We start from the raw sequence: 55,877 nt of genomic DNA on the forward strand, positions 1-55,877 counted from the left end.
CGCGAGGCCCCCCCCCCCGGCGGGGGGGGGACCCCGTGGCCTTGGAGCAGAGATCTGAGATCTGTCGACGCAGGTCAGGCGGTCGGCGGGAACTCGCCCTCGTGGTCGACGGAGTCGCTCGCGTCGTTCCAGGTGAAGGTCGACTCGGCGCGGCCCTGGGGTGCGGCGTTGGGTTCGTCACCCTCCAGATACCGGTAGGTGATGGAGATCGCGCCGTCGTCGATCCGCTCGATCTGCGGGACGAAGGCCTGCGGCTCGGCCGTGGCCGTGCCCTTGTAGATGCCGTGGTGGAACAGCATCACGCTGTTGGCCGAGGAGGCGGTGCCGCCGTGCGGGACGACGATCCACGACAGGTCGGCGCAGCGGTCGTAGCCGGAGGTGTCGGCATGGTCGAGCATCTCCGTGCTGTCGTCGGCGCTGAGGACGAGGGCGCCCCAGACGGAGACGGCCTCTTCGCCGGTGAGGTCGGAGCAGGACTGTGAAGGCTGGTTCTGGGGTGGGGCGACGTCTGCGGCGTGGGCCGCAGCACCGGTGCCGAGCAGTAGAGCGGAGGCCGCCGCGCCGGCGATGACGGAGTCTCGGAGCTGGGTGCGGTTCATGAGTCTCACCTCGTGAGGATCGATCGTGCTGAAGCGTCTGGGTTCCGGTGCTCAGAAAGGCCGCCGCCCGCCCAGAGGGCGGACGGCGGAGAGGGGATCAGAAGGTGTCCGGGAACTCGCCCGAGAGCTCGACGGAATCGGACTCCTCGTCCCAGGTGAAGGTGGACTCCGTTGTGCCCTCCGGGCCGACGGCATCGTCGCGCTGGCCGTACGGGTACTCGACATCCAGCGTGTGCTCGTCCACCCGCTCGATCTCCGGGGTCCACTCGTAGGCCTCGGCGGTGTCCGTGCCCAGGTACTGGCCGTCGTGGAAGAGCATCACCATGGAGTAGCCCGGGCTGCCGGCGGGCATGCCCTCGTCGGTGGCGTAGCTGACGGTGATGGCCGAGAGGCCGTCGCAGGGGTCGTAGTGCTCGGTGTCGGCCATGCCGCTGTCGGCGGTCCAGGTGTAGTGGCCGTCGTCGGCGTCCGGCAGGTCGTCGGCCTTCTTGTCGAAGGCCTCCTGGCCGGTCAGTCCGTCGCACTTCTCGGCGGCGGCAGCCTGGTCGGCCTCGTACGGGTCGGTGGTGGGGCCCGCAGATGCGGCCTGTGCCGCGACGCCCGAGCCCAGGAAGAGCAGGGAAGCCGCTCCGGTGGCGATGGTGGCGCTGCGGATCTGCTTGCTGTTCATCGTGCTCACCTCTTCGGTGTGTCCTGCATCGCGATTTGCGATGGCACCTACGTTGGTAGTCGTGATTCGCGATCGCAAGGGGTTGTGATCGGACTGTGATGTTCGGCCGCTGGGCGGACCGCCGAGCCTGTCGCCGGTAGGGTGTCCTCCCGTGGCTCTTACTATCGGAATCGTCGGTCTCCCCAACGTCGGCAAGTCGACCCTGTTCAATGCGCTGACCCGCAACACCGTGCTCGCGGCGAACTACCCGTTCGCCACGATCGAGCCGAATGTGGGCGTGGTCAGCCTTCCGGACGAGCGCCTGGATGCGCTCGCGGGCATCTTCGGGTCGCAGAAGATCCTCCCGGCCACGGTGTCGTTCGTGGATATCGCGGGCATCGTGAAGGGCGCCTCCGAGGGGGAGGGGCTGGGCAATCAGTTCCTGGCCAACATCCGCGAGGCGCACGCCATCGCCCAGGTGGTCCGCGCCTTCGACGACCCCGACGTCGTCCATGTGGACGGGAAGATCGATCCCGCCTCCGACATGGAGACCATCAACACCGAGCTGGTGCTCGCCGACCTGCAGACCCTCGAGAACGCGATCCCGCGCCTGGAGAAGCAGGTCAAGATCAAGAAGGCGGACCCCGCCAAGCTCGCTGCCTATCAGGCGGCCTACGAGGTGCTCTCCGAGGGGCACACGATCTACTCCCGCAAGGACTCGCTGGAGCTCGATCAGATCCGCGACCTCACGCTGCTGTCGGCCAAGCCGTTCATCTTCGTCTTCAACTGCGACGAGGGCGTGCTCGGCTCGGCCGAGCGCCAGGCTGAGCTGGCCGAGCTCGTGGCCCCGGCCGAGGCCGTGTTCCTGGACGCCAAGCTCGAGTCCGAGCTCGTGGAGCTCTCCGAGGAGGAGGCTGCCGAGATGCTCGAGATGTCCGGGCAGGACGAGGCCGGTCTGGACAAGCTGGCCCGTGTGGGCTTCGAGACCCTCGGGCTGCAGACCTACCTCACCGCCGGGCCCAAGGAGGCCCGCGCCTGGACCATCAACAAGGGCGACACCGCTCCGCAGGCTGCCGGTGTCATCCACACGGACTTCGAGCGCGGGTTCATCAAGGCCGAGATCGTGTCCTTCGACGACCTCGTGGCCGCCGGCTCCATGGCCGATGCCAAGGCCGCCGGCAAGGTGCGCATGGAGGGCAAGGACTACGTCATGCAGGACGGGGACGTGGTGGAGTTCCGTAGCGGACTACAGTCTGGCGGCAAGAAGTGAAGACGAGACTGGGAGCGCTGGCATGAGTGATCTGATTCCACTGCGTAACGCTTGTGTGCCACGAGAGGATGTGCTTCAGGGTGGTCTCGCCGATAACCACTTCGCAGCACAGCTCGACAAGGTTGTACGTGACGCCGAGCACTATCCGGTTTACGGCGACGCGGAGGCATTCTTTGCTCAGACCTACCCGACCTCCGGGTTGAAGACCCTTCTCACCAAGACCTTCGGTCGTATTGCTGGGGCGAGAGGCGTGGCAGGAGAGAACGGAGTCTTGCGGCCCACTACCTCCTTTGGTGGAGGCAAGACCCACGGCCTCACAGCGGTCTACCACCTGGCCGGTGGGGCGCGACCCGCCAACATCGCAGAGTTCATCGACCCAAGTCTGCTCCCGGACGGTGCCGTTCAGGTTGCCGCGCTCGTCGGCGATGCTCTCGACCCCACCGCCGGGGTTGACACCGATGGCCACCGCACCTACGCCCTGTGGGGCGAGATGGCGGCACAGATCGGTGACAACGCCTTCTCGGTGATGGCTGCCAATGACGCCGAGCGCACGGCGCCGGGAACAGGCACCATCAAGGCGGCGTTCGGCGGCAGGCCAACGATCGTCATCGTGGACGAGATCGCCAAGTACCTGCGAGCGGTGTCGTCCTCGGGGAGCGAGGACGTGCGTCGCATGGCCCGAGCGATCCCGGTGTTCCTGGGGAACCTGTTCGAGGTCGCGTCTGACCCGACCAATCGGGTCTCAGTCATCATCACCCTGGCGGCGACCACCAACGCGTTCGGCGCAGAGACCACCGAGATCAGCGACCTCACCAGCGACGAGAAAGAACGGGCCGACGCGGCGAACGCCGCCTCCGTCAAGGCAGTGGAAGAGACCGGGGACGTACTGACCCGCGCCGTGCAACCGTCCGCAGTGATCCGCCCTGCCGATGACAACGAGATCGGCGAAATCCTCAAGAAGCGCATCTTTGCCTCGGTCGATCAGACCGCGGAAACCGCTGCTGGTGACGCCTACCGAGACCTGTACGAGACACTCGGCAAGACCGAGCAGCTGGCGGGCGGCGCCGAACACCCTGCGACCTACGGCGAGTTGGTCACCAAGACGTACCCGTTCCACCCCGAGCTCGTTCGTGTCCTGGACAAGCGCCTGGGCAACATCACACAGTTCCAGCGAGCAAGAGGCGCGTTGAAGTTGCTGGCTGAGGTCGTGGCACACATCTACGCGACGAACGATGACACCGCGATCATCAACGTTGGCGACATCGATTACGGCAACGATGCGGTGCTGAACCACCTCACCGATGGTCTCGGACGGGCCGAATACGCCTCGGTGGCAGAGGGCGATTTCGCAGGCAAGCAGTCGCACGCCGCAGCAGTGGACGGCGAAGTCTTCCCTGGTAAACCCGCTTACACCAATCGCGTTGCCCGCACCGTGTTCACACATTCACTTGAGATGGTGGCGAGCGCTGGAGCGGGCCGAAACGACTGGATTGTCGGCACGCTCCGCCCGGGCGAGGAGGCCGCCATCTTCGAGAAGGCACTCACGGAGTCCGAGAAGGTCTTCTGGCATCTGTCGTTCGATGGCGGGCGATGGCGCTTCAACATCGAGCCGAATGTCAACGCCATCATCGAGACCGAGAAGCGCAACGTCGCCAATACCGCAGTAGCGGCGATGGTCTACACACTTATCCGCAATGTGTTCGCCAACGATGGTGGTGCCAAAGCCGTGCACTTCCCGTCGGGGCCCGCCGAGGTTCACGACGAAGCGGGCCTGAGAGTTGTGGTGCTTGACTATAACGTCGTGGCCGTCACGCAGAAGGGCGCAGAACAGCCGCCCGCAGCGATCGTCGAGATGCTTGACAAAGTGGGTTCCGTCGGCAGCCCGCGGACCTACCGCAACGCTGTGGTGTTCGCGGTCCCAGACGAGGAGCAGGTCGAGGTTCTGAAGGACCGTGCTCGCGCCCTTATCGCTTCCAACAACCTTGCCAGCGACGCCGCTCGACTCGCACAGTTCAGCGACGAGGTGCGCAAGAAGGTGGAGGATTACAACAAGAAGGCCGCCCTCGACGCTCGCATCGCCGTGACGCGTTGCTACAAGCACATCTACTTCCCCTCCGGCGACAAGGGCACGAGGTACTTGCGCCATCGTGAGCTTCCCACTCAGGCACAGGGCGACACAAAGAACGCGACCTCGGCGGTGTTGAGCTTGCTGGAAGACGAGGACAAGATTCGGAGCAGTCCGTTCACCGCCTCGTATCTCCGGTCGAAGACCTGGCACGCTGCAAGCTCCGCCACGACACGCTCGATCGCCGACTACTTCTGGACAGATCACACGATCCAGATCGTCCGCAACCCAAACCTGATTCGTGAAGCGATCGTCAACGGGGTGAAGAACGAGAGCTGGGTCTACTACGACGCGGGCACGGGGAAGACCTACACAGCGAGCACGATGACCGGGTTCTCGCCCGAGATGAAGCCTGACGCCGAGGTGATGACTGCTTCCGAAGCTCAGTCACGAGGCCTGCTCGTTCGCAAGCCGACCCAGACCGACTTGCGTGCCGTCATCACCAACGATGACCTCACCGGAGCCGAGATACGCTCCGGCCTCGAAGCACGGTGCGGCGGTGAGCCCACCAAGACCGACGTCTTGGAGCTGCTCGCCACCGCGGTACAAGCCAGCGACTACAAGTGGTTCGTTGTCCTCGACGCAGAGCCTGCTCCCGGCGTCCGGGCATTGTCGCCGTCCGCGATCAAGGACAAAGGTCTCGACGGCCTGCGCATTCTCAGCCGGGAAGCGGCGGATGCGCAGGAGATCGAGGTGTCGACCCGCACCCCGAACTCGAAGACCTTCAACGCGTCGGGCCCAGGCGGTGCGGCAATGCAGAGCCTCCTCGATCAGATTTCCGACTTCACCGTGCCGACGGTAAGCACGATGACCTTGAAGGTCACCGCCGACGGGGCCTCAGGCACCAGCGATATCGACCTCGCCGTGGCAGCGCTCGGCATGCTGCAAAAGCAGCACATCACCGTTCGTGGGACGATCCGCGCCGAGTTCAAGGGAGTCAACGGCGGAGTCCAGTTCCAGGGCACCGCCGACCGGCAAGACTTCCAGTCTGCGTACAACCATGTGAAGAAGGCCATCACCGGTGCGGTCAAGGTAGCGGGGGAGGTCACCCTCGTCTTCCGCTTCACCCCGGCTCTGGACATCACCGATGCCCAGTTCGGCCAGATTCACACGGTTATCAAGAACCTCGGCATGAAGAGCACCACGATGACAGCCGAGGTCACCAGGTGAGTGCCGTCAAGCGCATCCGCCCCGCATCCCACCTCGCGCTAGTTGAAGGGGTGCGAGGGTTCCGCCTCGTTGTCACGCCGGGCCGAGGCGAGACCTTCGGCGTGACGCTTGAAGAAACCTACGGCGAAAACGGCGGCACGATCACCGCGCCGGTGACCACCGCCACACCCATTCAGGCGGGTCGCGTGGTCGATGCGCTCTTCGTTGCGATCCGCAAGGCCGGGCATCAACCGAGCGTCCTTGCATTCAAGCGCAAAGCCCCCATCCGCCTTGGCGAGGCTGAGGGAGTCCGTCTGGCGCTCGTCCTGCTTGCGAGCCAACCCATTGCCAAGCATGAGCGGGTCCGGGCACTCGTCGCCGGAATCAACGCCATGAGCGTCGAGGAGACCTACTACTGGTACTCCAAGTGCATGGGACTCGATGGCAACCGCGCCCGCAAGGCACTCAGAACCCTCCTCGCCGACTAAGGACACGACATGACCACTTCAAGACCACGAGTTCTCATCGAGGACTGGCTACCCGTCGCAGAGCTCGGCATCGAGTCGCGGCGAGAGCGCGGAGCGGCCTCAGCCCTGCCACCGCTTTCGTTCCTTCACATCTGGTGGGCCCGTCGTCCACTCGTAGCCTCCGCCGCTGTCGCACTCGCGGGCGTCATGCCGGCCTGGACCGAAGAGCTGGCCGAATCGTTCCCAGAAGCGCCGGAAGTTCGCACTGAATCGGCCTACAGGGCATGGCTACTTCGCCTCGTCGGCATCCTGGGTGACCCCGTCAAGGGAAGACGCATGATCGATGCCGCCAACGCCGCTGGCGTGAAATTGCAGGGCAACGGTTACGGCTACCGCCAGGCGTTCCGAAACGCAGTGTCGCGCTCAGACATCGACCTGCTTCACACCGTTCTTCGTCGCACCTGGGGCGAGCTTCCGACCATTGCTGACCCGACCGCCGGTGGGGGATCAATCCCTTGGGCTGCGAGCCGACTTGGGCTACCTGTCGTCGCGAACGACCTCAACGGAGTCGCGGCCAGCGTGCTGAAGGCAGGCGTCGAGATACCTGCAACCCGCGGTCTCGACCTGCTCCCTGTTATCAGGAAGTGGGGCGACGTGCTCGTCAAGCGAGTGGAGAAGCGACTCAAGGAGTTCTTCCCGCTCAACGAAGGGGAAAGCGTCATCGCCTACATCTGGGCGAACGCCGTCCCTTGCCCGCGTACGGGCCGGCTCGTGCCACTGCTGACGGACAAGTGGCTCCGCAAGACCGCGAACAAGGAGGCCGCAGTCCGAATGGTCACGTCTATCGACGGGACGGAGCTACGGGAGCCACGCTTCGAGGTCACGCTCGGCCGGGCCGTAGACAAGCTTGATGCCAGCGCCGGCACCATGGCGCGGGGCAAAGCGATCTCCCCGTACGACAACTTGGTTATCGAGGGAAATTACATCAAAGAGGCGGCCCAGAACGGCCAGATGACGCAAGTTCTTTACGCTGTCGCTGTTCGCAAGCCGTCAGGCGAGCGTACGTTCAGGGCGCCGAACGAGCGCGATCGCGAAGCACTTGACGCAGCGGATCGTCACTTCGGTCAAGTCAAGGAGGCGTGGCTTGCGAGCGGTATCCTTCCCACCGAGGAGTTCCCCGATGGCAACGACCTCCGCCCGAAGAACTACGGTCTCGAACGCTGGATCGACTTCTACACGCCCAGGCAGGCTCTGGTCCATGGCACGTTCGGCGAGGAGTTCGCCCGTCTGATCCCCGAAGTGCGAAAAGAGCTCGGCCCGGGCGCAGAAGATGTTCTGTTCGAATTGGCGCTTATGCAAGGCAAGGCGCTCAACTGGAACTCGCGCCTCTCGTCTTGGGACGTGTCACGTCAGAAGATGAGGAGTGTGTTCGACCGACACGACTTCGCTTTCAAGTGGACGTTCGCAGAGTTCGAGGGTGCCAGGGCGCTGTACTCATGGTGCCTCGACCAGTTGGAGGACGCCTACGGCGGAATCGCTCGCCTTCTGGATGAGACCGGTGCCGCGGAGCCGGGCAAGACCGAGCGCCTTGAGCGACAAGTCACTGTCACCCAAGGCAGCGCGGCGAGTCTCACGCTCGGTGATGGCTCTGTAACTCACATTTGCATGGACCCGCCGTACTACGACAACGTGATGTACGCCGAACTCGCTGATTACTTCTACGTCTGGGAGAAGAGAACGCTCGGGCGGCTCGTGCCGGACTTCTTCCACGATGACCTGACCGATAAGGACAACGAGGCAGTCGCCAATACCGCCCGGTTTGCGATGATGGGTAAGCGGAAGAAGGCGCTCGCCGACCTGGACTACGAGACGAAGATGACATCCATCTTCTCCGAATCGCGGCGGGTTCTCGCTGAGGACGGTGTCCTGTCCGTCATGTTTACTCACAAGCGCGCCGAAGCATGGGACACCCTGGGTATGGGCCTTCTTCAGGCCGGTTTCACCATCGAAACATCTTGGCCGGTGAACACCGAAGCTGAGGTCTCGCTCCATCAGGCCAACATGAACTCTGCGGCTTCGACGATCATGTTGGTCTGTCGTAAGCGTGCCGACCGCGATGACGATCACAAGGTTTATCTCGATGACATCGAGCACGACATCCGGCAAGCGGCACGTGAGGCCGCCACGCGGTTCCAACACGATGGGATCGACGGCGTTGACCTTCTCCTCTCGACATACGGCCCGACGCTGTCGGTGATCTCGCAGAACTGGCCCGTTTATTCTTCCACTCCCGATGCCGATGGGCGGGATCAGTTGCTCCGCCCCGAGGATGCCCTGGCCTTGGCGCGCGAGGAGATCGTGGATCTTCGTCGTTCCCGCCTCGTCGGGCAGGCGGCAAAGGTGGATGGTCTCACCGACTTCGTTCTCTTGGCATGGGACACGTTTGGTGCGCGCGAGTTCCCCTTTGATACGGCACGCCTCCTGGCTCTCGCGGTAGGAGGGTTGGACGTCGATGAGCTGGAACGCGCGAAGATTGTCTCTAAGGTGTCTGGCAAGGTCAAACTCTTGACGCCCAAGGAACGCCTACGTCGGGGGGCCGACTCTGGGCTGCCTGGCGTGACGCCGGAAGCATCCTCGTTCGAGTACGTCATCGACGCGGTTGATACCGCTCTCTATATTGCCGAGGTGGACGGCCAACAGGCCGCAAAGCGGTTTCTCGACCGTCATGGATATACCAGCGACGCCGGGTTTATTTCCACCCTGCAAGGTCTGGCGAAGGCGATCCCGCGGACCAAGGTGAAGGGCGCCTGGGTTGTGCGTGAGGCCGGGCTCATCGACACTCTCTGCACCCTGTACTTCGAGGATGTCGTGTTGCCGGGGGCAGAGGAGATGGCAGCACCGACGGACCCCGACGAAAACACGCTGTTCGACGTGGAGTGACATGACCCCGGACGACAGCGACGCTCTATCACCTGTATCGCCGGCGCCACCTGGCGGACCGGCGAGTCCTGAGCTGTTTTCGGGCGACTCTATTTCGTCGCCGGATTCGTTCCAATCTGTTGATCTGGCAGCAACCTACTCGCCGGACGACCACCCGTTCGAGACGTTCTATCTACCGTTGCTGTCTCGGGCGGTGACCTACGACAGAGCCGTGGGCTACTGGTCAGCATCCGAGCTTCAGTACGCAGCGCAGGGCACCGCCCATTTCCTCGCGAACGGCGGCAAGATGCGCCTGATCGTCGGCGCGCAACTCGCACAACGAGACGTGGACGCCGTCATCGAGGGCAAGCCGCTCGACGACGTAGTGGCGGAGAGGCTGCTAGCAGACCCGGACCTTGCCGGGACACGGATCGTGCACAGCGAGCATCTGAGCGTGCTTGCGTGGATGGTCGCCACGGACAGGCTTGAGATTCGCGTCGGTGTCCCAAGGGGAGAAGACGGTGAGCTGCTGACGCACCTACAGTCGGGACGATACTTCCACACCAAGTACGGCATATTCGCGGATCGGTACGAGAATCGAGTCGCATTCAACGGATCGAACAACTCATCAGTGACGGCCTGGGCGAGGAACCATGAGACGTTCGACGCCTACCCATCCTGGAATGTGCCGATCTGGGACTACCTGGGTGTCCACAAGGTGCTCGACTTCGAGAAGCACTGGACCGACAACGCCGACGCAGGTTGGGCAGTCATCGACCTGCCGTCGGCAGTGCGGAAGCACCTCATCGAGCACGCCCCCGAGACCCCGCCGCTTCCACCCGGCGTTGTCTTGCCACCTAGGGAGACGCCGACCTCGTCCGAAGACGACACCGAGGAGTTCGATGTCGAGGCGGCATGGGACGAGCTTGTCGCACTGCGCGACGCACCAACCGAATCACCCTGGACGGGTGTCGGATCGGCATGGGCGCAGCCTCTCCCGCACCAAGCGGAGCTCATCAGCCGTGTCGTGAGCACCTACCCGCGCGGCTACCTGCTCGCCGACGAGGTTGGGCTCGGAAAGACCGTGGAAGCGGGCATGGTCCTCCGCGAACTCTTCACATCAGGCCAGGCGAAGAAGGCGCTGCTGCTCGTCCCCGCCTCCGTGATGAAGCAGTGGCAAGAGGAACTCCACGAGAAGATGAACCTCGATGTTGCCCGCTTCGACAAGGGTGCTTTCGTAGATCGTTACGATGCGCCAATCCCGGTCGATCCGAACGCCAATCCCTGGGCCGCGTTTCCCATCGTGCTCGCTTCGTCGCACCTTGCTCGCCGTCGCGACCGCCGGCGGCAAATACTCGACGCCGGTCCGTGGGACGTAGTCCTGGTTGACGAGGCTCATCACGCCCGGCGACGCGGCTCCAAGCCGACTGACACTCCGAACTCATTGCTGGCGCTACTTCAAGAGATGCGCGACAAGGAGATGTGGCGGGCGCTGTACCTCGCCACGGCAACACCGATGCAGATGAACCCACATGAAGCCTGGGATTTGATCTCCCTGCTCGCGCTCAAGGGTCGATGGGGCGTCAGCGCCGAAGACTTCATCCGGTACTTCAAGCTGCTGGCAATCGACCCGATGCACCGGCACTGGGACCTGTTGTGCGCGATGCTGGAGGACTACTTCGCTGACCCACAGGCCGAGCTGGACGCTGACCTCGAACAGGAGATCGACGACGCACTCGGCTGGACGGGCGCGTACGTGGTCACGGCTCTAGCCGGGAACCCGCCGAGCGCAGACCTGAAGGCCAAGTTCCCGAACGAGACCTCCGAGTGGATGGACAAGTGGCTCCGTCGCCACACTCCGATGCGGGATCGTGTCTTCCGCAACACCCGAAAGACCATGCGCGACTACCAGGCAGCCGGGATCATCCCTGACGACGTGGTGATCCCGTATCGCCACGTCAAGGACGAGTTCATTCCGCTACAACTGAACGAGCGACGCCTGTACGAGCGGATTGAGGAGTACATCCGCCGGCACTACAACGCTTACATGGCCGAGGCTGGCAATCAGGCACTCGGGTTCATCATGACCGTCTATCGCCGCCGACTGACCTCCTCGTTCGAAGCGATCAAACGGTCTCTTCGCCGTCGCCTGAGTGTGTTGGAGAACGGCAAAAACCTCGCCGAGCTGCTCACCGACGACGACAACGTAGATGTCGAAGGTTCGCTGTTCGAGCCAGAGGCCTTCGACACGAGAGCCGACCGCCTCCGTGACGAAATCGCAGAGCTCAAGTCGTTCCTCCAAGACCTCGATAGCATCACGGGCGAAGACAGCAAAGCGAGCAAACTTGTTGCCGACGTGACCGAGGCTCTGAACACGTACTCCTCTGCCGTCGTCTTCACCCAGTACGCCGACACGATGGACTACGTCCGCGAGCGGCTTCTCACGGCGGGGTACCGCCGCCTCGGCTGCTACTCGGGCCGAGGTGGGGAGGTCTACAACGTCGAGTCTGGAAGCTGGACCGAGGTTACGAAGTCGGAGATCAAGACCAGGTTCCGCAGTGGCGAGCTTGAAGTCCTCATCGGTACAGACTCCATGAGCGAAGGTCTGAACCTGCAAACGTCCGGGCGACTCATCAACTACGACATGCCCTGGAACCTCATGCGCGTCGAGCAGCGAATCGGGCGCGTTGACCGCATCGGTGCGTCGTACAAAGACATCCGCATCAGCAACTATTTCTACGCTGACACGGTTGAGGAGCAGGTCTACAAGGGCATCGCCGAGGACTACGGTGACTTCACCGATATCGTGGGCGACGCGGCCCCAGTGCTCGCCAATATTGAGAAGGCCATCGAGCGGTTGGCGTTGACCGGCCACGCAACGACCACCGAGATCGACTCCGAAGTCGGACAGATTCGACAGCAGGTCGAGGACATCCAGAATGAGCCTGTCCGCAACGACGACATGGGCGAACCAGGCGATGGCGGTCGGATCAAGCAGCCGCCAACGCTGGAGGGCGGGACATCCCTGCGAGACCTGGAACGCGTACTCACCGCGAACGGCCTAACCAGTGCTGCCTTCGAGCCCGACCCTTCCCGTCCTCGGGTGTATTGGCTCCAGCCCCCGGCGGAAGCACTCTCAGCTCTGTCCTTCCAAAAAGACGATGGCGTGCACGACATCGAGGAATACTTCGACCCGTCGCCGCTCGCACCACTGCCGGTGACGTTCGATCGTGCTACCTGGGATGAGAGCGATGACGCTGACCTGGTCTTCCTGACTTATGGGACACCTGAACTCGCGGCGCTGTTGCCCGCTGACACCGAGCACTTCAGAAGCGCCTGAGCGGCGCCGACAATTCTGAGCGCCGGCGGGGCTGTTTGATGTGATCGGGCCTATCTCTCGTTTTGGTCTATAGCGTCTCTGCTGAGGTGCTCCCGTGGTGCCGTTCTTGGCGCGTCTGTTGGCACGGAGGTCTGTCGGCACCAGAGCAGCGCAGAACGCCGCGGCGTGCGTTGAATGGGCGTCGTAGATGGTGTCAACGAGACGCGCAGAAGGGTGAGGGCAGTGAGTGGAGTTCCGGTTCAACGTGTGAGCGAGTCGCCGTTCACCCTCGCGACTGGGTGAGTTCCTCTGCGAACTCCGTCAGGAACTGGTCGCCAGCCGCCGTGCTGCGGGGGGGGGCGACGGTGCCCAGGGGACATTGCCCTCGAGGTGATGTTGCGCCGCGAGATGGGCGATGAGGGCCCGGGTGGAGTCGCTGGCGAGGCCTATCGTCTGGGCGCTCCGGCGCGCGACAGCGATGCTCCGAGATCCGTCCCCGCTCATCGGTAGACCTCTCTGCGGTGCCCGACCCGGAGGATCAGCACGACCAGCTCATCATCCACGACGTCATAGACGAGTCGGTGGTCACCGATTCGGATGCGCAACTCGCCCTCGCCGCCCTGAAGCTTGATGCAACCGGGTGGGCGAGGGTCATCAGCAAGGGCGTTGAGTGCCTCGAGAATACGTCGGGCGGTCTGACGATCGAGCTTCCGGAGGGCTTTCGCCGTCGAGGCGACGTAGGTGACGCGATACGCCACGGATCAGAGTCCGAGCTCGGCGACCAGATCCTCATGGGAGACGCGCTCGGTCTCTTCACGCGCGGCCGCCGCAGCACGGATGTCGGCCTGATCTTCCAACGCTTGGAGTGCGCGATCGTAGAACTCCGGGGACACGACGACCGCGCGACGACCAGCGCCGCGCGAGGTGATCTCGACGGGCTCGCGCTGTGCTGCGGCGATGAGTTCGGCCTGGCGGCTGCGGAAGTCGGAGAGCGTCACGGAAGTCATGTCCTGATGGTACATCTTGTACAAGATGGCGTGATGGTCACTTGCAGGGGCCGCTCTGCGCGGCGCCGTGATCGGGATGTCGAGGACCTGAGGATCCCGCCGGGGAACCAACCGTCGGGAGAGGCTTGCAGGCGATCGTCGCGGACAGCTCCGTCGAGCGGTCCGAGGCAAGGCGGCGCGCTTCCATGATCCCGTGCAGATCGGGGCCTGGGCCCAGGGTGGCGAGATCGAGCTCGCGAACGCGATCTTCGAGTACATCGAGGTGTTCTACAACCGTCGTCGACGGCACTGCTGCCTCGAGTACGCGACACCCCACGACTACGACCTCGCCCGCACCCCGCGGGCACTGACCACCACCGGAAGCTAGCGACCAAGAGTGGAAACCAAACCAAACCGTAGGGCAGGTCAAGATGTCACCGGATCGTGCAGCAGACCCAAATGACGTGGCAGCAGATCTGCAGGGCAAGAGAGTCGCGATCCTCGCCGCGGACGGGGTCGAGCGCGTCGAACTCGAGCAACCCCGCGAGGCTCTGGACAGGGCCGGCGCTCGGACCGAGGTTCTCGCGGTCGATGAGGGCGAGATCCAGGCCGGCGAGAACGACCTAAATCAGGCGGGGACGTTCGGCGTCGACGGGCTGGTGGCTGAGGCCTCGGTGGCCGACTACGACGCCTTGGTGCCTCCGGGCGGCACGGTGAACCCCGACAAGCTCCGGGTCGACGAGGACGCTGTCGCCTTCGTCCGGGACTTCGTCGAGAGCGGCAAGCCGGTGGCGGCGATCTGTCACGGACCGTGGACGTTGATCGAGGCCGACGTGGTCACCGGTCGCACTCTGACGTCCTTCCCGAGCATCCGCACGGATCTGCGCAATGCCGGCGCGAACGTCGTCGACCAGGAGGTCGTGGTCGACAAGAATCTCATCACCAGCCGCTCGCCGGAGGACCTGCCGGCGTTCTCCGAGGTGATCGTGTCCCAACTTGCGGGCACCACGACAAAGGAAGAGGAGACATCATGAGTGTGACCAAGGGATTGCTGGTCAGGTTTGACGCGTTGCCCGGCAAGGAGGACGACGTGAAGGAGTTCCTTGACAGCGGCCGTGCGCTTGTTGAGGAGGAGCCGGCGACCACCGCGTGGTTCGCGATCCGCCTCGGGCCCTCCTCCTTCGGGCTCTTCGACGTGTTCCCCGATGACGCCGGACGTGACGCTCACCTGTCCGGCCCTGTTGCGGTAGCTCTCGGCGAGCAGACCGGTGCGTTGTTCTCCGAACCGACGATCGAGAAGCTCGACGTGTTGGGCTCCAAACTTCCCGCCTGACCCCACAGACCGGGAGTACTGACCCCGACATGAGGGGTCGTTGCGCGCGGTAACTTCGGGCTGACACAGCCCGTTGACGTCGTGGCAGTGGCCCCTTACTTTTGAGGTCTATCTCACATCCTTAAAAGATCGAGGAACCGCGATGACAGGAATTGACGACGACGTTGCCCCGACGCGTTCACCCGAGGTAGCAGTGATCGGGGGCGGGATCGTCGGTCTGTCGACGGCGTACGCGCTGCGAGAGCAGGGCGTGCCGGTGCGCTTGTACGAGGCCGGTCTGCCCGGATCGGGTCAGTCCGCGGGCGAGTCGCGGATCTTCCGGCATGCCCACGACGACCCGCGACTCGTCGCTTTCGCGCGCGAAAGCCGCGGCATATGGGATGAGTGGGCCGAACACTTCGACGTCGAGCTGGTCTCATCAGACGGTGTCGTGGCGATCGGCGACAGCGCCCTGGCGCGGCTGCGGGTGCTCGACGAGGTCGGCGGCGTGGAAGCGCACGAGATCGATGCAGCCGAGCTCGCCCAGCGAATGCCGCTGCTCGCTGGGTACTCGGGGCCAGCGATGCTCGACGAGTCGGGCGGCGCGATCCGCACCCGCGCGGCGATCACGGCACTCGCGGGTGCCCTCGGAGATGCCGTCACCACCGCAGAGGTCATCTCCATCGATCCCCGCGCCGATGGAACGGTCGAGGTGCGCAGCGTCGCCGACCGGGCTGTCTACTCCAAGGTGGTCGTGTGCGCCGGCCGCGAAACCGCCCGCCTGGCCCGCAGCGTCGGCCTGTCGCTGCCGGTTCGCCTTGCCGCACACGTCCGGCTGACCTTCGACGTGAAAGACGCCGCCCCGGCACGAGTAGCGTGCCTGCAGGACAGCAGCGGCGTCTTCGGCGAAGTCGGCGTTTACGCGACGCCGCTACCGGGCAACAGCAGTTATTCGGTCGGACTCAGCGACACCGTGGGCGTCCGCGACGACGGAACGTTCATCGACCCTGCGGCGATTCGATCGCTGGACGAACGCGCGCGCGAATACGTGACACGGGCGCTGCCCGGTCTCCACCCAGAGCCGCGCGACTTTCTTCACTGCTGGGTGACCGACCTCCCATGGAGCGAGGACGGCGTGGCCGTGTGGGAGGCAGACTCTGTCATGTTTGTGGCCGGTCACAATCTGTTCAAGCAGGCACCTGCGCTGGGTCGTGCTCTTGCCCGGGCTGCCACCGGCGGCGGTCTCGCCGCCGACCTCACGCCCGCCGCTCGCCTCGGCGAAGCCCAGCGATAGTTCGCCTGACCCCAGAACGGACGCACTCAATGGGTAAACGTCTCCTCGTCGAGGACAACGGCAGCCCGCCCTGGGTCAACCCAAAAGTCGCGGCTGGACAGCAGTCACCGGCTCAACCACCTTGTCATGGGGTGTCTTCATCGTGAGGATCGGTACGCGGAGGTGCCGCAGCGGGATCCGCTCGCGGTGCGACCCGTCGCGGGATGATGAAACCGCGTCGCAGCGCGAGGTTCGGACCTAGCCGTCAGGTTGTATGCTGCGCTCATCGGGCGACACCGCGTGCACGGTGATGTGGGGGCGGGCGTTGTCGACGTACCACTTGTGGTTCCACAGCGCGGCTTCGTCCTCTGGCTGCGTGGCGGCCGAGGTGTCCCATGCGCGAACAATGATCTGGTGCTCACCTTGGTGAAGATCAACCTCGATCCTCCAATGCCGCCAAGCCCACGGTCCGAGGTCGTCCAACAACTCGGCCGGCTCCCAGGTCACTCCACGGTCCAGCGAGACGTCGACGCGAGAGACCGACCGCTCGCCGCTGGCGAAGGCGTAACCGCGGATCTCCAACGGGCCCGGGGCGGCCCTGGCACCGTCGTCCGGGGACACCACGTCTTGGAAGTAGCCGGCCCAGGGAGTGCTGCGGACGGCGATCTCCTCGAGCACTTGACGCTACGCGCGCCAATGTAGCCCGGGACGACCACGCGCACCGGGGCGCCGTGCACGGGGGCGAGGGGCTCGCCGTTCATCGCCCACGCCAGGATGACCTCTGCGCGGACGGCCTTCGCCAACGGGACGGAGCCTCCGAAACGCTGCGCGGGTCGGGCCTCGGTGGAGATGTCGGCCCCGACGAACCCGATGTGTTCGACCCCCGGGAGCGGATTGGCGAGCGCGAGCACGTCAGCGAAGACGATGCCGCTCCACGTCGCCGTGCCGGTTGCGCCGGGTCCCCACGGCGCCTCGCCAGGGAGGTCACGGACCGCCATGAGTCCCGCACGTCTGTTGCCGGCGCACTGCAGGGTAGCGGTCACCTCGCGCTCAGCGAACACCTCGCGCAAAATCGACAACGACAGCTCGAGCTCGCGTTCAACCGCACCGTGAATCCGCAGACGCCACGCGTCAGGATCCACCTCGGGCACCTCGCCGTGTCCGCGAACGTAGAACGCGTCCGTCGGAGTATGAATCGGCCCGGGTTTGATGCCGCTGCTGTTTGAGTCCGGAAGGATGGACAGCATGCCGAAGAAGATCGATCCCCAGCTGCGAACGAGGTGCGCGCGGCTCCTCAGGGACCATTCCCAGGAGTACCCCACCCTTACTGCCGCAGTTACCGCGGTCTCCCGGCGGGAGGGCGTTTCGCGGGAGTCCGTGCGGCACTGGCTGGCCCAGGCCGAGGTCGGTGATGGGACCCGTCCCGGCGTCACGACCGAGGAGTCTGTCGAGGTCAAACGGTTGAAGGCCGAGAATAAGCGGCTGCGGGAGGACAATGAGATCCTGCGCCGGGCCTCGATTTTCTTCGCGGGGAGCTCGAGCCCCGAAACCGCTGATCTGAGCGTTCATCGACGAGATGCGTGCCGAGGGCTACGCAGTCGAGTCGATCCTGCGCGTCCTGTCCCAGCAGGGCCTGAGCATCGCTGCACGCACCTACCGGTCCTGGAAGCAGCCGGCCCGCCTCGCCGGCACCTCCCGCGCGGCGGTGGACCGGGCGATGCGCCCCCTCGGCCTCGAGGGCATCCGGCGGGCGAAGAAGCGGCGCACCACGATCCCTGGCCCTGAGGGGAAACGGGCGGGTGACCTGCTCAATCGCGACTTCACGGCCCCGGCTGCGAACCTGGTCTGGGTCACCGATTTCACGTACGTCGGCACCTGGGCCGGGTTCGTGTACGTCGCGTTCGTCGTCGACGTGTTCGCTCAGCGGATCGTGGGCTGGCACGCGTCCTCGAGCATGCGCACCGATCTCGTCATGACGCCACTGCGGATCGCAGTACACGTCGATCCGGTGCACCGAGCACCTCGACCTCGAGGGCATCGCTGCCTCGATCGGGACCGTCGGCGATGCGTTCGATAACGCGCTCATGGAGACGATCAACGGGCTCTACAAGACCGAGTGCATCCGCACCACCGTCTTCCACCACGGCCCGTTCCGGACGCTCTCAGACGTCGAGTTCGCGACTGCCGGCTGGGTCGACTGGTACAACAACCGCCGCCTCCACGGCTCCCTGGGGATGCTGACCCCGGTAGAGTTCGAGACGCTGCACTACGAGGCCCTCACCCGAGAGCCCGCACCCACAAAGTAGCGGCAGAGAACCCGGACCGATTCAAAGACGTCTTCACAGACCTCGACTTCGTTCCCGGCCAGGAGCCTCACCGAGTCACGATCGAGCGCAGGGACGAGATGCGACGGGAGCTCGAAGAGCTCTGGGCCGTAGAAGGATCGGAGTCATACCCGAAGGAAGGGCCACAGCGTGAGCACATGCGCCGCATGCTGGGCCTGAGGGTGCCCCATCCGAAGCCGGAGCAGGAGCGCGGACCGCGCAGCTTCGCGAAGTAAGTCACCGGATACGAACGCATCGCGTGGTTGGCACCGCCTGCCGAGCCCACGCCGCCAACAAGGTTCGAGCGACCGGGGTGGACCGAAAAGGGGTGAACCTGTAGTTACGACCGGTATCAGCCTGGTTCGGCGTTGTGGTGGCTTGAGGGCCGGTTGAGCCACTGCGATAATCTGGCGAACCACCCGGGAGGCCTAGTTCTGCCTTCCATCAAGTCTTGCTCGTCCTTGAAGCAGTTGATCACCGGCATCGGAAAGTCGAAGAACTGAGAATCCCACCCCTCGGGCCTCTGCTCTTCCGCCCACCACTGGTATCGGACACCGACTGATCCGACATAGGCCGCCATCACGCACCCTCTGATCTCTGTGCGTTCACGATCGGTCCAGACGAAGTCCCCGCTCAGCGTCAGCCCTCTGCCTACGACTCGGTGGACTGAGTCTGTGGTCACGAGCGCCATGTGGGCGTCGGGCATGTCATCGTCTCCGTCCAAGAATGCTCGGAGGGAGTCGGGGACCGGCAGGCCGGAGCGGACCATGCGGCAGCCGAAGTGCTTGCCGTAGTACCGGGCGAGGTCGAGCGTGTCCTTTCGCCATGTGTCACCATAGATCGCCTCGAAGGAAACCCCTGGCTGGATACGTACCCGCCTCGAGTCGAGGTAGGTCGAGAACGTGGCGTACGCCCGGTCGAACGGCTGCGAGCGAGCGTTGTTGCAGGTGTCGCACATGGACTTCGGAAACTTCACGACTCCGTAGCGGTCGCGCTTGATCCCGCTTTTGCCGCGGATCTCACGCGTATCTCCGTCGCCGACCCAGACCAGATAATCATCCCCCATCAGCCGGGCGAGGTCGGTCTGCTTGTATTTGTGCTCACCGGTGGTGGCGGAACGTTCGCGACACCACCAGCACCGCCCGCCCGAGCTCACCTTCAGGTGATCGAGGGCTCCAGGCGAAAGCCACTCCTGTGATGATTCGGCCTCCATGGCCATGTGCTCCCCTCCCCGGCCGCCCACGTCCGCGTGCCTCGATCTGCACGCGGCTCGTCATGTCCCGCCCGCTCAATGTTCCCATGCAGGTCCGACATTCCAGTGGTCTCGGACCGTCTCATGAACATCTCCTTGATGAGACTTGACGAGGCCCCCGCATTCCTGCGCGTTCCTCAGTCTCAGAAAGCCGGTTCGGAAAGTGCCCGTCGCGGTAAGGGGTTGTCGAGACTGGGACTGCCGCCCGATCAGGTGACAGGGTGGCCACGTCGAGCTGACGTCGTGGAATAAGGCGCGCATGCGAGCATGGACGGTCGTGGCCGAGCTGGAGGGCCGCGTCGTGGGGTTCGCGGACCTTTGCGACGGGGGCCTGCTCGACATGCTGTTCGTCCACCCGGACGCTCGCGGTCGCGGGGTGGCGCGGGCTTTCGTATCGGCGGTGTTCGATCATGCCCGGCAGGCCAGGATGTCCCGGATCGACACGCACGCGAGCAGGCCTGCTCGCCCGGTCTTCGAAAGCCTCGGCTTCGTCGTCGACCAGGAGAATCCGGACAACCGAGTGCGGGATGTCCGCGTCCCGAACTGCGATATGCCCATCGATCTGAGCGAGGGCGACGAACAGCCGATCTCCGGCGGCCGGCATGTCGTCTCGAGCTATGCGTCAAGACCCGCGGAAGAGCCCCCGAGCCCGCGTCGGCGAGACCGTTCGACGTGACCTCCCGCAGCTTCGGTTTCGAGACTGCAGTGAGACATGTCTCGCACCTCATTGGCCGCCAGCCGACGCTCAGCCAGATCGCCAGGCTGGGGCAGTCCCGCTTCCGGGCGTCATGACGTCGAGGCCGAGGGGGTTCGCGGTGCCTCGTCCGTCGGGTGCGGCTCAGAATCAAGCAGGTCTCTCAGGAAGAATCCGTGCGGCCCACGGGGCGGCATCAGCTGCGCGACGAATCCGGCGGAAGATCCTGCGTGGACGCTGCGGGTCTCGAGGTGCGGGGCAGGTGCTCGCGCTGCTGGTCGTGGTGCTCCGGGTCCCGGAGCAGGGACTGCGCCTGCGGCCCCGGCTCGATCACCAGGACGTCCGAGCCGGTCTTGATGTCGTGCTCGCGCAGCGCGGCGAGCACGGCGAGGATCACGTCGTGCTGCGCGGCCCGTGTCTCCAGCTGCAGCGCCCCGGACCAGAACCGAAGCTCCATGCGCACGGTGGTGGTCCCCACCTCGCTGAGCAGCGCGTCCGGTGCTGGCTCATCCAGCACCGAGGGGAGGCCCGCCATCGCCTCGACGGCCACCTTCCGGGCCAGGGCGAGGTCTGCGGAGTCGTCGATGTCGACCGCCACCGTCGTGCGGATGCGCTCGAAGCCGGTCTGCACGGCCACGACCTCCGAGTGGAGCACGCCGTTGGGCACGATGACCAGGCGGCCGTCGAAGGTGCGAAGCGTCGTCGAGGTGGCGTCGATCCGTGTGATGGTCCCTGCGTGGTCGGCGACGGCGATCTGATCGCCGACGCGGAAGATGTCGCGGCTGACCAGGACGATGCCAGCGAACATGTTGCCCAGCACCGTCTGGAAGGCGATGCCGGCGGCGATGGAGATCACGCCGACGCCGCCGAGCACGTCGACCGGGCGGACGCTGGGGAAGGCGACGGTCAGTCCGGCGCCGATCCCGAGCAGCAGCACTGCCCAGCCGGCCAGGCGGCCGAAGACCGCAGCGGCGCTGGGGCTGCGATGGCGCCAGCGCAGCAGGGTCCGCACCGCGAGTCCTACGAGGCGCGACAGGACCCATGCCGCGATGATCACCGCGAGGCCGTAGAGGATGCCCTCCATGGTCACGGGCGGCAGCGCATTCATCGGCTCTCCTTCTCGTCGATCAGACGGCGCATCCGGTGGATGGGGCCTCGATATGGCGGGAGCGCGACGGTGTCGAGATCATCCAGGACCTCGCGGAGGCAGTCTGGGATGCGTGTCGAGTCACTGCCCCAGTGGGCCAGTTCGGTGAAGGCCAGCTCCAGCAGCTGCTCGACGGACTGAGGGCGGTAGATCAGGCGGGTCACCCCTTCGCCGTCGGCGGCATGGCCGCTGGGAACGGGGCGCTGCACCGCCCGGCGCAGGATGCTGTGCAGGGCCTCGATGGCCTGGGTCGCCGTCGTCGGGTCGTTGATCCCGGGCGACAGCGCCCGCTCGGCGATGTCCACCAGCTGCCTCAGCCCGAACGCCACGTCCTGGCGCAGGGAGCGGTCGCGGTTCAGGGTGATCAGGCCGCGCAGGTCGTCCATAAGGGCGTCGGGGACCGGGGCGTCCGCGGCATGCTGGATCTGGGCGACGGGCACGCCTGTCACCACGTGGTCGCCCACCTGCTTGTCGATGGTCACGACGACGTCGTGGCGCTCGGCCAGCGAGACGATGCGTCGGTAGTCGATGTCGGTGATGCGCTGATCCGAGGCCTTCGCGAAGACGTCGGTGGGAGTGCCCTCGGCCGAAGGGCTCCACCGCGGCGGGCGGCTCTGCCTCCCGGTCTCGTGCTGGTCGGCGGGGATCATCCGATCCAGGGTCGTGGTCGTCGCCGCGAGGGTGCGGGCCACCACCTCCTGCACCTGGATCGACATGGTGATGTGGTGGATGAAGGCCAGGAAGCAGCCGACGCTGGCGACCACCAGGAGGTAGGCGGCGCTCGTGGCGAGCTGCGGCACGAAAGCATCGTCCCCCTCGGCGGCGCCCCGGACCGAGCGCAGGACGGTGAGCGAGTAGATGAACGTTCCCGTGAACACGCCCAGCGTGACCTGCGTGATGCGGCTGTCCAGGAAGGAGCCGAGCACGCGCGGGGAGAACTGGCTGCTGGCCAGCTGCAGGACGACCATGGTGACGAAGAAGACCAGACCGGTCACCGAGATCATGGCCGAGGTGATGGTGCCCAGCACGCTGCGGGCGCTGTCCGGGCCGCCTTGGAAGAGCACGGCCGCCCATGGCCACACGGTCTCGTCGACCAGAGGCAGCCCTAGCCCGAAGGCCACGGCGGCCACGGCCATGGCGCAGGGAACGGCCCAGAACGGCTCCCAGAGGCGCTGCCACCACGACATGCGCGAGACCTGCGGAACCCAGCTGGGTTCCCGTGCGTCCTGGGGCGTCATGGCGCCTGCCTCTGGGTCTATGAGCTCGAGTCGTGCCGGAACATCATGGCATGACGTCGAGCGGGCCACTCGACTCGCTGTCAGGGTCCTCCACCGCCGGGAATAGTTGACACGTCCACCAGGTTGATGGGGGCATGAAGGCATTCGGATTCCTCAGCTTCGGTCACTACGGCTCCGGGCGCGGCCCCGGCGACCCAGACGCGCGTCAGGTCCTCCGTGACGCCGTCGAGATCGCCGAGGGCGCCGACGAGATGGGCGTCAACGGCGCGTACTTCCGCGTCCACCACTTCGCGCGCCAGGGCGCGGCCCCGGTGCCGCTGCTCAGCGCCATCGCCGCACGCACGCAGCGCATCGAGGTGGGCACCGGCGTCATCGACATGCGCTAGAGCATGTCGCGGTTGTGACACTCGTTCCGTAAGCTTGGTTGCATGGTCGAACTGGTAGCGCTGAGGAAGACGAACGAGGTGGCCGCGTACGTCCGCGCCTCCATGGACCGCAAGGGCGACCGCTGGACGGTCGATACGCAGCTGAGGAAGATCAGGGCGCTGGCCGAGGCCAAGGACTGGAACGTCGTCGAGGTCTACGAGGACAACGCCGTGTCGGCGACGAAGAAGCGCCGCGCTGGCACCCGCTGGGCCGAGATGCTGGACGACGCCCGCGCGGGCCGCTTCTCGATGGTGGTCGCCGTGGACATGGACCGGCTGCTGCGCAGCACGAAGGACCTCAACACCTTGATTGACCTGGGGCTGCGGGTCGTCACCGTGGACGGCGAGATCGACCTCTCGACGGCCGACGGTGAGTTCCGAGCGACGATGCTCGCGGCACTGGCCCGGTTCGAGGCCAGGCGTAAGGCGGAGCGTCAGATCAGGTCGAACGAGCGCCGACGCTTCGAGGGCATCCCGACGAGCGCCTGGAAGGCGTTCGGGTGGACGCGAGAGGGCGAGCTGATCCCGGAGGAGGCCGACGCCGTCCGGCGGGCCTTCGCCGCGTTCCTCGGCGAGCCGTCGCTGTCGATCCGGCGAATCCGCGAGGATCTGAACGGTGCCGGTCATCTCACCGCCCGCGGGTCGGAGTTCTCCGTCGATGCCGTGCGCTACCTGCTCGCGAACCCGCTCTACGCTGGCTACATCAAGCACTACGCGTCGGGCGAGCTGTACCCGGTGCAGGGCGAGGCGTTCCCGCCCATCGTCGGCGAGCAAACGTGGCGGGCCGCGGTGGCGAAGCTGGAGGACAACGTGCGGAGGTCGGCGAGGCAGGGTAACCAGCCGAAGTACCTTCTGTCGACGATCGGGCTGTGCGGGAAGTGCGGTGCGACGCTCGTCTCCGGGACGAACAGTCGCAAGCAGCCGACGTACCGCTGCGGCGAGCAGTTCCATCTCACCCGCCAGCGCGAGCCCGTCGATGCGATGGTGACCGAGGCGGTGCTCACCCGCTTGTCCTCGGTGGATGTGCACAACCTCGTGATGCCGCAGGAGGACGATGGGCCAGATCACGAGGAGTTGCTGACGGAGCGGAACGCCCTGGTCGAGCGGGTGAAGGAGCTGAGCCCGCTGCTGCGTGACATCCATCAGCCGGTCCTGGAGATCACGGCGGCGATCAACGACGTGAAGGCCCGCATCGATGAGATCGACGCGGAGCTGCTCGACCGTTCGGTGTCGGTGGCGGCGAAGTTGCTCGCGGACGTGGACGAGCCGGTCGGCACCGCGGAGCGCCGCGAGGTGGTCGAGGCGAAGTGGAAGACGTTGGACGTGGACCGCCGCCGGATGCTCGTGGACGAGCTGGTGACGGTGACCATCGAGCCCATCGCGCCCGGTCACGTGAAGTTCGACCCCGACCTCATTCGTATAGAGCCGCGTCGCGACTGACTCATGAGTCAACTCGTCAGTGGACTGGTGAGTCGACTCGTGGGAGAGTGGTTGCAGACAAGAAGATCCCACCGGGGCCGCGACTTAGAAGCGCGGGGTTCTGCTCCCGGATGAGTAGCCGGTCAAACAGCCCAACTACCGTGGCGGGGAACCGGAAGATACTCATATCTGAGGACTTCCGATGTCTGTCGTTATCGACGTTCCCCGCGCATCCGCGCTGGACTGCCCTGCTCTCGATCAGGACTCGTCTCCCGTTCCGCATGCTGATGGGCTCGATCCCGTCATCGCCGCCGCCCGCGCCGCCGGTCGCCGAGCCGGTGAGCGCCTGGCACTCACTCCGCTGACGCCGCGACAGCGCGCCGCCGTCGCCGCCGTGATGGGCGGTGGTCGCTGATGAGCGCGAACTCCGCCGCCTTCGATCACCTGACCAGCTTCCGCTGGCGACAGGGCGACCCGTCCCTCGCCGATGGCGAGGCCCAGCTCTACGACCTCGGCGTGCTCCGCTCCGTGCTGGAGGAGGCCGTCGAGATCGCCGTCGCCGATGCCCGCGCCGACGGGGTGACCTGGGCCAAGATCGGCGACGCCCTCGGCGTCACGCATCAGGCCGTCATCAAGCGTTACCGCAAGGGTGGTGCCCGATGAACGCCGCCGAACGCACCAGCGCCACCGCTCCCGCTGACCTGACCAGCCCGACCGATGGGCCTGGCCTGGCATCCGCCGGAGGCGGGCTGCCCGTCGTCGTGATGCCCGTCCTCATCCGTGCTCCGCACTCCAAGAGTTCTGGAAGCCTCATCCGTTCCTACGGGCGCGGCAAGGGCTTGTCGATTGCCGCGCCATGCAACAACATGCCTGGTCAGCTGCCGGTTTCGCCTTCGCTCCACCGCGTGACCCCGCAGGATCATTTGGGGGTCAATAGGGGGTCATTTAAGGCGCCGCACGCTCCTTCCGACGTCCTGGGCGGTGGTCGCCGTGGCTAAGCAGGAGAACAACCCGACGAGCATCGGGCTCACGCAGTACCTCGATCCGTCGTACTGGACCTGGGCCGCCGAGGACGCGAACGGGGCCGCGCTGCTCCAGCAGGGAGCCGGGGCGATCCTCGCCTACGTGGTGCAGCGGCTCGAGGCGATCGGCTGTGAGGTCGTCGAGGCCTACGGCATCGTGCACGACAAGGACGAGCGCGAGGTCTGGAGCGACACCGAGAAGACCCTCGTGGTCGAGCCGAAGCCGGATCACCTGCACGCGGTGATCAAGTTCGCCAGCCGCGCGAAGAGCGCGCCTCTGGATCGGCTCGCGTTTGGCATCGGCGTCGAACCGCAGTACGTCGAGAAGCCCGGTCGCGGGCGGTACGCCTTCGACAACATGCTCTCGTACCTGACGCACGTGAAGTACGCGGACAAGCACCAGTACGCGCCTTCGGAGGTCGCCACGGTGCGCGGGCCGGACTACCTCGGCATCGACGCCCAGCGCCGGGAGACGTGGCTCAAGGGTCGCGCCCACGTGAAGAAGAAGGTCGTCGCCGAGAACTTCGAGGACATGCGCGAGCGCGTGCTCCAGGGCGAGATCACGCGCGATCAGATCATGCTTACCGATGAACTGTTCGACATCTACTCGCGGCATCAGCGGGAGATCGACGATGCCCTGTCCGCCTACGGTCAACGCCGCGCGTACCGGGCGGCGGCGAAGCTCCGCGCCGGTGAGTTCTCGACGCACGTGGTATTCGTGCACGGGGATGCCGGTATCGGCAAGACCCGGTTCGCCACGGACTTCATCACCGAGGCGATCAACGCGGCGAACGCCCACGGCGAGCGGTGGCAGGTCTACCGGGCCGCCACGGGGAACCCCCTCGATGACTGGCGCGGGGAGGAAGTGCTGCTGCTCGACGATCTGCGCGCCTCGGCGATGGACGCGAACGACTGGCTGCTGCTGCTCGATCCGTACAACGCCTCCCCGGCGAAGGCGCGCTATAAGAACAAGGGCGAGGTGGCCCCGCGTCTCATCGTCATCACTGCGACGATCGAGCCCGTCGAGTTCTTCTACTACGCCCGTCAGAAGGGCAACGTGGACGAGGCGCTGGACCAGTTCATCCGCCGCCTGGCCTCGGTCGTGAAGGTCTACCGTGCCGACGAGATCAACCGCTACCTCGTGCAGCACATCGGAAGGATCGAGCCCTACGAGTGGCATCAGTGCAGCGTTCCGGCCGCCGCGCACACGCCCGGCATGTACGGGAACGCGTACCACCGGAACGCCGGGTCGCGGGAACTGACCTACGGTCCGGAGACCTCGGCCGACCACGACGCGGACGGCGCGGTCGCGGAGCTGCTGAGCGGGCTCGCCGTGCGGAGTCCGGACGTGCCGCTGGCACTGATCGGAGGTGCCGCATGAGCACCGAACTGGACGCGCTCTTCCAGGGGGTCGAGGGGGCCGGAGGCCCCTCGCAAGCAGGCATGGAGGACACGAGCGTCAGCGATGTGTTCGACATGCCTACTGCTTGCCACTCTGGCGTACAGGTGGAGCAGCAGACCGACTCCCAGGTGAACACGGGTCGGGCTGATGCGGAGGCTGTGCGGCAGAGTCACGGCGGCGCGAAGCGTCGTCGTGGGGGCCGCGCGAAGCTCGATACCGACTTCGGAGAGGCCACGCTCGCGGCGCTTCGCACTCGTGCGAAGCGGCTCGGGCTGGCTCCGAGCACGTGGGTGCGGGCCGTCGTGCGCGATGCCCTCCACGCCTCTCGGAGCGAGGAGTTGGACGCCGCCGTGGCCGCGCACCTGCTCGGCGTCGAGGCGCGCGCGCAGGTGTCGGCGGACGCGCGCGAGCTGGCCGCGCAGATCCGCCCGCTGGCGATCAACGTCAACGACCTGGACCACCGAGCACGTGCCGGTGAGGCGGTGGCGCTGTCGTCGGAGGTGCCCGAGCTGATCGAGCTGCTGCGCGAGGTCCGCGCCCTGCTCGGTGATCGGACGGCGTCATGAGCACGACGCACTACAGCCCGAGCGCCAGCGCCGCCGACACGGAGCGCTATATCCGGGGCAAGGAGGACGAGCGGGGCGTCGCGATCACGTGCGATGTGCCGGGAGGCCCCGGCGCGTTCTCGGCGCGCGCTCGGGCGCTCACGCAGAACACGACGCGCGAGGTCGAGGCGCTGCACTACCGCCAGTCGTTCAGCGACGAGGAGTTCGACCCGAAGAACCCCGAACACGTGCAGCGGGTGAACGACCTGGGCTACCAGCTCGCCAAGAAGATGCACCCGGATTCCGACTGCCTCGTCGTCAGTCATGTGGATGGGCGGGGAAAGAAGCCGCACAACCATATTTTGGTTCTCAATCACAACAACCGCACGGGAAAGGCGCTCTCGGACTATCGCACGTTCCACGACCGCAAGGCCGGGAATCAGAAGGGCGTGCAGTCGGCGAACGACGAGCTGATGCGCGAGCACGGGCTCTCGGTCGTGAAGCGGCTGGAGCACGCGCCGAAGGACTGGGAGCTGCGCCGCGAAGACTTCGCCGAGGGGTCGCTCGACCGCGAGATGGGCGACCGGATGAGTGCGGCGCTGGCCGATCCCCGCGCGGTGGACAAGGCCGGTCTGGTCTCGGTGATCGAGGAGCAGAACCAGCAGCTCGGTGATGACGGGGATCGGGTGCCACGGATGCGGCTGCACAGCCCCGTCAGCAAGAAGGGCAAACGCGCCGGGCAGGAGACCTGGACGCTCTACATCGAGGACCGCCGCGGCGAGTCCGGGCGTGCCGAGCGCCGCAAGCGCACGAGCGCACTCTCGGCGGACTTCACCCCGGAGGGCGCGCAGGCGTTCTTCGACTACCACCAGCAGCAGAAGGAGCAGGAACATGAGCGCAGCACTCGACAGGCTGAAGCAGCAGAACGGGCCCGTGCAGTCGCCGCAACCGCTCGGCAGTCCGGAGACGATGGAGCTGTTGACCTCGATCCTCGCCGCCGTCGAGGCGCAGAATACGAGGATCGCCACGCTGACCGAGCAGCAGAAGAAGCTCGCGGGGTTCGTGAAGGTGGACAGCGAGGAGCAGGAGAAGCAGCTCTCCGCGATCTCGCATCAGCTGACCTCAACGTCGCCGCCGCCGGAGTCGAACGAGAACAGCGAACTGCTCGCCGGAATCGCGTCCACTCTCGCGGGTATGAGCGTGAACCTCAACGGGGAGAGTCTGAAGGGCTCAGCCTCTAAGTCCGAGGCTGCCGCCAAGCATCTCGATGAGAGCCGGGCTAAGTTCGAGCGGGCCGCGAACGGTGCGCAGAAGGCCTGGCGGGAGTCGATCACCCAAGCCAGCGCCGAGGCGACGAGTGCGATCAGCACGGCCCGGGATCAGGCTGTGCAGTCGATCGAGAGGGCCGCTGCCGACGCCGGGGCCGTGGCAACAGCCAAGATTGACGCCGCGAACGAGCGGGCCGAAAAGATCATCGCCACAACGGCGAAGCTGGAGGCCCGTCAGCTTTGGTCTGTCGCCGCGTCGATGTGCCTCGCGCTGCTGCCGGTCGCAGTGATCGTCGCGGGTGTTTGGATGGCCGTCGCCGGGCTTATCACGGGCGCTCAGTGGGCCCTCGACGTGGACGGGAGCGTGTGGCTCGGGATCGGTCGCTGGCTCGTGGTCTCCATGGGCCTCGCCGGGGCCGGCTACGGACTCTTCGCGTCCGTCCGCTGGGTCGCCGGTCTCGTGGAGACCTGGAAGGGCCGCGGGATGCCGAGGTGGCCCCGTTGGCGGTGATGGCTGGATCCGATCGAGCTACCGGTTCCGATCAGCAGTCGAAGGATTTTCGCAGCAGCCAGTCCTGCGGCCTCGGTGCCGCCGCCGTAGCCTGACGAGCATCCCGGCCGTGACGGCCATCGCGACGGCGATCCCGGCACCGATGATCCAGGGATTGCCGAGGAGCCCTCCGACGCCTGCGAGTGCTCCGCCCGCCGCGATGAGCGGCAGGCCGCAGCAGAGCAGCAACGGAAGCGCGCAGCATGCCAGTAGGAGCAGCCCGGTCCCTGCGGCGACGATGGGACCGGCGCGCCGTTCGTCGCGGTCGTGATCGGCGCTCATCGTCTGCACCTCTTCCGGATGAGATCTCCCCGATTGCATGCGTTGCCGTTCATGCGCAGCACGAGAGCAGTGACGGGTCGGTGGTGAAGGACTTCGCGGCGATCCGGATGCCTTCGGTCATGGTCAGGTAGGGGGCCCAGTCGTCGGCGACTTCGGCGATGGTCTTGCCGAGCACGTGGACGCCTGCGGCGGCGAGTTCCCCGGCGTCCTTGGCGACGGCGGTGAGGCCGAGGATCTCGCTCGTATCGGCGTTCACGACGATCTTGATGAACCCGCGGGTGTCGCGGTTGATCACCGCCCGGGGCACATACTCCAGGGGCAGCACGCGGCAGTCGCAGCGGATCCCCGCGGCGACGACCTCCTTCTCGGTCATCCCGACCGCGCCGATCGCCGGTCCGGTGAACGTCACCCGCGGCAGATGGGAGTAGTCGACGGACCGGTCGGCGTCGGCGAACGCGTTCTCGGCAACGAGGGTGCCGTGGTGGGCCGCGACGTAGACGAACTCCGGGTGCCCGGTCACGTCGCCCGCGGCCCAGATCCGCGGGTTCGACGACTGCAGATGGTCGGAGACGACCACCTCGCCGGAGTCCCCGGTCTTCACCCCGACCGCATCGAGGTTCAAGCCGTCGGTGACGGGACGGCGTCCGAGGGCGACGAGCACCTGGTCGGCGCGGAACTCCTGCGAGCCGCCGGACACGTCCGCGGTAACCACGACCTGCCCGGTCGCCGCGTCCCGGGACACCCGGGTCGGCACCGCGCGGCGGACCACCCGGATGCCCTCGTCGGCGAACACCTCCTGCAGTGTCCGGGACACCTCCGGCTCCTCCTTCGACGCGAGCCGGGACCGCACCAGCACGGTGACCTGGGAGCCGAGGCGGGCGAACAGCTGCGCCTGCTCCAGGGCAACGTAGCCGCCGCCGAGCACCAGCATCGACTCGGGGACCTCGGTCAGGTCCATCGCCGTGGTCGAGGTCAGGTACCCGGCCTCGTCCAGGCCGTCGATCGGCGGAGCCCACGGCCGCGCACCGGTGGCGACCAGGTAGTGCTCGGCCTCGATCGTCTCGACCGCTCCGTCTGCGGCGGTGACCTCCAACACCGGCGCGTCCGGGGTGCCCGCGAACCCGGCGTCTCCCCGCCGGACGTGCCACCCGTATGAATCGGCGACGTCGGCGTACTTCTCGCCCCGCATCGTCTCGACCAACGCCTGCTTCCCGGCGATCAGCGCGGGCATGTCCACTGGGCCTGCCGTCGTCGCGATCCCCGGGAACCGGTCGGCGGCGTCGGCGGCGACGTGCCGTGCATCGGCGGCGGCGATGAGGGCCTTCGACGGCACGCAGCCCGTGTTCACGCAGGTGCCGCCGAGCGTGCCACGCTCGATCATCACCACCGACTTCCCGAGCATGGTCGCGCGTATCGCGGCGGCGAACGCTCCGCCGCCCGATCCGATGATGGCGAGATCGTACTTCGTAGGCATCGCTGCTCCCGTCAAGGCTTGGACTTCTGTTCCGTTTCAGCCATACTGGACCTTCCAGTGCAGGGGAAGGTCAAGCGTGGCCCCTGCCGAATGATCGGAGGCCGCAATGCGCATCGGAGAACTCGCCGAACGCGCGGGCACCACCTCGAAGACGCTCCGGTTCTACGAAGAGCAGGGACTGCTGCCCCCGGCCGACCGGACGCCATCCGGGTACCGCGACTACGCGCCCGACGCCGTCGCCCGGATCGACTTCGTTCACCGTGGCCAGGCCGCAGGCCTCACCCTCGCCCAGATCCGCCAAATCCTCGACATCCGCGACAGCGGCCACGCGCCCTGCGAGCACGTGCGAGACCTCCTCGACGCGCGCCTGGCCGAGATCGAGCAGCAGATCGCCCAGCTCACCGCCCTGCACGGCACCATCGCCGACCTCCGGCACGACGCCGCGCACCCGGACCCCGTCACATGCAGCCCAGACCAGGTCTGCCGGTACCTGTAGAGGGACGCGGACCGAGAAAACGAGAGCCATAACACGAACATGCGCTAGGACAGCCCGCCAACACCCGCCGGGGTACGCGCAGCCCCGCTCCCGAAGTTTCCGGCTCCGCGGGTAGGTTGGATGCATGACCAATCACATGCCGACCGACGAGGTCACCCCCGGCACCCGCCTGAGTCCCGGCGCCGTGGCGCCACCGAAGGCGATCAAGGATCCTCTCCCCGATTGGAATCCGCGGGGTCCGCGGGTTCGTCGCGATCCCGTTTCCGCCTACGACGAGATGCGATCGCGATGTCCCGTCGCGCGCGGGGCGAGTGGTGCCTGGACGCTGTTTTCGCATGCTGATGTCACTGCTGCCGCCCTGGATCATCAAGTTTTCTCCAACGCGGTGTCCCGCCACCTCCAGGTGCCCAACGGCTTGGACGAGGCCACGCACACGGAGTTCCGAGCTCTCGTGGATCGCTACTTCACTCGGAAACGGATGACAGCCTTGGAGCCTGCGGTGCAGCGAGTCGCGGCCGAACTCGTCTCGCAATTCGACGTTCCCGGGCCCATCGACGCAGTCGAGGTCGGCGCTCGCTTTGCGGTGCGCGCGCAAAGCGCCTGGCTCGGGTGGCCCCTCGACCTCGAGGGCGAGCTCCTGCAGTGGATGGCGGACAACCATGCAGCCACTCGCTCACGAGATGGGGCGCGCACCGCGGAAGTCGCCCAGCGCTTCGATGCCATCATCCGGTCCCTCATCGACGCTCGCCGCGAGGCTGGTGACGCCGCACCCGACGATGTCACCACCGAGCTTCTCCGCGACCGTGTCAACGGCCGCGAGCTGACCGACGAAGAGATCGTCTCGATCCTGCGCAACTGGACGGGTGGCGACCTGGGGTCGATCGCCCTCTGCACGGGCGTGATTCTGACCTACCTCGCCGACCACTCGCACGTGCAAGCCCGGCTGCGCTCCGGAGTGTCCGATCGGGAGTTCAACGCGATCCTCGATGAGATCCTGCGAATTGATGATCCCTTCGTGGCGAACCGACGCATCACCACCGAGCCCGTCACGGTCGGCGGCCGTGAGCTCGCCGCCGGCGAACGAGTCTTCCTCAACTGGGCATCCGCCAATCGGGATCCGCAGATGTTCGGTGACCCGGACGCATTCGATCCCCTTGGTAATGCGCCCTACAACCTCGTGTACGGTATCGGGAAACACGTCTGTCCTGGTCGCCCGCTCGCGACCCTCGAACTGCGGGCACTGACCCGGGCCGTCCTCGAGACGACGGTCACGATCGAACCCAATCCGGACAGGCGCCGACAGCGCGCGCTGCCGCCCGTCGGTGGCTTTGCCGCCGCTCCGCTGCGCCTGCGGTGACGACACAACCGGCCGTGGCCATCATGGCCAGGATGAGGACGTGGGGTTGGAAGCTGACCGACATTGGGAGGAGGATCGTCGAATGACTGTCCCGCCTGAGTCCGGGCACAGCGGTGAACCGCACGCACCAAGCCACCACGCCAAACTCAACGCACTGCGCGCCGGAGTGCTCGGCGCCAACGATGGCATCGTCTCCGTTGCCGCCTTGTTGCTGGGAGTGATCGCCAGCGGCGCCGGTGACACTGCGGTCTTCGTCGCCGGGTTGGCCTCGACCGTTGCCGGTGCGGTCTCGATGGCGTTGGGTGAGTACGTTTCCGTCTCCGCCCAGCGGGACACCGAGAAGGTCTTGATCAACAAGGAGCGCGCCGAGCTCGCCGATGATCCGCAGGCCGAACACGCCGAGCTGTCCGGCATCCTCCAGGGGTATGGCATCACCAGGGACACCGCTGATAAGGCTGCTACCGAGATCGGTGCCAGCGACCCCCTGGCCGCTCACCTGCAACTTGAGCTCGGCCTCGATGCGGAGGACTTGACGAACCCGATCACGGCGGCGCTGTCGTCGGCGGTGGCATTCGTGCTCGGAGCCCTGCTGCCCATGATCTCGGTCTTCTTCGCCCCCTCGGGGACTGACGCCGTTGTGGTCACAGTCGTGACTCTCATCGTTCTGGCCCTGACCGGTCACATCTCCGCGAGACTGTCGGGCACTTCACCGCTCAGGTCGAGCCTGCGCCTGGTCATCGGCGGCGCTCTCGGACTGGCGCTGACATACGTTGTCGGATCCCTATTCGGGCTTGCTGTTTGACACTCCCCAGGTCGCTTCCTTCGCCGTGCATCCAGTCTCTGGTCCTGGAAATTGCCGTGCATCACCAGGGCCTGGCCGCCGCAACGGAGATTCTCCGTGGTTCTTGATCCACGGCAAGGGAAGTTCGCTCGGTTCTGCGTAACTTAAGAGATGTCCAAGGAACCAGAACCGAAACGAAAGGAGACGAGCAGCCCAATGACTGCCTCGGCCCCCACCCTGAAGACCACCACCCTCCGCTCGGACGAGTTCTCCTGCCCGTCGTGCATCCAGAAGATCGAGACCAAGCTGACCGGGCTCGACGGCGTCGAGTCGGCCGAGGTGAAATTCTCCTCCGGCCGGATCATCGCCCAGCACGACCCGCAGAAGGTCTCGGTGCGTGACCTGGTGGAGGCTGTTGCGGAAGTCGGCTACACCGCCAAACCATCCGCCATCTGACATACATCATCTGACCGGCCTACTGCTTCAGAGCCAGTGACCCGCTGACGCTTCCGGTGTCGGCGGGTCGCGCTCTGTATCCGCAGTTGTCTGGAGCTGAGTCGGATAAAGCCATGAAGACTCGATCCGTGTCAAGGCGCGAGGAGTCGCCCGACCGTAGCTTGGAAGTGATCCCGAAAGGACCGCTTTCAACGGAAGGAAGAACCATGAAGACCTGGAAGACCTGGGGTGTGGTCGCCGCCTCGGGCGTGCTGATCGCCCTCGCCCTCGTCACCGGTTGGGACATCCTCATGATCGCGGCAGCCGTCGTCGCCGGCTGGCCGATCGCCGTCTCCGCGTGGCACGCGCTGCGCATCAAGATGATCTCCATCGACCTGCTGGTCGTGGTGGCAGCCGTCGGCGCCCTGTTCATCCAGAACTACTGGGAGTCGGCCGCCGTCACGTTCCTCTTCGCCCTCGGCAAGGCGCTGGAGAAGGCCACCCTCAACCGGACCCGCAAGGCACTGTCCGACCTGGTCGAGGCCGCTCCGGACACCGCCACCGTGCTGCGCGACGGCGAGCCGGAAACCGTCGAGATCTGGGAGCTCGTCCCCGGCGAAGTGGTGCTGGTGAAGAACGGTGAGCAGGTGCCCGTCGACGGTCGGGTCATCACCGGCAACGGGGGAGTCGACGAGGCCACCATCACCGGCGAATCCGTGCCTGCTGAGAAGTCCGAGGGCTCCGAGGTCTACGCCGGCACCTGGCTGCGCTCCGGCGTGCTGCGCGTCGAAGCCGTGGGGATCGGCTCCGACTCGACGCTGGCGAAGATCATCCACCGGGTGGAGGACGCCCAGGACGACAAGGCCAAGACCCAGACCTTCATGGAGCGGTTCTCCAAGTACTACACCCCCGGCGTCATGCTCGCCGCACTCGCTGTCGGCCTGCTGTCCTGGAACGTCGAACTCGCCCTGACCCTGCTGGTCATCGGCTGCCCCGGCGCGTTGGTCATCTCCATCCCGGTGTCGATCGTGGCCGGGATCGGCCGCTCGGCCAAGGACGGCGTCCTCATCAAGGGCGGCGAATACCTGGAGACCTCCGCCAAGGTCGACGCGATCGTCGTCGACAAGACCGGAACGCTGACCAACGGGCGCCCCGAGCTGACCGACGTCGACGTCCTCGACGACTCCTACACGGCCGAGGAGGTCCTCATCTTGGCGGCCCGCGCGGAGACCGCCTCGGAGCACCCGCTCGCCGAGGCGATCATCCAGGGAGCCGAGGGGCGGGGCCTGCGAGTCGACCATGTTGAGCACGCCGAGCCGGTCGCCGGCAAGGGCATCCGCGCTCAGGTGGACGGCCGCACGGTAGCCGTCGGCTCTGCGGACCTGCTCGGCTCCGCTGGAGACGCAGCCTCCGACTCCGCCGCGGACTCCGTGTCCGAGCTTGTCGCCGGCCTCAACCGGATCCTGGAGCTCAACGAACAGGGCAAGACCGCGATGTTCGTGGGAGTTGACGGCAGAGCGATCGGAATCGTGGCCGTGGCGGACACCATCCGCGCCGACGCGCCCGAGGCCATCAAGGCCCTCCACGGTCGAGGCGTCAAGGTCATCATGGCCACCGGAGACGCCGAACGCGTTGCCCGCAACGTCGCAGCCGAACTCGGCGTCGACGAGGTCCGCGCCGAGCTGATGCCCGAGGACAAGCTCATCATCGTCAAGGAGCTGCAGGCACAGGGTCACACCGTGGCGATGGTCGGCGACGGGGTCAACGACACCCCCGCCCTGGCGCAGGCGGACATCGGCGTGGCGATGGGAGCGGCCGGCTCACCGGCCGCGATCGAGACCGCTGACATCGCGCTCATGGCCGACCGGCTGCCGCGCCTGCCCCACGCGCTCGGCCTGGCACGGCGGACGGTGCGCACCATGCGAGTCAACATCGCCATCGCCCTGCTCACGGTCGCGCTCCTGCTGGCCGGCGTTCTCTTCGGAGGCGTGACGATGTCGCTGGGCATGCTGGTCCACGAGGCGTCGGTGCTGCTGGTCATCGCCATCGCGATGCTCCTGCTGCGCCCGACCCTCAAGGGCGAGCAGGGACGGGACGCCAAGCGTCAGCAGATCAACGATAACGCGAAGGAGCAGAAGGCCGTGGCCTGAACCAGCCGCCTCGGCTGCTCGGACTACCCAGAGCACGGCCGAGGCGACCGCCCGTGACCACCCTCTGAACATGCCCCGCCGGAGCTCTCCAGGTCTCACCCGGCGGGGCAGTCCCGTGCCGTCGTTCCTCTCGATAAGTAGCGGTGGTGTCCGGTGAGGGTTCCCCTTACGGGCATGCGATCTGGGCTGACGCCTGTGACCGAGTGTTCAGTGCGCGCTGTATAGTTCAGTCCATGCTGACTATTGCTTCGCGTCTCGACGTGATGAACCGCCTGGGTCGTGCACTGGCCGACCCCACTCGATCCCGGATCATCTTGACCCTGCTCGACCATCCCGCTTACCCGGCGGAACTGGCCCGAGATCTGGACCTGACACGCCCGAACGTGTCCAACCACCTGGCATGCCTGCGCGATTGCGGGATCGTCGTCTCCGAGCCCGAGGGTCGTCGGACACGATATGAGATCGCCGATTCGCACCTGGCGCAGGCGCTGACGGCACTGGTCGATGCCACCCTGGCAGTGGACGAAGACGCCCCGTGCATCGATCCCGCCTGCTCGCTTCCCGGATGCGACGCAGCTGGGGAGGGCGCATGATCCTCACCTCGGTCTTGCAGGCGATGGGCCTGTTCGCAGCGACCAACATCGACGACATCATTGTGCTCTCCCTCTTCTTCGCGCGAGGGGCAGGCCAGCGCGGCACTACCGCCCGCATTCTGGCCGGCCAGTACCTCGGATTCGCCGGCATCCTCGGTGCCGCGGTCCTGGTGACCATCGGTGCCGGAGCATTCCTGCCCTCGGCAGCCATCCCGTACTTCGGTCTCATCCCTCTGGGCCTCGGCCTCTGGGCCGCATGGCAGGCCTGGCGCGGAGACGATGACGACGATGACGACGAGGCCAAGGTTGCCGGCAAGAAGGTCGGCGTGTGGACAGTCGCAGGCGTCACCCTTGCCAACGGCGGCGACAACATCGGCGTCTACACCCCTGTCTTCCTCAGCGTGGAACCTCTCGCAGTAGTCGCCTACTGCATCGTCTTCCTCGCGCTCGTCGCGGTCCTGGTGGCCCTGGCAAAGTTCGTCGCCACCCGCCCCCCGATCGCCGAAGTGCTCGAACGCTGGGAGCACATCCTCTTCCCCATCGTTCTCATCGGCCTCGGCATCGTGATCCTCGTCAGCGGCGGAGCCTTCGGACTCTGACGTAGCGGCAGCGATCCAAACGGCCCCGACCGGGCGCACCCCTCTCGGTTCAGACCGCGACACCTACCTGCAGCCAGTCCTGCGTGATCGTGGCAACAAGACCGCCACGGAGCGCTGCAAAAACCCCGCCACCAAGCGAACGAAGCCACACTCACGATCCCCGCCCACATGGGTCCGGGGCTGAACCTCAACCTGCTGGGCAGCTTCGCCGAGCACGTGGCCTCGGAGCTCGGGTGGGAGCCGAACACGAAGGGGCCGGTCACCGGGTACCCGATCGACTGATCGGTCCCCGGCCGCACCCGTCGTTGACGCCGCCGATGCTCGGGGCCCTGGCCAGGGCGAATGACGTGCCGGATGAGAGCCTCCTCGAGCTCTATCGCCTGGCTGTCTCGGAGGGGCAGAGCCCACGAGGGTGTCGGTGGGCTGCTTCATCGCCCAGCAGCGCGAGCAGGTGGCCGTGCTGTTCCCGGACGGGCTGAGCATCCTCAGCCGTGAGATCGACCCCTTCGCGCAGGACCTCCAGGCGACGCGGACAGCTGATGCGCAGACCCGCGCCGCGCAGCCGGATGCGCGCATGACGTCATCGCTGCCCCGGGAGGAGCAGCTCGCGGCGCTGCAGCAGATGCGCGAGATGACCGGCATGCCCGATGACGCCTACGCCGCACTGGTTCGAGAGGTCGAGGCAGGGGGAGCGCACGGCGCAGATCGTCATGAGGGCACTCGAGCAGAGGCGCAGTGCGCTCGACCCGAAGACGATTGAGTACAACGTGTACAAGTTGTACTCATGACGCCATGACCAGTGTGACCCTGTCGCAGTTCCGGAACCGCCAGAGCGATGACATCGCCGCAGCTCAGCGAGATCCCGTGGAGATCACCTCCAGGGGCGCTGGCCGTCGTGTGGCCTGATTCGATCGGCTATGTGCCCGCCGCGACCACGGTCATCACCTCGGCCACCTGGCGTTCATCTGCCGCCAGCCGGGCGGACACCGGGCGCGGCTAGGGTCGATGCGTGTCTGCGACTGCGCAGACTCCCTCGCCAGCAGCGGCCGGCTCCCGGCCGGTCAGAACCTTGGAGCGCCCATGAGCACTCAGACCGCCGATGAGCTCGCGCCGGAGACGATCGATCAGGACGAGGCCGCGCAGCTGCGCAGCCCGCTGGAGCGCTTCGGGCTGAGCGGGAAGGCCCTCGAGTACGGCAACTGGATCGCCGTGGCCGTCGGGATCTACATCCTGATCACCGCGGTCAACGTCATCGGCGACGGCTTCAAATCGGCCACCGGCGGTCAGGCCGAGGAGCTGTTCGCCTTCGCGGAGAACCCGCTCATCGCACTGATGATCGGCGTGCTGGCCACGGGGCTGATCCAGTCGTCGTCGACGACCACCTCGATCGTCGTGGGCCTGGCAGCGGGCGGTCTGCCCATGGAGATCTGCATCCCTATGCTGATGGGCGCGAACATCGGCACCACGCTGACCTCCACGCTGGTCTCGCTCGGGATGGTGCGCGACAAGGAGTCCTTCCGCCGCGGCTTCGCGGCAGCCAGCGTGCACGACATGTTCAACCTGTTCGCGGTGGTCATCTTCCTGCCCCTGGAGATGCTCACCGGCATCCTCGAGAAGTCCTCCGGGTGGCTCTCCGAGCAGATGGCGGGCAGCGACGGCGGAATCGTCGCCGTGATCTTCGGCGGAATCGGGGCGGGGGTCACGGCGGTGACCGAGCCGCTTGCCGATCTCATCGGCATGCTGGCCGAATGGATCCCGCAGCCGTGGGGCGGCATCCTGCTGATCTTCATCGGCATCGGACTGATCCTGTCGGTGATCAACTTCATCGGCTCGCTGCTGAAGGTCGTCATGGTGGGCCGGGCCAAGCAGGTCCTGCACAGCGCCATCGGCCGCGGCCCGATCACCGGCATCTTCTCCGGCATGCTCATCACCATCATGGTGCAGTCCTCGTCGACCACCACGGCGCTGGTGGTGCCCCTGGCCGGCTCCGGCACCTTCTCCGTGAAGCAGATCTACCCGTTCACCCTGGGCGCCAACATCGGCACGACCGTCACGGCGCTGATCGCGGCCTTCGCCTTCTCCGGCGTCGAGGCGCAGTTCGCCCTGCAGGCCGCGCTCGTGCACCTGCTGTTCAACCTGCTGGCCACCGCGCTGATCTTCGGCGTTCCCTTCCTGCGGGTGATCCCGCTCGAGGGAGCGGCGCTGCTCGGCGAGCTGGGGGCCCGGAACAAGCTCTTCGTCGTCGCGTGGGTACTGGGCGTGTTCGTCGTGGTGCCCGCCGTGCTCATCTTCCTGACGGTCGTGCTCTGACCGTCCGCCCGACCGCTCCCAGGAGATAACGATGACCGACATGCCCCAGAACACCAGCACCCCGGACGCCGAGACCGCCACGCCCGTCGAGGCCAGGCTGGAGCAGATCCTCCTGGAGGCCGAGGCCTCGCTGCGCAGCCTGCGCGAGGAGCTCGAGGAGCAGCGCCGATTCGCTCAGCAGCATCAGCAGATCGACCGTCTCCCGGAGCACCTGGCTCAGACCAGCCATAAGTGGGCCGGCGTCAAGATCTTCCTGGACGACCTGGTCTCGGACTTCCGCCGCCTGCGCGACACGGGTGAGCAGCCGCAGACCGGTCCCGCCGATGACGCCGCGCAGGACAGGAGCCGATGATGCGACGCCGACTGTCCGCCGCGCTGCTCGTCAGCGGCCTCACCGTGACCCTGGCGGCCTGCGGATCCTCGGACGACGCTGAGACCCTCACCATCGGCGGCTCGGCCACGGTGTACCCGATCACCGAGCTGGTGGCCCAGGAGACCGGCACCAGCATCGACATGGAGGCCGAGGGCACCCTCGACGGCTTCGAGCGCTTCTGCAGCGGCGAGACCGTCATCAACAACGCCTCCGAGGCGATCACACAGGAGTTCCTCCAGCAGTGCGAGGACAACGGGGTCGAGTTCATCGAGGTCCCCATCGGCCTGGATGCGCTGTCTGTCGTGCGCAATCTGGACAACGACGCTGTGGAGGATCTGAGCCTCGAGGAGTTGCAGCAGATCTGGGAGCCGGACTCGTCGATCGAGCGCTGGTCCGACTTGCGTGCGGACCTGCCGGATGAGCGGATCGAGCTGTTCGGCCGCGACGACGGCTCCGGGACCTTCGAGTACTTCACCCACAGCGTCACCGGCGAGGCCGGTGAGATCCGCGAGGACTACGAGTCCACCGATGATCTCGACGAGCTCACCGAGTGGATCGCTGAGGAGCCGAACGGCCTGGGCTTCATGGGCGCGGGCAACTACCTCTCCGCCGATGACGAGGCCAGGTCGCAGCTGTCCACGGTGGCCGTCGACGGCGTGGAGCCCAGCCTGGAGAACGCCCAGTCCGGTGAGTATCAGCCGCTGACCCGGCCGCTGTTCCTGTACGTGAACAAGCAGAAGCTGGATGAGAGCCAGACGCTGCAGGATTTCACCGAGTCCTATATCGACTCGGCCTACGAGATCATGCCGCGGGTGTTCTTCTACCGGCTGCCGGAGGCGTCCTACGACCAGGTCCGGGAGCGTCTGGACTCCGGAGAGACGGGCTCCCTCTACGGGGGCGATCCGTTCCTCTCGACGTCGGTGGTGGAGCTGCTCGAGCAGCGGTGATCGCCCTGCGCGGCCCTGATGGCAGGTCGCGCGGGGCCTCCGCCGGCTCCGGCGTCAGCTCAGGGCGGCTCCCGTGAGCTGCGCGACCGTCTCCCACAGTCGCCGGGCCAGCTGCGGATCGGAGGCCTCGGGGGAGCGGCCCAGCAGGGTCGGTGTGCCGCGCAGCGCCTTGAAGCCCGATGGGCCCACGTAGCTGCACGGCGGCAGCTCCGAGGTGGCGGCCACCAGCACGTTCTGGGCTCCGTCGGCCGCGGATTGCGCCATGGGCGAGGTCGCCGCGGTGATGAGGGCGTTGGCGCGCTCGCCGAACTGATTCTGGATGTTTGTCAGCGCCCAGCCGGGGTGGGCCAGCATCACGGGGATCCCGCGCGGGGCGAGCCGACGGTTGAGCTCCAGGCCCCACAGCATGTCCGCGAGCTTGGACCGTCCGTAGGCCCGGAAGGGGCGCCAGCCGCGGGTCTTCGTCATGCGCCCGGATTGGTCGGGCAGGTCCAGAGGAGCCAGACGATCCTTCATGGGCTCAGTATGGCGGTGATCCAGTGCCCACCGGGCCTGTGGCGACTCTGCTCGCCACAGCATCGCGATCCGGCGGAGAATCTCGTCATAACGGGCCTGATGATCGGCGCCGGCGGGAAGGAATCAGCTCAGCTTGCGCGCCCTGCGCCACTCCAGCGCAGCGATGACCACAACCAGCAGCAGCCACAGCACAGGCCACGGCCGCAGCTGCCCGTCGATCAGGCTGAGCACGCCGGTGAGCAGCGCGAGCCCGGCCACGCCGGTCATCAGCCAGGCCCGGCGTCGAGCCGCCACTGCCCGATTCGGCGCGAACCGCTGCGCGTAGGCCTCCGCCGCCCCGAACTCCTCGGCAGGCGAGGTGCCGGCCTCCTGGGCATGGGATCGCGCCTCGGCCAGGATCTCCTTCACCCGCGAATCCGTGAGGTCCCCGCGGCTGCGCAGTGCAGCGCCCAGGGCGTCGTACCAGGAGGCGTCGTCGTGAGGGGCTGCGGTCCTGGCGGGCCGCGCGGGCCAGGCCAGTGCGGTGGCCCAGGCGAGCAGCGCATAGGCGACGACCGCGCCCAGGAAGCCCAGCATGGCCGTGCCCGGAAGCGTCACGGGATTGCCGAGCGCGAAGACGCCCACGCTCAGCGCTATGCCGGGAAGCGCTGCGGCCACCGCGGCCAGGACTCCGGCGGTGTGCGATCGAGCCGCCGTCACCGCGGTGTGGACGGCTGCGATCGTCCGCGACGTCAGAGCCAGAGCAAGCGGCGCCAACAGGAAAGACAGCTTCAGCGGGTCGGCCCAGGACCAGGTGATCAGCTCGTAGAGCAGGAACAGGCCGGCGTAGAAGCTCGCGATGATCAGCGTCTCGACCGCGAAGTCGCGCGGGCTGGTCGTCGGCGGCGCCTTCAGGGCCACGCCCTGCTCGCGCCAGGCGGCCTCCTGCCCCCGCGCCCAGGTCAGCGGGTCGCCGAAGAGCTCCTGCGCAGGCTCCTGTGCCGCGGCCACCTGCTCGGCGACCTCGTCGAGGGCCTCGACGATGCGACGCTCCAGCACCTCCTCCATCAGCAGCCGACCACCTGCGGTCAGCGCCCAGTCCTGATCCTCCTCGGCTCCGCGGGCGGTGCCCACTCTGTCGACGGCGGCCCGGAAATCGCTCTGCGCGGTCATCGTGCGTCCTCCTGAGAGTGAGCTGCGGGAGAAGAGGGCTCGAGAGCTGCGACCAGGCGATGCCAGTCGCCGCGCTCCCGGGACAGGCGCTCTCGTCCGACGTCGGTGAGGCGGTAGGTGCGCCGCCCGGGGCCGCTGTCGCCCTGGGACCACGACGCCGCTATGGCGCCCTGCTGCTCGAGGCTGCTCAGCAGCGGATAGAGCGAGCCGCCCTTGGGGCGGCCGAGCCCGCGTTCGGCGAGCCGTTCGGCGATCGCATATCCATGCAGCGGCTCCTCGGCCAGCACCGCCAACAGGGCGGTGCCCATGGCGGCGCGCACCCAGGGGGTCGGCCACAGCGGATCGGCGTCTGTCATGTATCTAAGTATGAGATGTACTTAGTGGGCTGTCGAGCCCTCGCGGAGTCGAGTCAGGAGCTGCCCAGATCAGGGTCTCGGGCCGACGAGCGCTCAGCTCCTGCAGGCGCTGGAGGGGCATGGTGCGGGCGCTCATCGTGAGGACAGGAACTGTCCTCACGATGAGCACGGCAGATGTTCTCCTGCTCCGGGTGCTCGAGGTCGTTCCCGTCGAACTGCCCTGGGGCAGAAGCCGACTCAGGTCCGGCGGTTCAGCGGGCGCGGCCCGAACACGGTGAGCACCGTCAGGACGGCAGGGGCAAGAAGTCCGAGCAGCAGGAAGGAGGCCGGTGAGTCCAGACGGTCGAGCATCCACTGGAAGTTCATGCCGAAGAAGCCGGTGGCCAGGGTCAGCGGCAGGAAGATCGTGGCCACCACGGTGAGGCGCTCCGAGACCACGGTCGCCTGCTCGTCCAGGACGTCCCCGGCCATCGCGTAAAGCCTCGTGGCGGTGGACTGGTTCGCCCCGAAGGTGGCTGCGGCCTGGCTCAGGCGGCTGCGATGCTGCTGCTCGAGCAGATCCGAGAGCTCGTCGTGGGCGATGAGCATGGTGCGGTGCGCGGCTTGCGTCTGGCCGAGGCGGAACAGCTCCGTGCGCAGCCGGCCCAGCTCCCGTCGTCGCGGCGCAGAAGCGAACCCCAGCGTCTCGTCCCCGAGCCGCTGGCTGTCGTCGTCGATCCTCTCCAGGGCGTCCTCGGCCTGCTGGGCGACCGCGGTCACCGCGGCCACCAGCCCGGCGCGGCCGTGCACCGGCGAGGCCTCCACGGCGGGGCGCACGACGGCAAGGTCCTCCGGGTGGCCCACCAGCAGCGAGACGTCATCGTTCGAGACGATCTGGACGGGCCGATGCTCGCGCTGGTCCTGGAGCACCATCAGCAGATGACGTGCAAGGACGACTCCACCTGCGGTGGTGGGATCGAACTGCATTGTCCCCCGATCTCGCTGCCAGCCCGGTCCCAAGGACCGGGCTGGCGGGTCAGTCGGCGCGAGTCGCCTGAGTCCGCCTCACCGCCAGCCGGAGTAGTCCCGCCAGCCCCAGGGCGGCGATGCCAGCACCCCACAGGGCGGCACCGGCCGCGGGCTCCGCCACGACCATGCCGCCGGTAGGTCGGCCCTGTGCGTCCATGCCGTCCCAGAGCGCAAACGGCGCGGTGTCGATCATGTGCCAGAGGACGAAGCCCCACACGGCCGCGACGATCAGCGCCGCAAGGGCCCACCGGCGCGAGCGGCCGATCCAGGCACTGAGCGCGCACAGGATCACGGCCGCACCGAGCGCGGCGAACAGCGGCCAGTCCGCCTTCAGCCCGCTCTCGGTGCCACCCAGGGCGGTCTGGACCATGGAGATGCCGTCCTTGTCCCGTGAATCGAGGACGGGCGTGGTGAGGCTCAGGACCCACAGCGCGGCGCTGAGCAGCGCTAGCACTCGCGAGGCCAGGACCACGGTCGTCAGCCTCGAAGAGCCCGCTCAAGCGGGATGCTGCCGTCCTGCCAAGGGGTCAGCACCCACACGAGCGCGTAGGCGCCCACGCCCAGCACAGGCAGCAGGAAGGAGGCGAGCAGCAGCGCGCGGACCACCCACACGTTGATCCCGAGCCGCGCGGCGATCGCGCCGCCGATGCCTCCGGCGAGCCGCTGCGGTCCGCGTCGGAAGCCGAGGCCGCGCACTGAATCGAAGATCGTGTTCATAGAGCCAACGTTACTCGGCGCGTGGCGACGCACGGCATGCGTCAGCCGCCCGAGCTCGCCAGGGGCTGATCCGGTCTGGCGAGCCTCAGCCCTGGGGCCGTCCAAGGAGGTGCGCCTGCTCGCCGTCGTGATCGAAGATCGTGAGGATCTCCGCCGGCCCGCGGTGGGCTTCGAGCGCGTGCAGGGTCATGGTGGAGAACTCCGCGGCCTGTCCCGGGGAGACGCCCTTCGGGTGGCAGCTCCCCACGAACCCGCAGGGGATGACACCGATCCCGGGGATCTGGAGCGCAGGCAACGCCAAGCCAGCCCATGACCATGGTGGTCTCGCCCGCCGCAGCCGGAGTCATGGCAGGCGCGGGGGTCCACGGTGAGCTGGCCATGACCCATCTGGCCCGTGCGGTGGACGGCGGCAGCGCCCGGCAGTGAGCTGCGGGGCGGCTGCATTCCACCGGAGCTGTCAGGCCGCGCCGAATTATGCTGAGGCTCCCAGCGCCGACCGGCGGCGCATCCAGCACAGGGGACACCCATGGCACTGCAGGAGATCGAGTTCGCGTCGGCAAATGGCCGCGACACCATCCAGGCATGGCTGCACACGCCGATCGCCGAGCCCAAGGCGATCGTGCAGATCGTCCACGGCCTCGGCGAGCACTCGCGGCGCTACCTCCACCTCATCAGCGCGCTGCTGGACGAGGGGTTCGCAGTGGCGGCGGGCGATCACAGCGGGCATGGTCGCACGGCCATGCGGTCCGGGATCTGGGCAGATGTCGGCGACGACGCCGCCCGTGTGGTCGTCGACGACGAGCTGGCGCTGCTGGCCAGGGTGCGCCAGGAGCTGCCCGGGGTCCCGGTGGTCGTGTTCGGGCACAGCTGGGGCTCGATGATCGCCCGCGTCCTGGCCGCGCAGCCGGATGTCGAGCTGGCCGGATTGGCCTTGGGCGGCATCGCGGCGCAGATGCGCGGCATCGAGTCGACGATCGACCGGGACATGCTCGCCGGCCTGTCCGCCGGAGAGGGCCGTGCCGAGCCGGCGCCGGATCTTCTGGTGGGACAGCTCTTCGACGGCTTCCTGGCCCGCTTCGGCCAGGACGCGGGCCCCACGGCCTGGGTGGCCCTGGACGCCGACGTGGTGGCCGACCACGGCCGCGACCCCTTCAACAACTTCGGGGCGCCCTTGAGCGCACGGTTCCTCAAGGGGTTCGTGGACCTCTACGACCAGGCGAACGACGACTCCTTCTACGCCGCTCTGCCCGTGGACCTGCCGGTGCTGATCCTGGCGGGGGAGCAGGATCCTGTCGCCAACTTCGGCGAAGGCGCGTTCCACGTGGCTAATCGACTGCGGGGCAGCGGCCATGACGACGTCCGCACCCGCGTCTTCCCCGAAGTCCGCCACGAGGTGCACAACGAGCCGCTGACTCGCGCCGAGGCCGAGGAGGAGATCCTCGGCTTCATCGCCCGAGTCACCGCGCGGAGCTGAAGGGCCGGGGGCTTCATGGCCGAGCCCGCTCCGGAAGAGGCTCCGGGGCGGGCTCGGTGCAGGAGCTGCGATGGTGTGCCGACTCCAGGGGACGGCTCAGTCGCCGAACGACTCCAGCAGCGCGAGCGCGGAATCCTTGCCGAGCTGGTTCGCGGCCAGAGGGCTGTCGCCGGTCAGCAGATTGCCGTCGCGGGTGGTCGCTCCGGACATGTCGTCGTTGACGATCTCGAGACCGGCGGCGGTGAGCTGCTCGCCCAGGTTCCACGGCATCTGCCCGGGGAGGTAGCCGATCTCGATGTTCGCCCCCAGGTCCAGGGAATCCGGGAAGGCGGTGATGCGGCGACCGGCGAAGGGGTTCTTCTCGCGGTCGATGCCCGCGGCCAGCAGGGCGGCGGGGCCGTGGCACAGGGTGATGATGAGCCGGTCCTGCTCCAGGAAGAAGTCCAGTGCCGACCGCAGCTCGCGGCTGTCGGGCAGGCCCGTCATGGCGCCGTGGCCGCCGGGGATGAAGATCGCGGCGTAGTCGTCGAGCCCGTCGGCGATGACGTCGGCGAGCGCGCGCGGGGTCTTGAAGGACTCCTGGGCGGCCTCCCAGGTGCTGGCCACAGCCTGGTCCTGCGACGGGTAGGCCCACCACTCGAACTTGCCGGGCCCGCCCGTGAGCGTGGCGACGTCGATGCCGTAGCCGGCCTGGGCCATGTGGTGCAGCGGCAGCAGGGTCTCGACGGGGTGATTGCCGGTGGAGAAGAACGTCCCGTTGCGCATGTGCATGTAGCGCTCGTGGGCGGCGATCACCAGCACCTTCCAGCGGCCGCCGCGGTACTGCTCCTCGGTGGCCAGGCCGTCGAAGTCCGTGGTTGGAGCGGTGTACTGGGAAAGTGAGTACGGAGACGGGAAGAAGGCCCCGTCCTCCGCTGGGTCCTGCGTGGGCGTGCGGTCCTGCGTGGTCTCGGTCATCGGATTCCCTTCACGAGTTTCGTCGGTGCAATCTATCTCGGCGCACGCTACAGGCCTGCTCTGACGTCGCAGCGAGATCTCAAGCGCACCCGTGACCATTCCCATAAGTGGGAGGCGGATGAGCCCTCTCCCTTCGTCGAGACCATCCGCCAGCGTCCGGTCGTCGACGTGATGACAGGAGAGATCCATGACTGAACGGCCGGCCGAGATCGAGCAGATGCTGCAGGCGGGCAGGCTCGAGCGGGTGAGCGCCAACCCCGACCACGCGCGCAAGGCGCTGGCAGCCGTGCTGGCTCACCACGGTCTGCGTGCTCGACCGGTGGGCGGGGCGCACGTGAACACCGGCGCGGCCGCCGCTGTGGATGTGCGAGCGGATCGCCGTGCTGTCCACTCCCGACGGACGCGGCGTCCTGGAGCTGTTCGAGGACATCCACCCGCCTGCCAGCCCCATGCCGCCGACCCAGCCGAACGACCTGGGCATGCACCGGGTCGCCTTCCAGGTCGACGATCTCGACGCCGCCCTGGAGAAGGCGGCCGCCCACGGCTGCCACCCGCTGCGCGGAGTGGCGGACTACCAGGGCGTCTACCGCCTGACGTACCTGCGCGGGCCCAGCGGCATCGTGGTGATGCTCGCCCAGGACATGCGCGGCGACTGAGGGTCTCCCGCCCGTCGCACGGGGTCCGTAGGCTGAGCCGGACCACGCGGTCCGCTACCACGGCACCTGCCGCTGATTCCGCGCCGGACCGACGACGCGCAGGAGGAAAACACCATGCTGAACTGGCTTTTCAAGGCACGACGGATGCGCGGCGACGCCCGCGCGGCCCAGCGCGGCCCCGAGGCCCTCGGCAAGCGGATGGGCCGCCGCGGCGCCCACCGGCTGCTGAGCCGGCTGCTGCGCTGAGCCCCGCGCCATGCGGGCCGCCTGATCACAGGCTGGTCTCCACCAGGGTCCTGCTGTCCTTGTGCCGGCGCAGACGGCTTCCCACCACCATGCGATTGCTCGACGAGCGGCTCACGATCCCCACGGGGCGCGGTTCCTCGCCGTGCCGGGGGCGCTGAGCGCGCCGTAGACACCGGCGGCCAGCGAGGTCCCGACGAAGCCCGCGATCTGGAAGCTCGTGGAGACGACCGTGACGCCGTGCTCACGGTCTCCACCGTGCTCTCGGGCCTGCACGGGATCGACGGAGCCGCGCTGCCGGTGCCGAGCATCGTCAGCGCCTCAGGGGCGCACCCCATCGAGCGGACTCCGTTCGACGACGGCGAGCTCGAGCGCCTGCACGCCTCCGCCGACGCCCTCCACCGGGCAGCCGCAGGACTGCGCGGCTGAGACCCGGCTCACCTCCCGGGCACGGGCGATCCGGAGCGTGGATACGGTGAAGGACAGCACTCTTCCTTCCCCCGTCAGCGAGGTTCCCCCGTGACTTCATCCGCGCCCGCCCAGGCGAGGCCGGCCGCCCGTCATCAGACCGCCTTCATCGCCGTGCTCGCGGTCGGCGCGGTGATCGGCGGTTTCCTGTTCGGCTTCGACATGTCGACCATGAACTCGGCGATCAACGGCATCGCGCCGTCGCTGGAGCTCAGTTCGTTCCAGACGGGGCTGATCACCTCGATCGCGATGATCGGGGCGGCTGCGGGTGCCTGGTTCTCGGGCGATGTCTCCGAGCGGATCGGGCGCACCCGGGTCATGACCCTGGCCGGCACCCTGATGCTCGTGGGCTCGGTTCTCACGCAGCTCGCCGACGGCTTCTGGCTGATCCTCGTCTTCCGCATCTGCACAGGCTTGGGCATCGGCGCCGCCAGCGCAGTGGTCCCGGCCTATGTCAGCGAGGTCTCCCCGCCGCGCATCCGCGGCACCATGGGCACGTTCTGGCAGATGTCGATCGTGCTCGGGCAGTTCCTGGGCCTGGTCTCCGGGTACCTGCTCGCCCGGGCCGCCGGCTCCGAATCGGCCCAGCTGTGGGGCATGGAGGCCTGGCGCTGGATGTTCGCCGTCGTCGCCGTCCTGGCGCTGGCCTATGCGCTGATCTCGCTGCGCCTGCCGCAGTCCCCGCCCGATGCCGTGCGCCTGGGCGATCACGACTCGGCCCGTGCCTTCATGGAGCAAGCCGGCGGCGACGACATCGAGGGCCGCTTCGAGCGCATCCGCGAGAAGCTCGCGGACCGATCCGAGAGCGCGTCGCTGAAGGACCTGCGCGGCAGCCGGCTGGGGCTCCAGGGCATCGTGTGGGCCGGGATCCTGCTGGCCGCCTTCCAGCAGCTCGTCGGCATCAACGTCGTGAAGATGTACTCCAACACCATCTGGCAGTCGGTGGGCGTGCCCGTCGACGCCTCTTTCCAAGTCAGCATGCTCACCGCCGGGCTGAGCATCGCGGCCACGGTCGTGGCGATCCTGATCATGGACCGCATCCCGCGCCGGAGCATGCTGATCGTCGGCGGCGCGTTCATGATCGCCTCCATGGCCGCGATGGCCATCGCCTTCGCCCAGGGCGGCGGCGCCGAGGACGCTCTGCCTCGCGGGGCTGCGCTCACCGCCCTGATCGGCATGAACGGCTTCGCGATCTCCTTCGGCATCACCTGGGGACCGGTCATGTGGCTCATGCTCGGCGAGCTGTTCGACTCGGACCTCCGCACCGTCGCCGTGGCCGTGTGCACGGCCGTGAACTGGCTGATGAACTGGCTGATCACGCTGACCTTCCCCGTCCTGGCGGGTATCGGCCTGGATCTGGCCTACGGTCTGTACACGGCCTTCGCGCTGCTGGGCGTGTGCTTCGTGTGGAAGTCCCTGCCCGAGACCAAGGGCAGGGCGATGGCCTGAGGCTGCTGGCGCAGGGCGCCGAGGAGGACGGGGGAGGTGCGGTGAGCTGGAGAGCTGAGGTGCGCGATCGGCTGCGCGAGGACGGGTGGACCATCCTGCAGCGGGCCGCCGCCGCGCTGCTCGCCTTCCTGCTCGCCCGCTGGTTCGGGGGCCACTCGGAGCCGTTCTTCGCCCCGATCGCTGCGGTCGTGTCCCTGAACACGGACCTGGGCGAGCGCGGCCTCAACGCCCTGAAGCTGCTGCTGGGCGTCCTGCTCGGGATCGTGGTGGGGGAGCTGACCCTCCTGGTCGTCTCGGATCTGGCGCTCGCGCTGGGCATTGCTGTCCTCGTGTCGCTGAGCATCTCCACACTGGCCGGCGGCTCGCGTCTGCTCGTGGCCCAGGCAGCGGCCTCCGCCGTGCTGACCGTGTCGATCTCCGACGGCAGCGCCGGCCCTGAGCGGCTGATCGACGCCCTGATCGGGGCGGGAGTCGCGCTCGTGTTCACGCAGCTGCTGTTCACCCCGGATCCGCTCAAGCTGCTGCGAGTCGCGGAGTCGGAAGCCCTGTCGTCCGTCGGTTCCGGGCTGCACCGGGCCGCCGAGGCTCTGGAGGATGACGACGAGGCTGCGGCCGTCGACGCGCTCGCGGGCCTGCGCGAGACGCGCGACGACCTGGCCGATGTGGCCTCAGCGCGCGAGCGCAGCCAGCGCGTGGCCCGGCACTCGCTGACCCGCCGCTCCGGGAGGCGCCCCCTGGTGGCCATGACCGAGAACGCCGGTCATCTGGACCTGCTGGGCGATGACGCCATCATGGCCGTGCGCCTGGCGATCGCCGCGGACCCGTCGTTCCGGATGGCCCACGGTGCCTCCCTGAAGCGCTTCGCGGGACTGATCGAGCGCCTGGCCGAGGATCCCGCGAGCCGCAGCGCCCGCCAGGGCGTCGTCGACGACTTCCCGGCGGCGCTGTCCGAGCTGGGCTCCGCCCGGGACTGCGATCCCACAGTGCGGATGATCCGCCTTCTGGCCCTGGACTCGATGCTCTACGCGGGCGTGGAGCCCTCGGCGGCGCAGGCCGTGGTAGAGGGCGCCTCCCACGAGCCGTCGGTGGAGCGCGACCAGGATCCGAGCACGACCCTGCTGCGGCGCGTGCGCCGATCCATGCGCCGGGGGAGGATGGAGCCATGACCACGTCATCAGCTCCCACTGCCCATAGCCGCCGCGTCCTGATCACCGGAGCCACCGGTGGGATCGGGCTGCTGCTGGCCGAGCGGCTCAACGAGCAGGGCCCCGGCTACGAGATCATCCAGCACGGTCGCACGCCCAGGAACGAGGAGCAGGAGCGCGTGCTGCGCCCAGCGCAGATCACCGACCTGGACGAGATGCTGGCACTGATGGACGGCGTGGACACCGTGGTGCACCTGGCGGGGGCATCGGCCCCGCAGGCCGAGTGGGACGACGTCCTGGACGCCAACATCGTGGGCACCCGCAGCGTGCTGGAAGCGGCCCGGCAGACCGGGGTGCGCCGTGTGGTCTATGCGTCCTCCAATCACGCCTTCGGCATGTGGGACCGGAACGAGCAGTGGCCCGTCCTGCCCACCACGCTGCCGCGACCGGACTCGCTCTACGGGGTCTCCAAGGTCTTCGGCGAGGCGCTGGGCAGCTACTACCACGACGAGTTCGGCCTCGAGTTCATCGCCCTGCGCATCGGCTGGTACGCCCAGGATCCTCTGGAGGCCGACGACGAGCTGCTGCACGCCATGTGGCTCTCCCCCGACGACTGCGTCCAGGTCTTCCGCTGCGCGATCGAGGCCGAGCGCGGCTTCGGGGCGTACTACGCGATCTCGGAGAACCCGAACCGGCGCTGGGACATCACGAGCACCATGGTCGAGCTGGGCTACCGGCCGCAGGACTCCTGGACCCGCTTCACCGGCAAGTCCGAGGACGTGGTCGAAGGCGGAGCACCCGTCCGCGACACCTGGCCGTCGGGGTCCTGAGCGATGGGCGGATCTCAGCCCGGCCGGCTCAAGGCCATCCTGCTGCTCGTCATCTCCCTGCTGTTTGTGGCGGCCGGTGTCTTCGTCCTGCTCTTCGGTCCCGTGATGCTCGGCCTGGTCGTGATCGCCTTCTTCGGCGGCTGTGCGCTGATCGGGCTGACGCAGCTGCTGGGCGCTGATCACCCCGCCACCCCGATCCTCATGGGGGTGGGATCCATCGGCATGGGCCTGGGGTGCCTGGCGATGCTGGCCGGCGGGCTGAGCGCTGGGCCGGCCGACGCGGGGGACTGGGTGATGGTCGCGATCATGCTGATCGGTGCCCTGTTCTTCGGCCTCGGCGGTGTGCTGCTGGTTCTCCTGCCGCTGCTTCGCCGCCGACGTTCGGTTCGACCGCAGGTGCCCTCTCCGGTGCTGCCCGTGGCCCAGGTCGAGGCGATGCTGGACGGGCGCCTGTCGCAGCTCGGCGGTTTGGGCGGAAGCATCGGCGGCGGGGTCGGGGCCGGGATCCCCGGTGCCGTCGGCGGCCGCTCCGGAGGTGCGTTCGGTGCGCAGGTCGGCACCCGCCACCTCACGCACCTGGACGGGGCGCGGGCCCAGCTGCCGGTGGCGCTGGATCAGCAGCTGGTCCAGCACGTGCTGCGGGAGGTCTTCGGGGGTCGAGCCGAATGGGGATGGGCACCGGATCGGCCGGTCATCCTGATGACCGGCATGGTCGGCTCCGGCACCGGCGGCCTGAACCCCTGCGTCCTGCAGATCGTGTGGTCGCAGCACGGGCTCGAGGCCACGGCCCATGCCCGGGAGGGGCTGATCGGGCAGCGCACGTGCGCGCGGACCCTGGCGAAGCTGGAATCCGCGCTGTGCCAGGAGTCCCGATGACCGAGCTGGCTCCTGCGGCAGCCCGCCGCATCGCCCTGGCCGCCCAGGGCTTCCTGGACCCGCGCCCGGCTCCGGGCGCTGTCACGGCGCGGCACCTGAACCGGGTGATCGATCGCGTGGGCGTGGTCCAGGTGGATTCGGTCAACGTGCTCACCCGCTCCCACTACCTGCCGTTCTTCTCCCGGCTCGGGCCCTATGACCGCGCCCGACTGGACCGCCTGCGCGACCGCTCGCCCCGACACCTCGTGGAGTACTGGGCACACGAGGCCAGCCTGATCCCGCTGCAGACCTGGCCGCTGCTGGCCTTCCGCCGCGACCGCGCCCGTGACGAGGCCTGGGGCGGCATCCGCCGGATCGCCCAGGAGCAGCCCGAGCTCGTGGAGCGGGTGCTCGCCGTGGTGGCATCCCACGGGCCCCTGACCGCCCGGCAGTGCGACGCGCTCGTGGAGCATCAGGTCCCCGGCCGCGGCAACGGCTGGGGCTGGAACTGGTCGGCGGTCAAGACCGCGATGGAGTTCCTGTTCTGGTCCGGGCAGATCATCAGCAGCGGGCGCAACCAGCAGTTCGAGCGCACCTACGTCCTGCCCGAGCGGATTCTTCCTCCCGAGCTGCTCGAGCGCTCGCGGCAGATGGATGCTCATGAGGCCCATGTGGAGCTGATCCGCATCGCCGCCCGCGCCCACGGGGTGGCGAGCCTGCGCACCCTGCGCGATCACTTCCGGCTGCGCGCCGACGAGTCCCGCGCCGCCGTTGTCGATCTGGTGGCGGCCGGTGAGCTGGAGGAGGTGACGGTCCGCGGCCTGGGCCCGGCCTACCTACACACCGAGGCCCGACGGCCCCGCAGAGCCCATGTGGAAGCCCTGGTCAGTCCCTTCGACTCCCTGGTGTGGCAGCGCGAGCGCACCGAATCGCTGTTCGGCATGCGCTTCCGGCTGGAGATCTACACGCCGGCGGCTCAGCGCCGCCACGGCTACTACGTCCTGCCGTTCGTCTACGGCGACACCCTGGTCGCACGAGCGGACCTCAAGGCCGATCGAGCCGCAGGCGCCCTGCGCGTGCAGCGCCTGACCTGGGAGCCTGAGGCGCCGGGGGCGGCACGGGAGGCGCTGGCTGCGCAGCTGCGCTCGATGGCCGAGTGGCTCGAGCTCTCGGAGGTCGTGGTCTCCGCATAGCTCCAGCCCGCAGGGACCGGGCGGTCGCGGCTCACTCGGGATCGGGGCGCGGCCACGGCTGGGCGCGGATGGCCTCGACCGATTCGTTGAAGCGGCGCATCAGGCGAGTCAGCTGCTCGACGTCCTCTTCCGCCCACTCGGCCGTCACGGCGGCCACGGAGTCGGTGCGGCCGCGGAAGTCCTCGCGGAGCCGGTTCGCGCCCTCGGGGGAGGGTTGGTGCTTGCGGGCCGAGCCTCCGTCGGGGTCCTCGACCCGCTCGATCAGCCCGGCCTTCATGGCGGCCGCGACCTGGCGGTGGACCGTGGAGACGTCCAGGTCGAAGGCCTCGGCGAGCTCTCCCACGGACAGCGGCCCCGAGGCCTCCAGCCGCGCCAGCAGAACGGCGGCGCTGCGCTCCAGGGTCGCCGAGCGCAGACGGGGGGCCGAGCCCTGCAGCGCGTGCCGGGACATCAGCATGTGCTCGTACATCAGCGCCCGCAGCGTCCGGCTGTCGCTCTGCTCGTCCATGCGGCGGCCCCCTTTAGTGGTGCGATCTCGTCACCTCGAATTGTATCGTGCAAACTCAGTGCTAGATTTGCATCATACAAACCTCGATCCCAGGAGATGATCCTTGTCAGCCGCCACCGGTGAGATCCCGCGCATCGACCACCCGAGCGCTCAGCCCCTGGTCACCCCGGCCTTCGTGCTGGCCTGGATGGTCAACTTCTCGCAGTACCTCGTCTTCTACCTGCTGGTCACCACCATGGCGCTGTACGCCGTGCGCGAGTTCGCCGCCGACGATGCCGCCAGCGGCTTCGCCTCGAGCTCCTTCGTGGTGGGGGCGACCGTCGCGCGACTGGTCACCGGCTTCATCGTCGATCGGCTGGGGCGCCGTCGCGTGATGCTCGCGGCCCTTGCGGTGACGATCCTGGCCTGCGCTCTCTACCTCCCCACCGCCTCTTTGCCCCTGCTGATCGCGGTGCGCATCCTGCACGGCTTCGCCTACGCCTTCGCCTCCACAGCGGTGATGGCCATCGTGCAGTCGGTGATCCCCGCAGCCCGACGTGCCGAGGGCACCGGCTTCTTCGCTCTGGGCACCACGCTGGCCACGGCCGTGGGGCCGGCGCTCGGGCTCTTCCTGGTCGGCTCCTTCGGCTACGGGACCCTGTTCGCGGCTGCGCTGGGAGCGAGCACGGCGGGGCTGATGCTGGCGCTGTTCCTGCGCCGTCCTGCCGAGGGCACCCCGGCGCGCACGGACGAGGAGGCCGAGGAGCACGACGAGGCCGTCGCCGCGCGGAAGGCCGAGTTCTCGCTCGCGGAGATCCTGCATCCGGCCGTCGTGCCGATCGGGCTGTTCATGGTGCTGATCGGACTGAGCTATGCCGGGGTGATCACCTACCTGAACGCCTACGCCGTGCAGCGCGATGTCGCCACCGGCGCCGGACTGTTCTTCGTGGCCTATGCCCTGGCCATGCTCGTGATGCGCTTCGTGCTGGGCCGCGTCCAGGATCAGCGCGGGGACAACATCGTCGTGTGGTTCGGCATCGTGTGCTTTGTCCTGGCGCTCGTCGTGCTGTCCGCGGCCCAGCAGGACTGGCAGGTGGTCGTGGCCGGTGCGCTCACCGGTCTGGGCTACGGCACGCTGATGCCGGCCGCCCAGGCCATCGCCGTGAGCGCCGTGCCTGCCGACAAGCTCGGCACCGGGATCTCCACGCTGCTGCTGCTGG

The 55,877-nt window shown here is 67.4% G+C and carries 54 protein-coding genes and 6 pseudogenes (1 of these 60 running past the window's edge); 41 read left to right on the top strand and 19 right to left on the bottom strand.

Translation table 11 applies throughout. The features are described 5' to 3' along the window. Positions 1–74: 74 nt before the first annotated feature. Positions 75–599 (bottom strand): LppP/LprE family lipoprotein, encoded by a 525-nt coding sequence (locus M3E84_RS03620; RefSeq protein WP_259894629.1) that lies wholly within the window; start codon positions 597–599, stop codon positions 75–77. Between the two features lie 97 nt (positions 600–696). Further along, complete coding sequence (locus M3E84_RS03625; RefSeq protein WP_259894630.1) at positions 697–1,269, bottom strand: LppP/LprE family lipoprotein; 573 nt, start codon at positions 1,267–1,269, stop codon at positions 697–699. A 151-nt stretch (positions 1,270–1,420) separates the two neighbouring features. Between M3E84_RS03625 and ychF the strand changes: the two genes are divergently transcribed. The 5 genes from ychF to M3E84_RS03650 are packed head-to-tail and all read left to right on the top strand — an operon-like array spanning position 1,421 to position 12,518. Continuing rightward, positions 1,421–2,518, top strand: coding sequence for a redox-regulated ATPase YchF (gene ychF, locus M3E84_RS03630; protein WP_259894631.1), 1,098 nt, complete (start codon positions 1,421–1,423; stop codon positions 2,516–2,518). Positions 2,519–2,540: 22 nt separating this feature from the next. After that, complete coding sequence (locus tag M3E84_RS03635; protein WP_259894632.1) at positions 2,541–5,813, top strand: ATP-binding protein; 3,273 nt, start codon at positions 2,541–2,543, stop codon at positions 5,811–5,813. Then, positions 5,810–6,280: a hypothetical protein gene (locus M3E84_RS03640; protein ID WP_259894633.1), complete on the top strand. Its 471-nt coding sequence runs from the start codon at positions 5,810–5,812 to the stop codon at positions 6,278–6,280. Before M3E84_RS03635 ends, M3E84_RS03640 begins: the two co-directional genes overlap by 4 nt. Before the next feature lie 9 nt (positions 6,281–6,289). After that, on the top strand, positions 6,290–9,199 hold the full coding sequence (locus M3E84_RS03645) for a DUF1156 domain-containing protein (protein ID WP_259894634.1): 2,910 nt from the start codon (positions 6,290–6,292) through the stop codon (positions 9,197–9,199). Position 9,200: 1 nt separating this feature from the next. Next, positions 9,201–12,518, top strand: coding sequence for a DEAD/DEAH box helicase (locus M3E84_RS03650; protein ID WP_259894635.1), 3,318 nt, complete (start codon positions 9,201–9,203; stop codon positions 12,516–12,518). Between the two features lie 479 nt (positions 12,519–12,997). Here M3E84_RS03650 and M3E84_RS03655 read toward each other — a convergent pair whose 3' ends face one another. After that, entirely contained in the window at positions 12,998–13,255 is a 258-nt protein-coding gene (locus tag M3E84_RS03655) for a type II toxin-antitoxin system RelE/ParE family toxin (protein ID WP_259894636.1), read from the bottom strand. A gap of 3 nt (positions 13,256–13,258) precedes the next feature. After that, positions 13,259–13,504 (bottom strand): type II toxin-antitoxin system Phd/YefM family antitoxin, encoded by a 246-nt coding sequence (locus M3E84_RS03660; RefSeq protein WP_259894637.1) that lies wholly within the window; start codon positions 13,502–13,504, stop codon positions 13,259–13,261. Positions 13,505–13,730: 226 nt separating this feature from the next. Between M3E84_RS03660 and M3E84_RS03665 the strand changes: the two are divergent. The 4 genes and pseudogenes from M3E84_RS03665 to M3E84_RS03680 all read left to right on the top strand — a co-directional run. After that, a pseudogene (locus M3E84_RS03665) lies at positions 13,731–13,871 on the top strand (IS3 family transposase); the annotation flags it as partial. A 76-nt stretch (positions 13,872–13,947) separates the two neighbouring features. Continuing rightward, positions 13,948–14,517 carry a type 1 glutamine amidotransferase domain-containing protein gene (locus tag M3E84_RS03670; protein ID WP_259894638.1) on the top strand — a complete coding sequence of 190 codons (570 nt, stop codon included), beginning with the start codon at positions 13,948–13,950 and terminating at the stop codon, positions 14,515–14,517. After that, positions 14,514–14,816 carry a putative quinol monooxygenase gene (locus tag M3E84_RS03675; RefSeq protein ID WP_259894639.1) on the top strand — a complete coding sequence of 101 codons (303 nt, stop codon included), beginning with the start codon at positions 14,514–14,516 and terminating at the stop codon, positions 14,814–14,816. The genes M3E84_RS03670 and M3E84_RS03675 overlap by 4 nt, the downstream gene beginning before the upstream one ends. Positions 14,817–14,958: 142 nt before the next feature. After that, positions 14,959–16,089, top strand: a complete 1,131-nt coding sequence (locus tag M3E84_RS03680; protein ID WP_259894640.1) for an FAD-binding oxidoreductase — start codon at positions 14,959–14,961, stop codon at positions 16,087–16,089. A 237-nt stretch (positions 16,090–16,326) separates the two neighbouring features. On the opposite strand, the gene M3E84_RS03685 is transcribed toward M3E84_RS03680, so the two are convergent. Both M3E84_RS03685 and M3E84_RS12465 read right to left on the bottom strand, forming a co-directional pair. Next, positions 16,327–16,746 carry a hypothetical protein gene (locus tag M3E84_RS03685; protein WP_259894641.1) on the bottom strand — a complete coding sequence of 140 codons (420 nt, stop codon included), beginning with the start codon at positions 16,744–16,746 and terminating at the stop codon, positions 16,327–16,329. Positions 16,747–16,802: 56 nt separating this feature from the next. Next, positions 16,803–17,315, bottom strand: a pseudogene (locus M3E84_RS12465) (molybdopterin-dependent oxidoreductase); the annotation flags it as partial. On the opposite strand from M3E84_RS12465, the pseudogene M3E84_RS03690 reads away from it, so the two are divergent. Continuing rightward, a pseudogene (locus M3E84_RS03690) lies at positions 17,314–18,374 on the top strand (IS3 family transposase). The pseudogenes M3E84_RS12465 and M3E84_RS03690 sit on opposite strands and share 2 nt — an antisense overlap. A 370-nt stretch (positions 18,375–18,744) precedes the next feature. Here M3E84_RS03690 and M3E84_RS03695 read toward each other — a convergent pair. Then, on the bottom strand, positions 18,745–19,611 hold the full coding sequence (locus M3E84_RS03695; RefSeq protein WP_259894642.1) for a hypothetical protein: 867 nt from the start codon (positions 19,609–19,611) through the stop codon (positions 18,745–18,747). A gap of 292 nt (positions 19,612–19,903) precedes the next feature. On the opposite strand from M3E84_RS03695, the gene M3E84_RS03700 reads away from it, so the two are divergent. After that, positions 19,904–20,320 carry a GNAT family N-acetyltransferase gene (locus M3E84_RS03700; protein WP_396415554.1) on the top strand — a complete coding sequence of 139 codons (417 nt, stop codon included), beginning with the start codon at positions 19,904–19,906 and terminating at the stop codon, positions 20,318–20,320. Positions 20,321–20,534: 214 nt separating this feature from the next. Here the strand turns inward: M3E84_RS03700 and M3E84_RS03705 are convergent, their stop codons facing one another. Further along, positions 20,535–21,446 carry a mechanosensitive ion channel family protein gene (locus M3E84_RS03705; RefSeq protein WP_259894644.1) on the bottom strand — a complete coding sequence of 304 codons (912 nt, stop codon included), beginning with the start codon at positions 21,444–21,446 and terminating at the stop codon, positions 20,535–20,537. Further along, positions 21,443–22,723: a DUF2254 domain-containing protein gene (locus M3E84_RS03710; RefSeq protein WP_259894645.1), complete on the bottom strand. Its 1,281-nt coding sequence runs from the start codon at positions 22,721–22,723 to the stop codon at positions 21,443–21,445. The genes M3E84_RS03705 and M3E84_RS03710 overlap by 4 nt, the downstream gene beginning before the upstream one ends. A gap of 134 nt (positions 22,724–22,857) precedes the next feature. Between M3E84_RS03710 and M3E84_RS03715 the strand changes: the two are divergent. The 8 genes and pseudogenes from M3E84_RS03715 to M3E84_RS03750 all read left to right on the top strand — a co-directional run. Then, positions 22,858–23,106 (top strand): annotated as a pseudogene (locus M3E84_RS03715) (LLM class flavin-dependent oxidoreductase); the annotation flags it as partial. Positions 23,107–23,151: 45 nt separating this feature from the next. Continuing rightward, a complete protein-coding gene (locus M3E84_RS03720) occupies positions 23,152–24,588 on the top strand; it encodes a recombinase family protein (RefSeq protein ID WP_259894646.1) in 1,437 nt (478 codons plus the stop codon). A 181-nt stretch (positions 24,589–24,769) separates the two neighbouring features. Continuing rightward, on the top strand, positions 24,770–24,982 hold the full coding sequence (locus M3E84_RS03725) for a hypothetical protein (RefSeq protein WP_006215449.1): 213 nt from the start codon (positions 24,770–24,772) through the stop codon (positions 24,980–24,982). Continuing rightward, entirely contained in the window at positions 24,982–25,230 is a 249-nt protein-coding gene (locus tag M3E84_RS03730) for a helix-turn-helix domain-containing protein (RefSeq protein ID WP_259894647.1), read from the top strand. The genes M3E84_RS03725 and M3E84_RS03730 overlap by 1 nt, the downstream gene beginning before the upstream one ends. A 318-nt stretch (positions 25,231–25,548) precedes the next feature. Then, on the top strand, positions 25,549–26,970 hold the full coding sequence (locus tag M3E84_RS03735; protein ID WP_053446999.1) for a Rep family protein: 1,422 nt from the start codon (positions 25,549–25,551) through the stop codon (positions 26,968–26,970). Next, positions 26,967–27,557: a hypothetical protein gene (locus tag M3E84_RS03740; RefSeq protein WP_259894648.1), complete on the top strand. Its 591-nt coding sequence runs from the start codon at positions 26,967–26,969 to the stop codon at positions 27,555–27,557. The genes M3E84_RS03735 and M3E84_RS03740 overlap by 4 nt, the downstream gene beginning before the upstream one ends. After that, positions 27,554–28,015: pseudogene (locus M3E84_RS12470) on the top strand (relaxase/mobilization nuclease domain-containing protein); the annotation flags it as partial. The gene M3E84_RS03740 and the pseudogene M3E84_RS12470, both read left to right, overlap by 4 nt. A 412-nt stretch (positions 28,016–28,427) precedes the next feature. Next, positions 28,428–29,315, top strand: coding sequence for a hypothetical protein (locus tag M3E84_RS03750; RefSeq protein ID WP_038989747.1), 888 nt, complete (start codon positions 28,428–28,430; stop codon positions 29,313–29,315). Between the two features lie 370 nt (positions 29,316–29,685). On the opposite strand, the gene merA is transcribed toward M3E84_RS03750, so the two are convergent. Continuing rightward, entirely contained in the window at positions 29,686–31,110 is a 1,425-nt protein-coding gene (gene merA / locus M3E84_RS03755) for a mercury(II) reductase (protein ID WP_259894687.1), read from the bottom strand. Between the two features lie 106 nt (positions 31,111–31,216). Between merA and M3E84_RS03760 the strand changes: the two genes are divergently transcribed. The 12 genes from M3E84_RS03760 (at position 31,217) to M3E84_RS03820 (ending at position 41,151) form a co-directional block, all read left to right on the top strand. After that, positions 31,217–31,606, top strand: coding sequence for a heavy metal-responsive transcriptional regulator (locus tag M3E84_RS03760; RefSeq protein WP_259894649.1), 390 nt, complete (start codon positions 31,217–31,219; stop codon positions 31,604–31,606). A 124-nt stretch (positions 31,607–31,730) separates the two neighbouring features. Continuing rightward, positions 31,731–32,963, top strand: coding sequence for a cytochrome P450 (locus tag M3E84_RS03765; protein WP_259894650.1), 1,233 nt, complete (start codon positions 31,731–31,733; stop codon positions 32,961–32,963). A gap of 82 nt (positions 32,964–33,045) precedes the next feature. Then, positions 33,046–33,765: a VIT family protein gene (locus tag M3E84_RS03770; RefSeq protein WP_236863903.1), complete on the top strand. Its 720-nt coding sequence runs from the start codon at positions 33,046–33,048 to the stop codon at positions 33,763–33,765. 195 nt (positions 33,766–33,960) lie between these two features. After that, positions 33,961–34,200, top strand: a complete 240-nt coding sequence (locus M3E84_RS03775) for a heavy-metal-associated domain-containing protein (protein WP_007633811.1) — start codon at positions 33,961–33,963, stop codon at positions 34,198–34,200. Positions 34,201–34,406: 206 nt separating this feature from the next. After that, positions 34,407–36,329 (top strand): cation-translocating P-type ATPase, encoded by a 1,923-nt coding sequence (locus M3E84_RS03780; protein ID WP_259894651.1) that lies wholly within the window; start codon positions 34,407–34,409, stop codon positions 36,327–36,329. A 233-nt stretch (positions 36,330–36,562) separates the two neighbouring features. Beyond that, positions 36,563–36,922, top strand: a complete 360-nt coding sequence (locus M3E84_RS03785) for a helix-turn-helix transcriptional regulator (protein ID WP_006590980.1) — start codon at positions 36,563–36,565, stop codon at positions 36,920–36,922. Further along, on the top strand, positions 36,919–37,521 hold the full coding sequence (locus M3E84_RS03790; protein ID WP_016997609.1) for a cadmium resistance transporter: 603 nt from the start codon (positions 36,919–36,921) through the stop codon (positions 37,519–37,521). Before M3E84_RS03785 ends, M3E84_RS03790 begins: the two co-directional genes overlap by 4 nt. Positions 37,522–37,933: 412 nt before the next feature. Continuing rightward, positions 37,934–38,281 carry a hypothetical protein gene (locus M3E84_RS03800; RefSeq protein ID WP_259894652.1) on the top strand — a complete coding sequence of 116 codons (348 nt, stop codon included), beginning with the start codon at positions 37,934–37,936 and terminating at the stop codon, positions 38,279–38,281. Between the two features lie 32 nt (positions 38,282–38,313). Continuing rightward, positions 38,314–38,427 (top strand): type II toxin-antitoxin system prevent-host-death family antitoxin, encoded by a 114-nt coding sequence (locus M3E84_RS03805; protein ID WP_259894653.1) that lies wholly within the window; start codon positions 38,314–38,316, stop codon positions 38,425–38,427. A gap of 174 nt (positions 38,428–38,601) precedes the next feature. Further along, positions 38,602–39,831 carry a Na/Pi cotransporter family protein gene (locus M3E84_RS03810; RefSeq protein WP_259894654.1) on the top strand — a complete coding sequence of 410 codons (1,230 nt, stop codon included), beginning with the start codon at positions 38,602–38,604 and terminating at the stop codon, positions 39,829–39,831. Between the two features lie 31 nt (positions 39,832–39,862). After that, the gene (locus M3E84_RS03815) at positions 39,863–40,183 is read left to right on the top strand and encodes a hypothetical protein (RefSeq protein WP_259894655.1); all 321 of its coding nucleotides are present in this window, start codon (positions 39,863–39,865) and stop codon (positions 40,181–40,183) included. Further along, complete coding sequence (locus tag M3E84_RS03820; RefSeq protein WP_259894656.1) at positions 40,180–41,151, top strand: PstS family phosphate ABC transporter substrate-binding protein; 972 nt, start codon at positions 40,180–40,182, stop codon at positions 41,149–41,151. Before M3E84_RS03815 ends, M3E84_RS03820 begins: the two co-directional genes overlap by 4 nt. Positions 41,152–41,205: 54 nt before the next feature. Here the strand turns inward: M3E84_RS03820 and M3E84_RS03825 are convergent, their stop codons facing one another. From M3E84_RS03825 to M3E84_RS12475, 7 genes are all read right to left on the bottom strand, one after another. Then, complete coding sequence (locus tag M3E84_RS03825) at positions 41,206–41,667, bottom strand: hypothetical protein (protein WP_259894657.1); 462 nt, start codon at positions 41,665–41,667, stop codon at positions 41,206–41,208. 123 nt (positions 41,668–41,790) lie between these two features. Then, entirely contained in the window at positions 41,791–42,819 is a 1,029-nt protein-coding gene (locus M3E84_RS03830) for a hypothetical protein (protein WP_259894658.1), read from the bottom strand. After that, on the bottom strand, positions 42,816–43,175 hold the full coding sequence (locus M3E84_RS03835; RefSeq protein WP_259894659.1) for a PadR family transcriptional regulator: 360 nt from the start codon (positions 43,173–43,175) through the stop codon (positions 42,816–42,818). The genes M3E84_RS03830 and M3E84_RS03835 overlap by 4 nt, the downstream gene beginning before the upstream one ends. A gap of 237 nt (positions 43,176–43,412) precedes the next feature. Beyond that, entirely contained in the window at positions 43,413–44,141 is a 729-nt protein-coding gene (locus tag M3E84_RS03840; protein ID WP_259894661.1) for a CorA family divalent cation transporter, read from the bottom strand. Positions 44,142–44,190: 49 nt separating this feature from the next. Beyond that, positions 44,191–44,655: a hypothetical protein gene (locus M3E84_RS03845; RefSeq protein WP_259894662.1), complete on the bottom strand. Its 465-nt coding sequence runs from the start codon at positions 44,653–44,655 to the stop codon at positions 44,191–44,193. Positions 44,656–44,660: 5 nt separating this feature from the next. Further along, positions 44,661–44,900, bottom strand: a complete 240-nt coding sequence (locus M3E84_RS03850) for a PspC domain-containing protein (RefSeq protein ID WP_006215424.1) — start codon at positions 44,898–44,900, stop codon at positions 44,661–44,663. 85 nt (positions 44,901–44,985) lie between these two features. Further along, positions 44,986–45,201, bottom strand: coding sequence for a hypothetical protein (locus M3E84_RS12475; protein WP_396415556.1), 216 nt, complete (start codon positions 45,199–45,201; stop codon positions 44,986–44,988). 225 nt (positions 45,202–45,426) lie between these two features. On the opposite strand from M3E84_RS12475, the gene M3E84_RS03860 reads away from it, so the two are divergent. After that, positions 45,427–46,374, top strand: coding sequence for a lysophospholipase (locus M3E84_RS03860; protein WP_259894664.1), 948 nt, complete (start codon positions 45,427–45,429; stop codon positions 46,372–46,374). Positions 46,375–46,470: 96 nt separating this feature from the next. Here the strand turns inward: M3E84_RS03860 and hchA are convergent, their stop codons facing one another. After that, complete coding sequence (hchA, locus tag M3E84_RS03865) at positions 46,471–47,331, bottom strand: glyoxalase III HchA (protein ID WP_259894666.1); 861 nt, start codon at positions 47,329–47,331, stop codon at positions 46,471–46,473. 371 nt (positions 47,332–47,702) lie between these two features. Here hchA and M3E84_RS03870 point away from each other — a divergent pair. The 8 genes and pseudogenes from M3E84_RS03870 to M3E84_RS03905 form a co-directional block, all read left to right on the top strand. Then, positions 47,703–47,987, top strand: a pseudogene (locus tag M3E84_RS03870) (VOC family protein); the annotation flags it as partial. A 114-nt stretch (positions 47,988–48,101) separates the two neighbouring features. After that, positions 48,102–48,233, top strand: a complete 132-nt coding sequence (locus M3E84_RS03875) for a hypothetical protein (RefSeq protein ID WP_006215416.1) — start codon at positions 48,102–48,104, stop codon at positions 48,231–48,233. Positions 48,234–48,470: 237 nt separating this feature from the next. Continuing rightward, a complete protein-coding gene (locus M3E84_RS03880) occupies positions 48,471–48,659 on the top strand; it encodes a hypothetical protein (RefSeq protein WP_259894669.1) in 189 nt (62 codons plus the stop codon). 90 nt (positions 48,660–48,749) lie between these two features. Next, a complete protein-coding gene (locus M3E84_RS03885; RefSeq protein ID WP_259894670.1) occupies positions 48,750–50,147 on the top strand; it encodes a sugar porter family MFS transporter in 1,398 nt (465 codons plus the stop codon). Positions 50,148–50,188: 41 nt separating this feature from the next. After that, on the top strand, positions 50,189–51,313 hold the full coding sequence (locus M3E84_RS03890) for an aromatic acid exporter family protein (protein WP_259894672.1): 1,125 nt from the start codon (positions 50,189–50,191) through the stop codon (positions 51,311–51,313). Then, positions 51,310–52,122: an NAD(P)-dependent oxidoreductase gene (locus M3E84_RS03895; RefSeq protein WP_259894674.1), complete on the top strand. Its 813-nt coding sequence runs from the start codon at positions 51,310–51,312 to the stop codon at positions 52,120–52,122. The genes M3E84_RS03890 and M3E84_RS03895 overlap by 4 nt, the downstream gene beginning before the upstream one ends. A gap of 3 nt (positions 52,123–52,125) precedes the next feature. Next, the gene (locus tag M3E84_RS03900) at positions 52,126–52,998 is read left to right on the top strand and encodes a hypothetical protein (RefSeq protein ID WP_259894675.1); all 873 of its coding nucleotides are present in this window, start codon (positions 52,126–52,128) and stop codon (positions 52,996–52,998) included. Continuing rightward, positions 52,995–54,170 carry a winged helix-turn-helix domain-containing protein gene (locus M3E84_RS03905; RefSeq protein WP_259894676.1) on the top strand — a complete coding sequence of 392 codons (1,176 nt, stop codon included), beginning with the start codon at positions 52,995–52,997 and terminating at the stop codon, positions 54,168–54,170. Before M3E84_RS03900 ends, M3E84_RS03905 begins: the two co-directional genes overlap by 4 nt. 31 nt (positions 54,171–54,201) lie before the next feature. On the opposite strand, the gene M3E84_RS03910 is transcribed toward M3E84_RS03905, so the two are convergent. Next, positions 54,202–54,678: a MarR family winged helix-turn-helix transcriptional regulator gene (locus tag M3E84_RS03910; RefSeq protein WP_259894678.1), complete on the bottom strand. Its 477-nt coding sequence runs from the start codon at positions 54,676–54,678 to the stop codon at positions 54,202–54,204. A 103-nt stretch (positions 54,679–54,781) separates the two neighbouring features. On the opposite strand from M3E84_RS03910, the gene M3E84_RS03915 reads away from it, so the two are divergent. Beyond that, a protein-coding gene (locus M3E84_RS03915) for an MFS transporter (protein ID WP_259894680.1) crosses the window boundary here: on the top strand, positions 54,782–55,877 show its 5' portion. Its footprint extends 167 nt past the window's final position; only the first 1,096 of its 1,263 coding nucleotides appear in the window; the start codon lies at positions 54,782–54,784; its stop codon lies off the right edge, out of view.

The sequence above is a fragment of the Kocuria sp. p3-SID1428 genome, from assembly GCF_025149945.1.
In the GTDB taxonomy this organism is placed as follows: domain Bacteria; phylum Actinomycetota; class Actinomycetes; order Actinomycetales; family Micrococcaceae; genus Kocuria.

Coding starts and splice junctions, on each gene's coding strand:
- M3E84_RS03825 (WP_259894657.1), bottom strand. CDS start 41,667: ATGAAGGATCGTCTGGCTCCTCTGGACCTGCCCGACCAATCCGGGCGC.
- M3E84_RS03620 (WP_259894629.1), bottom strand. CDS start 599: ATGAACCGCACCCAGCTCCGAGACTCCGTCATCGCCGGCGCGGCGGCC.
- M3E84_RS03695 (WP_259894642.1), bottom strand. CDS start 19,611: ATGGCCATGGAGGCCGAATCATCACAGGAGTGGCTTTCGCCTGGAGCC.
- hchA (WP_259894666.1), bottom strand. CDS start 47,331: ATGACCGAGACCACGCAGGACCGCACGCCCACGCAGGACCCAGCGGAG.
- M3E84_RS03790 (WP_016997609.1), top strand. CDS start 36,919: ATGATCCTCACCTCGGTCTTGCAGGCGATGGGCCTGTTCGCAGCGACC.
- M3E84_RS03660 (WP_259894637.1), bottom strand. CDS start 13,504: ATGACTTCCGTGACGCTCTCCGACTTCCGCAGCCGCCAGGCCGAACTC.
- M3E84_RS03780 (WP_259894651.1), top strand. CDS start 34,407: ATGAAGACCTGGAAGACCTGGGGTGTGGTCGCCGCCTCGGGCGTGCTG.
- M3E84_RS03675 (WP_259894639.1), top strand. CDS start 14,514: ATGAGTGTGACCAAGGGATTGCTGGTCAGGTTTGACGCGTTGCCCGGC.
- M3E84_RS03625 (WP_259894630.1), bottom strand. CDS start 1,269: ATGAACAGCAAGCAGATCCGCAGCGCCACCATCGCCACCGGAGCGGCT.
- M3E84_RS03785 (WP_006590980.1), top strand. CDS start 36,563: ATGCTGACTATTGCTTCGCGTCTCGACGTGATGAACCGCCTGGGTCGT.
- M3E84_RS03910 (WP_259894678.1), bottom strand. CDS start 54,678: ATGGACGAGCAGAGCGACAGCCGGACGCTGCGGGCGCTGATGTACGAG.
- M3E84_RS03710 (WP_259894645.1), bottom strand. CDS start 22,723: ATGACGCCCCAGGACGCACGGGAACCCAGCTGGGTTCCGCAGGTCTCG.
- M3E84_RS03700 (WP_396415554.1), top strand. CDS start 19,904: ATGCGAGCATGGACGGTCGTGGCCGAGCTGGAGGGCCGCGTCGTGGGG.
- M3E84_RS03645 (WP_259894634.1), top strand. CDS start 6,290: ATGACCACTTCAAGACCACGAGTTCTCATCGAGGACTGGCTACCCGTC.
- M3E84_RS03850 (WP_006215424.1), bottom strand. CDS start 44,900: ATGAACACGATCTTCGATTCAGTGCGCGGCCTCGGCTTCCGACGCGGA.
- M3E84_RS03730 (WP_259894647.1), top strand. CDS start 24,982: ATGAGCGCGAACTCCGCCGCCTTCGATCACCTGACCAGCTTCCGCTGG.
- M3E84_RS03815 (WP_259894655.1), top strand. CDS start 39,863: ATGACCGACATGCCCCAGAACACCAGCACCCCGGACGCCGAGACCGCC.
- M3E84_RS03740 (WP_259894648.1), top strand. CDS start 26,967: ATGAGCACCGAACTGGACGCGCTCTTCCAGGGGGTCGAGGGGGCCGGA.
- M3E84_RS03705 (WP_259894644.1), bottom strand. CDS start 21,446: ATGAATGCGCTGCCGCCCGTGACCATGGAGGGCATCCTCTACGGCCTC.
- M3E84_RS03860 (WP_259894664.1), top strand. CDS start 45,427: ATGGCACTGCAGGAGATCGAGTTCGCGTCGGCAAATGGCCGCGACACC.
- M3E84_RS03650 (WP_259894635.1), top strand. CDS start 9,201: ATGACCCCGGACGACAGCGACGCTCTATCACCTGTATCGCCGGCGCCA.
- merA (WP_259894687.1), bottom strand. CDS start 31,110: ATGCCTACGAAGTACGATCTCGCCATCATCGGATCGGGCGGCGGAGCG.
- M3E84_RS03810 (WP_259894654.1), top strand. CDS start 38,602: ATGAGCACTCAGACCGCCGATGAGCTCGCGCCGGAGACGATCGATCAG.
- M3E84_RS03725 (WP_006215449.1), top strand. CDS start 24,770: ATGTCTGTCGTTATCGACGTTCCCCGCGCATCCGCGCTGGACTGCCCT.
- M3E84_RS03835 (WP_259894659.1), bottom strand. CDS start 43,175: ATGACAGACGCCGATCCGCTGTGGCCGACCCCCTGGGTGCGCGCCGCC.
- M3E84_RS03770 (WP_236863903.1), top strand. CDS start 33,046: ATGACTGTCCCGCCTGAGTCCGGGCACAGCGGTGAACCGCACGCACCA.
- M3E84_RS03635 (WP_259894632.1), top strand. CDS start 2,541: ATGAGTGATCTGATTCCACTGCGTAACGCTTGTGTGCCACGAGAGGAT.
- M3E84_RS03895 (WP_259894674.1), top strand. CDS start 51,310: ATGACCACGTCATCAGCTCCCACTGCCCATAGCCGCCGCGTCCTGATC.
- M3E84_RS03720 (WP_259894646.1), top strand. CDS start 23,152: ATGGTCGAACTGGTAGCGCTGAGGAAGACGAACGAGGTGGCCGCGTAC.
- M3E84_RS03805 (WP_259894653.1), top strand. CDS start 38,314: ATGACCAGTGTGACCCTGTCGCAGTTCCGGAACCGCCAGAGCGATGAC.
- M3E84_RS03760 (WP_259894649.1), top strand. CDS start 31,217: ATGCGCATCGGAGAACTCGCCGAACGCGCGGGCACCACCTCGAAGACG.
- M3E84_RS03900 (WP_259894675.1), top strand. CDS start 52,126: ATGGGCGGATCTCAGCCCGGCCGGCTCAAGGCCATCCTGCTGCTCGTC.
- M3E84_RS03840 (WP_259894661.1), bottom strand. CDS start 44,141: ATGCAGTTCGATCCCACCACCGCAGGTGGAGTCGTCCTTGCACGTCAT.
- M3E84_RS03750 (WP_038989747.1), top strand. CDS start 28,428: ATGAGCGCAGCACTCGACAGGCTGAAGCAGCAGAACGGGCCCGTGCAG.
- M3E84_RS03905 (WP_259894676.1), top strand. CDS start 52,995: ATGACCGAGCTGGCTCCTGCGGCAGCCCGCCGCATCGCCCTGGCCGCC.
- M3E84_RS03875 (WP_006215416.1), top strand. CDS start 48,102: ATGCTGAACTGGCTTTTCAAGGCACGACGGATGCGCGGCGACGCCCGC.
- M3E84_RS03820 (WP_259894656.1), top strand. CDS start 40,180: ATGATGCGACGCCGACTGTCCGCCGCGCTGCTCGTCAGCGGCCTCACC.
- M3E84_RS03680 (WP_259894640.1), top strand. CDS start 14,959: ATGACAGGAATTGACGACGACGTTGCCCCGACGCGTTCACCCGAGGTA.
- M3E84_RS03775 (WP_007633811.1), top strand. CDS start 33,961: ATGACTGCCTCGGCCCCCACCCTGAAGACCACCACCCTCCGCTCGGAC.
- M3E84_RS03830 (WP_259894658.1), bottom strand. CDS start 42,819: ATGACCGCGCAGAGCGATTTCCGGGCCGCCGTCGACAGAGTGGGCACC.
- M3E84_RS03765 (WP_259894650.1), top strand. CDS start 31,731: ATGACCAATCACATGCCGACCGACGAGGTCACCCCCGGCACCCGCCTG.